Annotated in this window: 55 protein-coding genes and 1 tRNA gene (1 of these 56 running past the window's edge); 25 read left to right on the top strand and 31 right to left on the bottom strand. The window is 72.2% G+C overall.

Features of this window, described 5'->3' with window-relative positions; translation table 11 throughout:
- The 5 genes from ABT041_RS01555 to sp36 all read right to left on the bottom strand — a co-directional run.
- Positions 1-586: the 5' portion of a prohibitin family protein gene (locus ABT041_RS01555; RefSeq protein ID WP_351177159.1), read on the bottom strand. The gene continues 299 nt to the left of window position 1, outside the view; the window shows 586 of its 885 coding nt (coding positions 1-586); the start codon lies at positions 584-586; its stop codon lies off the left edge, out of view.
- Between the two features lie 242 nt (positions 587-828).
- Entirely contained in the window at positions 829-1659 is an 831-nt protein-coding gene (locus ABT041_RS01550; protein ID WP_351177156.1) for an MBL fold metallo-hydrolase, read from the bottom strand.
- On the bottom strand, positions 1656-2552 hold the full coding sequence (locus tag ABT041_RS01545; protein ID WP_351177153.1) for an NUDIX hydrolase: 897 nt from the start codon (positions 2550-2552) through the stop codon (positions 1656-1658). The genes ABT041_RS01550 and ABT041_RS01545 overlap by 4 nt, the downstream gene beginning before the upstream one ends.
- An 86-nt stretch (positions 2553-2638) precedes the next feature.
- Positions 2639-3109, bottom strand: coding sequence for a RidA family protein (locus tag ABT041_RS01540; RefSeq protein ID WP_351177150.1), 471 nt, complete (start codon positions 3107-3109; stop codon positions 2639-2641).
- Complete coding sequence (gene sp36, locus ABT041_RS01535) at positions 3106-3264, bottom strand: Sp36 family protein (protein ID WP_015034547.1); 159 nt, start codon at positions 3262-3264, stop codon at positions 3106-3108. Before sp36 ends, ABT041_RS01540 begins: the two co-directional genes overlap by 4 nt.
- Positions 3265-3386: 122 nt before the next feature.
- On the opposite strand from sp36, the gene bagA reads away from it, so the two are divergent.
- Both bagA and bagB read left to right on the top strand, forming a co-directional pair.
- A complete protein-coding gene (bagA, locus tag ABT041_RS01530; RefSeq protein ID WP_351177146.1) occupies positions 3387-4349 on the top strand; it encodes an ATPase BagA in 963 nt (320 codons plus the stop codon).
- Between the two features lie 227 nt (positions 4350-4576).
- Entirely contained in the window at positions 4577-5863 is a 1287-nt protein-coding gene (gene bagB, locus ABT041_RS01525; protein WP_351177652.1) for an ATPase BagB, read from the top strand.
- Between the two features lie 129 nt (positions 5864-5992).
- Here bagB and ABT041_RS01520 read toward each other — a convergent pair whose 3' ends face one another.
- On the bottom strand, positions 5993-6337 hold the full coding sequence (locus tag ABT041_RS01520; RefSeq protein ID WP_015034550.1) for a WhiB family transcriptional regulator: 345 nt from the start codon (positions 6335-6337) through the stop codon (positions 5993-5995).
- 416 nt (positions 6338-6753) lie between these two features.
- Between ABT041_RS01520 and ABT041_RS01515 the strand changes: the two genes are divergently transcribed.
- Positions 6754-8994: a transglycosylase domain-containing protein gene (locus ABT041_RS01515; RefSeq protein ID WP_351177142.1), complete on the top strand. Its 2241-nt coding sequence runs from the start codon at positions 6754-6756 to the stop codon at positions 8992-8994.
- Between the two features lie 87 nt (positions 8995-9081).
- On the opposite strand, the gene ABT041_RS01510 is transcribed toward ABT041_RS01515, so the two are convergent.
- On the bottom strand, positions 9082-9546 hold the full coding sequence (locus tag ABT041_RS01510) for a GatB/YqeY domain-containing protein (RefSeq protein ID WP_030690864.1): 465 nt from the start codon (positions 9544-9546) through the stop codon (positions 9082-9084).
- A 74-nt stretch (positions 9547-9620) separates the two neighbouring features.
- Here ABT041_RS01510 and ABT041_RS01505 point away from each other — a divergent pair, with 74 nt between their 5' ends.
- From ABT041_RS01505 to ABT041_RS01495, 3 genes are all read left to right on the top strand, one after another.
- Entirely contained in the window at positions 9621-10559 is a 939-nt protein-coding gene (locus ABT041_RS01505; protein ID WP_351177139.1) for a metallophosphoesterase, read from the top strand.
- Positions 10560-10576: 17 nt separating this feature from the next.
- Entirely contained in the window at positions 10577-11314 is a 738-nt protein-coding gene (locus tag ABT041_RS01500) for a Pr6Pr family membrane protein (protein ID WP_351177137.1), read from the top strand.
- A 38-nt stretch (positions 11315-11352) separates the two neighbouring features.
- A tRNA-Pro gene (locus ABT041_RS01495) sits at positions 11353-11426 on the top strand.
- 128 nt (positions 11427-11554) lie between these two features.
- Here the strand turns inward: ABT041_RS01495 and ABT041_RS01490 are convergent.
- The gene (locus ABT041_RS01490) at positions 11555-12433 is read right to left on the bottom strand and encodes a glycosyltransferase family 2 protein (RefSeq protein ID WP_351177134.1); all 879 of its coding nucleotides are present in this window, start codon (positions 12431-12433) and stop codon (positions 11555-11557) included.
- A gap of 210 nt (positions 12434-12643) precedes the next feature.
- Here ABT041_RS01490 and ABT041_RS01485 point away from each other — a divergent pair, with 210 nt between their 5' ends.
- Positions 12644-13756, top strand: a complete 1113-nt coding sequence (locus tag ABT041_RS01485) for a serine/threonine-protein kinase (RefSeq protein WP_351177131.1) — start codon at positions 12644-12646, stop codon at positions 13754-13756.
- Positions 13757-13770: 14 nt separating this feature from the next.
- Here ABT041_RS01485 and ABT041_RS01480 read toward each other — a convergent pair whose 3' ends face one another.
- Positions 13771-14052 (bottom strand): hypothetical protein, encoded by a 282-nt coding sequence (locus tag ABT041_RS01480; protein WP_351177128.1) that lies wholly within the window; start codon positions 14050-14052, stop codon positions 13771-13773.
- A gap of 171 nt (positions 14053-14223) precedes the next feature.
- Here ABT041_RS01480 and ABT041_RS01475 point away from each other — a divergent pair, with 171 nt between their 5' ends.
- Entirely contained in the window at positions 14224-16062 is a 1839-nt protein-coding gene (locus tag ABT041_RS01475; RefSeq protein WP_351177124.1) for an alkyl/aryl-sulfatase, read from the top strand.
- A 32-nt stretch (positions 16063-16094) separates the two neighbouring features.
- On the opposite strand, the gene ABT041_RS01470 is transcribed toward ABT041_RS01475, so the two are convergent.
- Both ABT041_RS01470 and ABT041_RS01465 read right to left on the bottom strand, forming a co-directional pair.
- On the bottom strand, positions 16095-17102 hold the full coding sequence (locus tag ABT041_RS01470) for a YdcF family protein (protein ID WP_351177121.1): 1008 nt from the start codon (positions 17100-17102) through the stop codon (positions 16095-16097).
- Between the two features lie 69 nt (positions 17103-17171).
- Positions 17172-18608, bottom strand: a complete 1437-nt coding sequence (locus ABT041_RS01465; RefSeq protein WP_351177118.1) for a tetratricopeptide repeat protein — start codon at positions 18606-18608, stop codon at positions 17172-17174.
- Positions 18609-18727: 119 nt separating this feature from the next.
- Here ABT041_RS01465 and ABT041_RS01460 point away from each other — a divergent pair, with 119 nt between their 5' ends.
- Entirely contained in the window at positions 18728-19759 is a 1032-nt protein-coding gene (locus tag ABT041_RS01460) for an Lrp/AsnC family transcriptional regulator (RefSeq protein ID WP_351177115.1), read from the top strand.
- A 32-nt stretch (positions 19760-19791) separates the two neighbouring features.
- Positions 19792-20079 carry a DUF6191 domain-containing protein gene (locus tag ABT041_RS01455; RefSeq protein WP_351177112.1) on the top strand — a complete coding sequence of 96 codons (288 nt, stop codon included), beginning with the start codon at positions 19792-19794 and terminating at the stop codon, positions 20077-20079.
- 74 nt (positions 20080-20153) lie between these two features.
- Here ABT041_RS01455 and ABT041_RS01450 read toward each other — a convergent pair whose 3' ends face one another.
- Positions 20154-20984 carry a class I SAM-dependent methyltransferase gene (locus ABT041_RS01450; protein WP_351177109.1) on the bottom strand — a complete coding sequence of 277 codons (831 nt, stop codon included), beginning with the start codon at positions 20982-20984 and terminating at the stop codon, positions 20154-20156.
- A gap of 62 nt (positions 20985-21046) precedes the next feature.
- Between ABT041_RS01450 and ABT041_RS01445 the strand changes: the two genes are divergently transcribed.
- The gene (locus ABT041_RS01445) at positions 21047-22873 is read left to right on the top strand and encodes a S9 family peptidase (RefSeq protein ID WP_502976322.1); all 1827 of its coding nucleotides are present in this window, start codon (positions 21047-21049) and stop codon (positions 22871-22873) included.
- A gap of 24 nt (positions 22874-22897) precedes the next feature.
- Positions 22898-23638 (top strand): SURF1 family protein, encoded by a 741-nt coding sequence (locus ABT041_RS01440; RefSeq protein ID WP_351177103.1) that lies wholly within the window; start codon positions 22898-22900, stop codon positions 23636-23638.
- Positions 23639-23856: 218 nt separating this feature from the next.
- On the opposite strand, the gene ABT041_RS01435 is transcribed toward ABT041_RS01440, so the two are convergent.
- The 4 genes from ABT041_RS01435 to ABT041_RS01420 all read right to left on the bottom strand — a co-directional run bounded on the left by ABT041_RS01435 (position 23857) and on the right by ABT041_RS01420 (position 28413).
- Positions 23857-25098 carry a hypothetical protein gene (locus ABT041_RS01435; protein WP_351177100.1) on the bottom strand — a complete coding sequence of 414 codons (1242 nt, stop codon included), beginning with the start codon at positions 25096-25098 and terminating at the stop codon, positions 23857-23859.
- Entirely contained in the window at positions 25095-25826 is a 732-nt protein-coding gene (locus ABT041_RS01430; protein ID WP_351177097.1) for a SigE family RNA polymerase sigma factor, read from the bottom strand. Before ABT041_RS01430 ends, ABT041_RS01435 begins: the two co-directional genes overlap by 4 nt.
- Before the next feature lie 251 nt (positions 25827-26077).
- Positions 26078-27145, bottom strand: coding sequence for an aspartate-semialdehyde dehydrogenase (locus ABT041_RS01425; protein ID WP_351177094.1), 1068 nt, complete (start codon positions 27143-27145; stop codon positions 26078-26080).
- Positions 27142-28413 carry an aspartate kinase gene (locus tag ABT041_RS01420; RefSeq protein WP_351177091.1) on the bottom strand — a complete coding sequence of 424 codons (1272 nt, stop codon included), beginning with the start codon at positions 28411-28413 and terminating at the stop codon, positions 27142-27144. Before ABT041_RS01420 ends, ABT041_RS01425 begins: the two co-directional genes overlap by 4 nt.
- A gap of 207 nt (positions 28414-28620) precedes the next feature.
- On the opposite strand from ABT041_RS01420, the gene ABT041_RS01415 reads away from it, so the two are divergent.
- Positions 28621-29019 carry a hypothetical protein gene (locus tag ABT041_RS01415; protein ID WP_351177089.1) on the top strand — a complete coding sequence of 133 codons (399 nt, stop codon included), beginning with the start codon at positions 28621-28623 and terminating at the stop codon, positions 29017-29019.
- Between the two features lie 49 nt (positions 29020-29068).
- Here ABT041_RS01415 and ABT041_RS01410 read toward each other — a convergent pair whose 3' ends face one another.
- The 3 genes from ABT041_RS01410 to ABT041_RS01400 form a co-directional block, all read right to left on the bottom strand.
- Positions 29069-29737, bottom strand: coding sequence for a DUF5063 domain-containing protein (locus ABT041_RS01410; RefSeq protein ID WP_351177086.1), 669 nt, complete (start codon positions 29735-29737; stop codon positions 29069-29071).
- Positions 29738-29784: 47 nt separating this feature from the next.
- On the bottom strand, positions 29785-30384 hold the full coding sequence (gene recR / locus ABT041_RS01405; protein WP_030747474.1) for a recombination mediator RecR: 600 nt from the start codon (positions 30382-30384) through the stop codon (positions 29785-29787).
- Positions 30385-30450: 66 nt separating this feature from the next.
- A complete protein-coding gene (locus ABT041_RS01400) occupies positions 30451-30786 on the bottom strand; it encodes a YbaB/EbfC family nucleoid-associated protein (RefSeq protein ID WP_086825272.1) in 336 nt (111 codons plus the stop codon).
- Positions 30787-31109: 323 nt separating this feature from the next.
- Here ABT041_RS01400 and ABT041_RS01395 point away from each other — a divergent pair, with 323 nt between their 5' ends.
- Entirely contained in the window at positions 31110-31814 is a 705-nt protein-coding gene (locus ABT041_RS01395; RefSeq protein WP_351177648.1) for an SLATT domain-containing protein, read from the top strand.
- Positions 31815-31840: 26 nt separating this feature from the next.
- Here ABT041_RS01395 and ABT041_RS01390 read toward each other — a convergent pair whose 3' ends face one another.
- The 3 genes from ABT041_RS01390 to ABT041_RS01380 all read right to left on the bottom strand — a co-directional run bounded on the left by ABT041_RS01390 (position 31841) and on the right by ABT041_RS01380 (position 34775).
- Positions 31841-32491 (bottom strand): putative DNA-mimic protein, encoded by a 651-nt coding sequence (locus ABT041_RS01390; protein WP_351177083.1) that lies wholly within the window; start codon positions 32489-32491, stop codon positions 31841-31843.
- 158 nt (positions 32492-32649) lie between these two features.
- A complete protein-coding gene (locus ABT041_RS01385) occupies positions 32650-33345 on the bottom strand; it encodes a GntR family transcriptional regulator (RefSeq protein ID WP_351177080.1) in 696 nt (231 codons plus the stop codon).
- 68 nt (positions 33346-33413) lie between these two features.
- Positions 33414-34775: an aspartate aminotransferase family protein gene (locus ABT041_RS01380; protein WP_351177077.1), complete on the bottom strand. Its 1362-nt coding sequence runs from the start codon at positions 34773-34775 to the stop codon at positions 33414-33416.
- A 164-nt stretch (positions 34776-34939) separates the two neighbouring features.
- On the opposite strand from ABT041_RS01380, the gene ABT041_RS01375 reads away from it, so the two are divergent.
- Positions 34940-35836, top strand: a complete 897-nt coding sequence (locus ABT041_RS01375; RefSeq protein ID WP_351177074.1) for a hypothetical protein — start codon at positions 34940-34942, stop codon at positions 35834-35836.
- Positions 35837-35872: 36 nt separating this feature from the next.
- Here ABT041_RS01375 and ABT041_RS01370 read toward each other — a convergent pair whose 3' ends face one another.
- Complete coding sequence (locus tag ABT041_RS01370) at positions 35873-36289, bottom strand: hypothetical protein (RefSeq protein ID WP_351177645.1); 417 nt, start codon at positions 36287-36289, stop codon at positions 35873-35875.
- Between the two features lie 157 nt (positions 36290-36446).
- Between ABT041_RS01370 and ABT041_RS01365 the strand changes: the two genes are divergently transcribed.
- Both ABT041_RS01365 and ABT041_RS01360 read left to right on the top strand, forming a co-directional pair.
- Entirely contained in the window at positions 36447-37283 is an 837-nt protein-coding gene (locus ABT041_RS01365) for a helix-turn-helix domain-containing protein (RefSeq protein WP_351177071.1), read from the top strand.
- Positions 37280-37459 carry a DUF397 domain-containing protein gene (locus tag ABT041_RS01360; protein ID WP_351177068.1) on the top strand — a complete coding sequence of 60 codons (180 nt, stop codon included), beginning with the start codon at positions 37280-37282 and terminating at the stop codon, positions 37457-37459. Before ABT041_RS01365 ends, ABT041_RS01360 begins: the two co-directional genes overlap by 4 nt.
- Here ABT041_RS01360 and ABT041_RS01355 read toward each other — a convergent pair.
- From ABT041_RS01355 to ABT041_RS01345, 3 genes are all read right to left on the bottom strand, one after another.
- Positions 37456-38346 (bottom strand): glycoside hydrolase family 19 protein, encoded by an 891-nt coding sequence (locus ABT041_RS01355; RefSeq protein WP_351177065.1) that lies wholly within the window; start codon positions 38344-38346, stop codon positions 37456-37458. The two genes, ABT041_RS01360 and ABT041_RS01355, sit on opposite strands and share 4 nt — an antisense overlap.
- A gap of 137 nt (positions 38347-38483) precedes the next feature.
- Entirely contained in the window at positions 38484-39107 is a 624-nt protein-coding gene (locus ABT041_RS01350) for an FMN-dependent NADH-azoreductase (RefSeq protein WP_351177062.1), read from the bottom strand.
- Between the two features lie 100 nt (positions 39108-39207).
- Positions 39208-40149 (bottom strand): NADP-dependent oxidoreductase, encoded by a 942-nt coding sequence (locus ABT041_RS01345; protein WP_351177059.1) that lies wholly within the window; start codon positions 40147-40149, stop codon positions 39208-39210.
- A gap of 184 nt (positions 40150-40333) precedes the next feature.
- On the opposite strand from ABT041_RS01345, the gene ABT041_RS01340 reads away from it, so the two are divergent.
- Positions 40334-41860 carry a substrate-binding domain-containing protein gene (locus ABT041_RS01340; protein WP_351177056.1) on the top strand — a complete coding sequence of 509 codons (1527 nt, stop codon included), beginning with the start codon at positions 40334-40336 and terminating at the stop codon, positions 41858-41860.
- A gap of 34 nt (positions 41861-41894) precedes the next feature.
- Positions 41895-43769 (top strand): serine/threonine-protein kinase, encoded by a 1875-nt coding sequence (locus ABT041_RS01335; protein WP_351177053.1) that lies wholly within the window; start codon positions 41895-41897, stop codon positions 43767-43769.
- Between the two features lie 6 nt (positions 43770-43775).
- On the opposite strand, the gene ABT041_RS01330 is transcribed toward ABT041_RS01335, so the two are convergent.
- From ABT041_RS01330 to ABT041_RS01320, 3 genes are all read right to left on the bottom strand, one after another.
- Positions 43776-44117 (bottom strand): hypothetical protein, encoded by a 342-nt coding sequence (locus ABT041_RS01330; RefSeq protein WP_351177050.1) that lies wholly within the window; start codon positions 44115-44117, stop codon positions 43776-43778.
- The gene (locus ABT041_RS01325; protein ID WP_351177047.1) at positions 44114-44737 is read right to left on the bottom strand and encodes a DUF6232 family protein; all 624 of its coding nucleotides are present in this window, start codon (positions 44735-44737) and stop codon (positions 44114-44116) included. The genes ABT041_RS01330 and ABT041_RS01325 overlap by 4 nt, the downstream gene beginning before the upstream one ends.
- A gap of 74 nt (positions 44738-44811) precedes the next feature.
- Entirely contained in the window at positions 44812-45711 is a 900-nt protein-coding gene (locus ABT041_RS01320; protein ID WP_351177044.1) for a LysR family transcriptional regulator, read from the bottom strand.
- Positions 45712-45795: 84 nt separating this feature from the next.
- Between ABT041_RS01320 and ABT041_RS01315 the strand changes: the two genes are divergently transcribed.
- Together ABT041_RS01315 and ABT041_RS01310 are read left to right on the top strand one after the other, a co-directional pair.
- Entirely contained in the window at positions 45796-46626 is an 831-nt protein-coding gene (locus ABT041_RS01315; RefSeq protein ID WP_351177041.1) for an oxidoreductase, read from the top strand.
- A gap of 23 nt (positions 46627-46649) precedes the next feature.
- A complete protein-coding gene (locus tag ABT041_RS01310; protein WP_351177038.1) occupies positions 46650-48611 on the top strand; it encodes a protein kinase domain-containing protein in 1962 nt (653 codons plus the stop codon).
- Positions 48612-48642: 31 nt separating this feature from the next.
- Here the strand turns inward: ABT041_RS01310 and ABT041_RS01305 are convergent, their stop codons facing one another.
- Positions 48643-49926, bottom strand: coding sequence for an adenylosuccinate synthase (locus tag ABT041_RS01305; protein WP_351177035.1), 1284 nt, complete (start codon positions 49924-49926; stop codon positions 48643-48645).
- Between the two features lie 110 nt (positions 49927-50036).
- On the opposite strand from ABT041_RS01305, the gene ABT041_RS01300 reads away from it, so the two are divergent.
- Positions 50037-50861 carry a diacylglycerol kinase family protein gene (locus ABT041_RS01300; RefSeq protein WP_351177032.1) on the top strand — a complete coding sequence of 275 codons (825 nt, stop codon included), beginning with the start codon at positions 50037-50039 and terminating at the stop codon, positions 50859-50861.
- 137 nt (positions 50862-50998) lie between these two features.
- Positions 50999-52396: a hypothetical protein gene (locus ABT041_RS01295; protein ID WP_351177029.1), complete on the top strand. Its 1398-nt coding sequence runs from the start codon at positions 50999-51001 to the stop codon at positions 52394-52396.
- A 134-nt stretch (positions 52397-52530) separates the two neighbouring features.
- Here the strand turns inward: ABT041_RS01295 and ABT041_RS01290 are convergent, their stop codons facing one another.
- Positions 52531-53022 (bottom strand): GbsR/MarR family transcriptional regulator, encoded by a 492-nt coding sequence (locus tag ABT041_RS01290; protein ID WP_502976320.1) that lies wholly within the window; start codon positions 53020-53022, stop codon positions 52531-52533.
- 75 nt (positions 53023-53097) lie between these two features.
- On the opposite strand from ABT041_RS01290, the gene ABT041_RS01285 reads away from it, so the two are divergent.
- Complete coding sequence (locus ABT041_RS01285; protein ID WP_351177026.1) at positions 53098-53997, top strand: ABC transporter ATP-binding protein; 900 nt, start codon at positions 53098-53100, stop codon at positions 53995-53997.
- The gene (locus tag ABT041_RS01280) at positions 53994-55595 is read left to right on the top strand and encodes an ABC transporter permease (protein WP_351177023.1); all 1602 of its coding nucleotides are present in this window, start codon (positions 53994-53996) and stop codon (positions 55593-55595) included. The genes ABT041_RS01285 and ABT041_RS01280 overlap by 4 nt, the downstream gene beginning before the upstream one ends.
- Positions 55596-55642: the final 47 nt, after the last annotated feature.

Raw genomic sequence — 55642 nt, 5'->3', positions numbered from 1 at the left:
TGCGCAGGTTGACCGTGGTCACGTCGATGCCGCGCGGGGCCAGGCGCTCCTTGATCAGGGCGCCGATCTCGGCGTTGATCTTCTCGCGGGCGGAGGCGTAGCCCTGCTCGCTGGAGTAGCGGGCGAAGACGTTACGGACGATCTCCCGGCTGTCGGGGTAGACGAGCCGCTGCTGGATGGCGTCCTCGCTGCCCGCGAGCTTGTAGAGCTCGACGGCCTTGGACGGGTGGACGGCCCACTTCACCGTGACCTCGGCGTACATGACGCCGCCCTGCGAGGAGCGGACCTCGACCACGTCCTTGTCGGAGAGGTTGAGGTCGACCGGGCGGGTGGAGAAGGTCGTGACGTCGGTGAACGGCGACTTCATGTGCATGCCCGAGGTCATCGGCGAGCCGACCTTGCCGAAGGCGACCGGCACACCGACCTCGTACGCGCTGATCACGTACGTCATGCTCACGATCAGCGAGAACAGACCGGCCAGCACGGCGCCGAGGGCGCCGAACTTCAGGCCCTTGGAGTCATTGGCGCGGCCGACGAAAAAGAGCACCACTGCGGCTATGACCAGCAGGATGGCTATGACGAACACGGGCTTCCCCCCGAGAGCTACGGCCAGATGTAAGCGGAGCGTAAGACACGGGGGGAGGCCCGAAGGTTCCCGGGTCCCTTCGCAGGACCCTCGAAACCGCGGGCGCTCGAAACCTCGGGCGCTCAGCTCCCCGAGCGCTCGAAACCTCGGGCGCTCAGCTCCCCGAGCGCTCAGGACCCTCACGCGCGCGACCCAGGACCCTCAGGACCCTCGGGCGCTCACGCTCAGGACCCCCGGACGCCTCAGACCAGGCCGCGGCCCCTCAGGTACTCCAGCTGCGCCCGTACGGACAGCTCGGCCGCCGGCCACAGGGAGCGGTCCACGTCCGCGTACACATGGGCCACGACCTCCGCTGCCGTCCGGTACCCGGCCTCGACCGCCGTCTCGACCTGGGCGAGCCGGTTCGCACGGTGCGCGAGGTAGAACTCCACGGCCCCCTGGGCGTCCTCCAGGACCGGCCCGTGCCCCGGCAGGACCGTGTGCACCCCGTCGTCGACGGTCAGCGACCGCAGCCGCCGCAGCGAGTCCAGATAGTCCCCGAGCCGCCCGTCCGGGTGCGCGACCATCGTCGTCCCGCGCCCCAGGATCGTGTCGCCCGTGAGCACCGCCCCGTCGGCCGGCAGGTGGAAGGAGAGCGAGTCCGAGGTGTGCCCGGGCGTCGGGACGACCCGCAGCTCCAGGCCGCCGACCGTCACCACGTCCCCCGCGCCCAGGCCCTCGTCGCCGAGGCGCAGCGCCGGGTCGAGGGCCCGCACCGGCGTGCCGGTCAGCTCCGCGAAACGGCCCGCGCCCTCCGCGTGGTCCGGGTGGCCGTGGGTCAGCAGGGTCAGCGCGACCCGCTTGCCGAGCTTCTCGGCGGTGTCGATCACATGCCGCAGATGGGTCTCGTCGAGCGGACCCGGGTCGACGACGACGGCGAGGCCGGAGCCCGGCTCGGAGAGCAGCCAGGTGTTGGTGCCGTCGAGGGTCATCGCGGACGGGTTCGGCGCCAGGACGTTCACGGCGCGGTCGGTCGCGGGCCCGGAGACGACGAGCCCGCGCGGCTGGCCCGGCAGGGCGGCGGCGTCGCTCATGACTCACCCCCGACGGAGATGATCTTGGTGAACTCCTCGTGCCCCGGCCAGCTCAGGACCAGCTCGTCGCCCTCCAGGCGGGCCTGCGCGAGCACGGGGGTCATGTCCCGCTCCCCCGCCGCCGCCAGCGTCTCGGCGGCCGTCCCGTACGGCTCCAGGGTGCGCAGGGTCGAGATCGTCGGCGGCATCATCGTCAGCTCGCCCCGGTCGTAGCCTGCGGCGGCGTCCGCGGGGCGGATCCACACCGTGCGGTCCGCCTCCCCGGAGACGTCCCGGGTGAGCTGGCCGGCCGGGAGGGCCGCGACGAAGAACCAGGTGTCGTACCGGCGCTGCTCGAACTCCGGGGTGATCCAGCGGGCCCACGCGCCGAGCAGGTCCGAGCGCAGGACGAGCCCGCGCCGGTCCAGGAAGTCGGCGAAGGACAGCTCGCGGGCGACCAGCGCCTCCCGGTCCCGCTCCCAGTCCTCGCCGGTCGTGTCGCCGACGACGCCGTCCTCGGTCTCCCCGGCGAGCAGCACGCCCGCCTCCTCGAACGTCTCGCGGACGGCGGCGCAGACGACGGCCTGGGCCTGCGCCGGGTCGTCGAGGCCGAGCCGCGCCGCCCAGGTCTCCAGGGAGGGGCCCGCCCAGCGCACCGGCTGCTCGTCGCGCGGGTCGACACCGCCGCCCGGGTAGGCGTACGCACCGCCCGCGAAGGCCATGGAGGTGCGGCGGCGCAGCATGTGGACGTCGGGCCCGGCGCCCCCGTCCCGCAGCAGCAGGACGGTGGCGGCGCGCCGGGGCGCCACCGGGGTGAGCTCACCGGCGGCGAGGGCGCGGATGCGATCGGGCCACTCCGGCGGGTACCACTGACCGTTCGACTGCTTCGCCTGCTTCGGCTGACCATTCGACATGGCCGGATGCTATGCGCAAGCATCGGAATGCACGAGAGCCGGTTTCCCAGGGCTGTGGAAAACCGGCTCCGCACGTGCCTTCGGTGTCAGGCCTCGACGAGCTCGACCTGGACCTCGACCTCGACCGGCGCGTCGAGCGGCAGCACGGCGACGCCGACGGCGCTGCGGGCGTGCACGCCCTTCTCGCCGAGGATCTCGCCGAGCAGCTCGCTCGCGCCGTTGATGACGGCGGGCTGACCGGTGAAGTCGGCGGCGGAGGCGACGAAGCCGACGACCTTCACGACGCGCTTGATGCGGTCGAGGTCACCGGCGACCGACTTCACGGCCGCGAGCGCGTTCAGCGCGCAGGTGGCGGCCAGTTCCTTGGCCTCCTCGGGCGTGACCTCGGCGCCGACCTTGCCGGTCACCGGAAGCTTGCCCGCCACCATCGGGAGCTGGCCCGAGGTGTACACGTACACGCCGGACTGCACGGCCGGCTGGTAGGACGCGAGCGGCGGCACGACCTCGGGCAGCGTCAGCCCGAGTTCGGCGATCCGCGCCTCGACGGCCCCGCTCACGACTTGGCCCGCTTCAGGTAGGCCACGAGCTGCTCGGGGTTGTTCGGCCCGGGCACGACCTGGACGAGCTCCCAGCCGTCCTCGCCCCAGGTGTCCAGAATCTGCTTGGTCGCGTGCACCAGAAGCGGCACCGTGACGTACTCCCACTTGGTCATGGGCCCGACTGTATCCGCTGCCGCGGGGCTCCTCTCCGAGGTGGCCCCCACAGGGCCCCTAGGGGTCTTCTCCGGGGCGGCCTCCTGATTGCGCGCGGCCGCCAGTGGTTAGGCTCGACAGCGTGAGCAGGCTCCAGGTCGTCAGCGGCAAGGGCGGTACCGGTAAGACGACGGTCGCCGCCGCCCTCGCCCTCGCCCTCGCGACGGAGGGGAAGCGGACTCTCCTCGTCGAGGTCGAAGGCAGACAGGGCATCGCACAGCTCTTCGAGACGGAAGCCCTTCCGTACGAGGAGCGCAAGATCGCCGTCGCGCCGGGCGGCGGCGAGGTGTACGCGCTGGCGATCGACGCCGAGCGCGCGCTCCTCGACTACCTCCAGATGTTCTACAAGCTGGGCAGTGCGGGGCGGGCCCTGAAGAAGCTCGGCGCGATCGACTTCGCGACGACGATAGCGCCGGGCGTCCGGGACGTGCTGCTGACCGGCAAGGCGTGCGAGGCGGTGCGGCGGCGGGAGAAGGACGGCCGTCCCGTCTACGACCACGTGGTCATGGACGCGCCGCCGACCGGGCGCATCACGCGCTTCCTCAACGTGAACGACGAGGTGGCGGGCCTGGCCAGGATCGGCCCGATACACAACCAGGCGCAGGCCGTCATGCGGGTCCTCAAGTCCCCGGAGACGGCGGTGCATCTGGTGACCCTCCTTGAGGAGATGCCGGTCCAGGAGACCGCGGACGGCATCGCGGAGCTGCGGGCCGCGGAACTGCCGGTGGGCAGGGTCGTGGTGAACATGGTCCGGCCGCACGTCCTCGACGAGGCGGCGGTACGGGCCGCCTCCGGCGACCACCGGGACGCGATCGCGCGGACCCTGGCCTCCGTGGGCGTGAAGGGCGGCACGCGCCTGGTCGAGCCCCTCCTCGACCAGGCGGCCGAGCACGCGCGGCGGGTGGAGCTGGAGCGGACGCAGCGCGCGGTCCTGGACGGCGTCGGCGTCCCCTCGTACGAGCTGCCCTTCCTCGGGGACGGGGCGGACATCGCCGGGCTCTACCGGCTGGCGAAGGAACTGCGGAAGCAAGGGGTGGGCGCGTGACGGAGAAAGCGGGCGCCGAGCCGGAGGACGGGAAGACGGAGGCGGGAGCGGCCGGAGCCGCCGCGGACGGGACCGGCGCCGGAGCCGCGTCCGGCGCGGACGGGGCCGGCGCCGCAGCCGCCTCCGCCGTGGACGGGACGGACACCGGATCGGCTGCCGCGTCGCGCGGCGCGGCTGGTGTCGCCGAAGCCGACTCCGAGCCCGAGCCCGGGCTCGACCGGGTCCCCGTGCTGGAGCTCGACCCGCTGCTCGACGACCGGGGTACCCGGATCATCGTCTGCTGCGGCGCGGGCGGGGTCGGCAAGACGACCACGGCGGCGGCCCTCGGTGTGCGGGCGGCGGAGCGGGGCCGGCGGGTCGTCGTGCTCACCATCGACCCGGCGCGCCGGCTCGCCCAGTCCATGGGCATCGACTCGCTCGACAACACGCCGCGGAAGGTCGACGGCATCAAGGGCTCCGACGGCGGCGAACTGCACGCCATGATGCTGGACATGAAGCGGACCTTCGACGAGATCGTCGAGGCGCACGCGGATCCCGAGCGGGCGCGGGCGATCCTGGAGAACCCCTTCTACCAGTCCCTGTCGGCCGGGTTCGCCGGCACGCAGGAGTACATGGCGATGGAGAAGCTGGGCCAGCTGCGGGCCCGCGACGAGTGGGACCTGATCGTCGTCGACACGCCGCCGTCCCGGTCCGCGCTGGACTTCCTTGACGCGCCCAAGCGGCTCGGGTCGTTCCTCGACGGAAAGTTCATCAAGCTGCTCATGGCGCCGGCGAAGGTGGGCGGCCGGGCCGGGATGAAGTTCCTCAACGTCGGCATGTCGATGATGACGGGGACGCTGGGGAAGCTGCTGGGGGGTCAGTTCCTGAAGGACGTGCAGACGTTCGTGGCGGCGATGGACACGATGTTCGGCGGTTTCCGGACCCGCGCGGACGCCACGTACAAGCTGCTCCAGGCGCCGGGCACGGCCTTCCTCGTGGTCGCGACGCCGGAGCGGGACGCGCTGCGCGAGGCCGCGTACTTCGTGGAGCGGCTGGCCGCAGAGGAGATGCCGCTCGCGGGTCTCGTCCTCAACCGCGTCCACGGCAGTGGCGCCGCCCGGCTGTCGGCCGAGCGGGCGCGGGCCGCCGCGGAAAATCTTGACGAGGGGCGCATTGTGGATCAGGGGGGCGGGAAGGCTGGACTGCGTGGCTCCCCGGCCACCGAACCCGAGCACGAGCCCGAGCCGAACGATCTCGCCACCGCCGCCGCACTGCCCGTACCCGAGGCTGCCCCCACAGCCGAACCGGCAGCACAGGAATCAGACGTACGTCATCTCACCGCGGGACTTCTGCGCCTGCATGCCGAGCGCATGCGGGTGCTCGCGCGTGAGCAGCGCACGCGCGACCGCTTCACCGCGCTCCACCCCGAGGTGGCGGTGGCCGAAGTGGCCGCCCTGCCCGGCGATGTGCACGACCTCGCCGGGCTGCGGGCCATCGGTGACCGGCTCACGGCGGGGCGGATGCCCTCGGCCTGAGCCGTCTCGCGTACGAGTACCCGTATCCGTACTCGTACCCGTACCCGTCCTCGTTGTTCTCCCACCCGTGTCTCGTACGGGCCGGGGCGCTGGACCCGTCTCCCGTACGGGTCGGGGCCGGCGTCGGGGCTAGCCGACCGCGGCGTACGCCTCGTAGGTCGCGTCGTCCTCGATCGCGACGGGCAGGAGGCCCGCTCCCCGCTCGTACTCCGTGCGCGCGGTCTCCAGGAGCCGGCGCCACGAGGTCACGGTCGGCCTCCGGCGCAGCAGTGCACGGCGCTCGCGCTCCGTCATGCCGCCCCACACACCGAACTCCACGCGGTTGTCGAGGGCGTCGGCGAGGCACTCGGTCCGCACCGGGCATCCGGTGCACACCGCCTTTGCCCTGTTCTGCGCCGCTCCCTGCACGAAAAGTTCATCCGGATCGGTAGTGCGGCAGGCCGCCTGCGCACTCCAGTCAGCTACCCAGCCCATACCGGCGCCGTCCTCTCCCGAATCGAGGCTCCCCCACGGCGGCAGCGGCATATTCACCGCTGCCAGTTGGGACGTTACGGAAGGTGGGCACAGCGCAACACCCCCTTCGGGCCCAATCTTGAATGGTCCGAACGGACTATGCGTGCGCGTCAGATCACCCAGGGGAGTGATCGAAGGACATGCGTGTGATAGCGGACATACCGCGCAGATATGCCCTTCTTCACCGGGGCCTCTTGGGGCACCGTGTGACGCATGAGCCGGAACCGGACACGAGCTTCCCGTGTTTCGGGGTCACGGGAATTCATACCGATGTCACGCACGGGTCTTGATGCGAGACCGCACTGCTGTGACAGTTGGGAGCAGCTTAGGCCAAGGCATATACGCGTGTCCGGCGAATGAGAACGTAGGCTGCCCCCATGGCAAAGAAGCGCTCGGGCGGTGGTCTGACCGGGACCCAGCAGGCCGCCAAGTTCCTCGGTGTCAGTGTGCTCGCCGGAACCGTGCTGGCGGGCATCGCCCTGCCCGCGGCCGGTGCACTCGGGCTGGCCGCGAAGGGCACGGTGGAGGGGTTCGACGAGATCCCGTCCAACCTGAAGACCCCACCGCTGAGTCAGCGCACCACCATCCTGGACGCCGAGGGCGGTCTCATCGCCACGGTGTACTCGCGGGACCGGAAGGTCGTGCCGATCGACCGGATCTCCCCGTACATGCAGAAGGCGATCGTCGCGATCGAGGACGGCCGCTTCTACGAGCACGGTGCGATCGACCTCAAGGGCGTGCTGCGCGCCATCAACCGCAACGCGCAGTCGGGCGGGGTCGCGCAGGGCGCGTCCACGCTGACCCAGCAGTACGTGAAGAACGTCTTCGTCGAGGAGGCCGGTGACGACCCCGAGAAGGTCGCGCAGGCCACCCAGCAGACCATCGGCCGCAAGGTCCGCGAGCTGAAGTTCGCGATCCAGGTCGAGGAGGAGCTGGGCAAGAAGAAGATCCTGGAGAACTACCTCAACATCACGTTCTTCGGGCAGCAGGCCTACGGCATCGAGGCCGCCTCCCAGCGGTACTTCTCCAAGCACGCCGCCGACCTGGACCTGGGCGAGGCGGCGATGATGGCGGGTCTCGTCCAGTCGCCGAGCCGCTACGACCCGATCAACGACATCCAGGAAGCCACCAAGCGCCGCAACACGGTCCTCCAGCGGATGGCCGACGTGAAGGACATCAGCCAGGCCGAGGCGGACGCCGCCAAGGCCAAGCCGATCAAGCTGAAGGTGAAGACCCCGAAGAACGGCTGCATCACCGCCGTCGACGGCGCCGGCTTCTTCTGCGACTACGTCCGCAAGACGATCCTCAACGACCCGACCTTCGGCAAGACGGCCGAGGAGCGCCAGAAGCTGTGGAACCTCGGTGGTCTCACCATCAGGACCACGCTCGACCCGCGCGCGCAGGCCGCCGCCAACGAGGCCGCCATCGCGAAGGTCAACAAGGACGACCCGGTCGCCGCCTCGGTGGTGCAGGTCCAGCCCAAGACCGGCCGCATCCTGTCGATGGGCCAGTCCCGCCCGTACGGCCTGGACCAGAAGCAGCACCAGACGACGCTGAACCTCGCCGTCGGCAGCAAGATGGGCGGCACGACGTACGGCTTCCAGGTCGGCTCGACGTTCAAGCCGATCACCGCCGCCGCGGCGCTGGAGAAGGGCATCAGCCCGGCGACGAGCTTCAACGACCCGGCACAGATCAACATCTCCGAGAGCGAGTACACCCGCTGCGACGGCAAGCCCGCGGGTTACGCGAACTGGGAGGTGAACAACGAGATGAAGTCGGAGAAGGGCGTCTTCGACATGACGAGCGCCCTCGGCAAGTCCATCAACACCTACTTCGCCAAGCTGGAGCAGATGGCCGGCCTCTGCGAGACGCTGACGATGGCCAAGAACGTCGGCTACGAGCGCGAGCTGGGCAAGCCCCTCAAGCAGATCCCGTCCGCCACCCTCGGCAGCGCGGAGAGCACCCCGCTCGACATGGCGTCCGTCTACGCGACCTTCGCCAACCGCGGCATCTACTGCACCCCGATCGCCATCGAGTCGATCAAGGCCGCCAACGGCGACAAGCTGAACGTGCCCCAGACGAAGTGCACGCGCGCCATGAGCGACCGGACCGCCGACACCATCAACCAGATGCTGAAGGGTGTCGTCGAGGACGGCACCGGTACGCGGGCCGGTCTCAGCGACCGCGACAACGCGGGCAAGACCGGTACGACCAACGACCGCAAGGACGCCTGGTTCGTCGGCTACACCCCGAACCTGTCCACCGCCGTCTGGGTCGGTGACGACGTCGGCGAGAAGAAGTCGATGTACGACATCACCATCGGCGGCGAGTACTACGACAAGGTCTGCGGTGGCTGCCTCCCCGGCCCGATCTGGAAGATCGCGATGACGGGCGCCCTGGACGCCGGCGAGACCCCGAGCTTCGTCCCCGTCTCCGTGCCGCGGGCCGAGAAGCCCAAGGACCCGGAGAAGGAGGGCGACGAGGGCCCGAACAAGCCCCGCAAGCCCAGCGACAAGCCCGGCGACACCGACCCGACGAGCCCGATCCCCGGCGTCACGTTCCCGACGGACCTGCTCGGCGGCGGCGACGGACGCGGCAACGGCAGGCCCGGCCGCTGACGACCGGTCCGATACGAGGAAGGGCACCCCACCTGACCGGTGGGGCGCCCTTCCTCGTACGTACGCGAGCGGCGCGTACCGCGCGGATCAGCCCGCGAGCAGCTTCTTCACGGCGGCGGCGACGCGGCCGCCCTCGGCCTGGCCCGCCACCTTCGGGTTCACGATCTTCATGACGGCGCCCATGGCACGCGGCCCCTCGGCGCCCGCGGCCTTCGCCTCCTCGACGGCCGCCGCGACGATGGAGTCGAGCTCCTCGTCGCTGAGCTGCTTCGGCAGGTACGCGTCGAGGATGAGGCCCTCGGCCTTCTCGCGCTCGGCGGACTCGGGGCGACCGCCCTTGGCGAAGGCGTCCGCGGCCTCGCGGCGCTTCTTCGCCTCCTTCGCGATCACCTTCTGCACCTCGTCGTCGGAGAGTTCGCGCTTCGTCGTGCCCGCGACCTCCTCCTTCGTGATCGCGGTGATGGTGAGCCGCAGGGTCGAGGAGCGCAGTTCGTCGCGCTCCCGGATCGCGGCGTTGAGGTCGTCCTGGAGCTTCGCCTTGAGCGTGGTCATGGGGTCAAGTGTGGCAGGTGCCCCACCCGTACCGCCCGCGCATTTCGGCTCAGCGGGTCTGCGACGATAAGGGGATGCGCGCACGGTACGGGATCCCCCTGAAGATCACGGCAGGCCTCACGGCGACGGCTGCGGCCGGACTCGTCTACGCGGCAGGCTTCGAGGCCCGCTCCTTCCGGCTCCGCCGGGTGACCATCCCCGTCCTCCCGCGCGGCATGCGCGACCTGCGGGTCCTCCAGGTCTCCGACATCCACATGGTGAGCGGCCAGCGCAAGAAGCGCGCCTGGCTGCAGTCGCTCGCGGGCCTCCGCCCCGACTTCGTCGTCAACACCGGCGACAACCTCTCCGACACCAAGGCCGTGCCGGAGCTCCTCGACGCGCTCGGGCCGCTGATGGAGTTCCCCGGGGTGTACGTCTTCGGCTCCAACGACTACTACGGGCCCCGGCTGAGCAACCCGGCCCGCTACCTCAAGGAGAAGGCCCAGGGCCGGCACGGGCTCAACGGCAACAAGCCGGTCGTCGGCGCCGTCCACAACCCCTGGGAGGGAATGCGGGACGCCTTCGACGCGGCGGGCTGGGTGAACCTCACCAACACCCGCGGCCGCCTCAAGCTGCCACAGGCCGAGCTCGCCTTCACCGGCCTGGACGACCCGCACATCAAGCGGGACCGGTACGAGCGGGTCGCCGGCGGCCCCGACACGTCGGCCGACTTCACGGTGGGCGTCGTCCACGCCCCGTACCTGCGCTCGCTCGACTCCTTCACGGCCGACGGCTACGAGCTGATCCTCGCCGGCCACACCCACGGCGGGCAGCTGTGCATCCCCTTCTACGGGGCGCTCGTCACCAACTGCGACCTCGACACGGACCGGGTCAAGGGGCTCTCCACGCACACGGTCGCCGAGCGGACCTCCTACCTCCACGTCTCGGCCGGCTGCGGCACCAACCGGTACACCCCGGTCCGCTTCGCCTGCCCGCCCGAGGCCACCCTGCTCACCCTGACGGCGCGCGCCTGAGCGCTTACGGTGGGGGCATGATCACGCCCTCCAGCGCGGCCGTGCCGGACTCCGCCGTCATACCTCCCGACCGCCGCCGCCCCTGGGCGGCGGCCTTCCGGGGCCTGATCGCCGCGTCCGCGGCGACGGGCCTGGTCATCGAGTGCGTGTATGGCGACGTGCTCGTCGTCCTGAGCTTCTTCACCATCTGGACCAACATCCTGGTCGCCGTCGTCCTCGGCCTGGGCGCCGTCCGCGCCTGGACCCGTCGCCCGCCGCTGCCCGCGGTGTGGACCGGCGGAGTCCTGCTCTGCATCTCCGTCGTCGGCCTCGTCTTCCACCTGGTCCTCGACAACGAGGCGAGCGAGTTCAACCAGGCCGCCGAGATCGCCCGGCTCACCGGCGCGAAGGCGGTCGCGAACCAGCTCCTGCACACCGTGACCCCGCTCGGCACGGCCCTCGACTTCCTGCTGCTCACCGCGCCGGGAGCCCTCCGGTGGCGCCACGCGGCCCAGTGGCTGGCGGCCCCGGGCCTCTACCTCGCCTTCGCCCTGGTCCGCGGCGAGCTGATCTCCCCCGACGCGCCGACCCGCTACACGTACCCGTTCCTCGACGTCACGGTCCACGGCTACGCCGGCGTCCTCACCAACGCCGTCGTCCTCGGCGCGGCCTTCTACCTCCTCGGTCTCGCGATCGTCGGCCTGGACCGCATCCGACCTGCGCCGCGGCCCTCCGAATACCGGATTTCGTCTGAGCGCGCGCGTGGGCTAAAGTAAGCGATGTCGCCGCGACGGGAAGACCACAGCAGCGACATCGGGGTGTAGCGCAGCTTGGCAGCGCGCTTCGTTCGGGACGAAGAGGTCGTGGGTTCAAATCCCGCCACCCCGACAGCCGCAAGACCCTCAGGGGCCTGATCCGCGAAAGCGGGTCGGGCCCCTGAGGCGTTTCCGGGGAATCTTCTGAGGGGAGCCGGGCCCGCTTCGGGGGCGCCCGGCGGCGCCCCCGGGGGCCGGCGTCTAGATCACCGGCGGGCGGCCCAGGCGGGTCATGTGGAGGACCGTCGTCCAGCGCATCGGGGCGCGGGGGCCGCAGGAGTGGCGGACGCCTTCCGCGAAGCCGGCGAACCAGGCCTTGAGGCCCGGCAGGGAGCGGGTGCGGGCCAGGGTGAGCAGGGTCCAGACACCCAGGTAGACGGGGACGAGGAGGGCCGGCAGGTTGCGCTTGGCCAGCCAGACGCGGTTGCGGGCGGTCATCCGGTAGTAGACGGCGTGCCGGGCCGGGCTGGTCTTCGGGTGCTGGAGGAGGAGCTCCGGCGCGTACAGGACCTTCCAGCCCGCGTCGAGGGCCCGCCAGGCGAGGTCGGTCTCCTCGTGGGTGAAGAAGAAGTCCTCCGGCCAGCCGCCGATCCGGTCGAGCATCGCCATCGACAGGCCGTGGCCGCCGCCGAGGAAGGTGGTGACCTCGCCGCCGCGCAGCGGGTCCTTCGCCCCGAGGCGCGGGATGTGCCGGCGCTGGGTCTCGCCGGTCTCGTCGGCGATGCGGAACGAGACGATGCCGAGCGCCGGGTCCGCCTCGTACAGGTCGGCGAGGCGGCGGAAGACGTCCTTGTCGACGAGGAGGCCGTCGTCGTCGAGGTCCACGACGATGTCCACGTCGCCGAACGCGCGCAGCGTCTCGATGGCGACGTTCCGGCCGCCCGAGACGCCCCGGTTCTCGGGGAGTTCGACGCCGGTCACGCCCTCGGGCAGGGCCGGCAGCGACCCGGTGCCGTTGCCGACGACGACGATCCGGGCGGCGGGCTCGTCCTGGCCCGCCACGGCGTCGAGCAGCGCCCGCAGCTCGGCGGGGCGCGTGCCCATCGTCAGTACCGCCACACCTACGCGCGGTCGCGCCACGGCCCACTCCGTTCCCTGTTCACGGTTCACCGGAACTCGCTCCGGGCCGCGATGCTAACCGGCCGGGGACACCTTCCGTTCACCCGGACCACGGGTGTCGTGCACCGCGCGGGAGCCCTGAGGGGGGAGCGCGGCGAGAGGTGCCGCGGCGCGGCTCTACGCTGGTTCTCTTCCGTCAGATTGATCGATCGTCGAAAGGGTGGTCTCCAGGTGCTGGTCGCGGACCGATATCGGCTTCATGTGTGTATCGGCCGGGGCGGCATGGGCGAGGTGTGGCAGGCCACCGACGAGGTCCTGGGCCGGCCGGTGGCCGTGAAGCTGATGCTGGCGCACTCGACCGACCCCTCCGCCGGTGACCGCTTCCGCCTGGAGGCGCAGACCGCCGCGCGGCTGAGTCACCCGCACGTGGTGGGCGTCTTCGACTTCGGCACCTGGGACGGAAAGCTGTTCCTGGTCATGGAGTTGGTGGAGGGCGACAGCCTTCAGGGGAACCCGTCCGATCCGCTGATCCTGCCCGCCGAGCGGGTCGCGGTCGTCGCCGCGCACGCCGCCGCCGGGCTCGCGGCCGCGCACCGGCAGGGCGTGGTGCACCGGGACATCAAGCCGGGGAACCTGCTCGTCGATGCCGAAGGCACCGTCAAACTCGCCGACTTCGGCATCGCCCGGTTCGTCGACGACCCCTCGGCCGCGCTCACGACGACGGGTCAGATCGTGGGCACGGGGCTCTATCTCGCGCCCGAACGGGCCCTCGGGCAGCCCGCGTCGCCCGCCTCCGACGTGTACTCGCTCGGCTGCGTCCTCTACCAACTGCTCACGGGCAGACCCCCGTTCCGCGCGGACACCGCGACCGCCCTGCTGTACCAGCACATCGACACCGCGCCGATGCCGCCGAGCCGGCTCGGGGCCGCGCTGCCGCCCGACTTCGAGACGTACCTGCTGAGCCTGCTCGCCAAGCAGCCGGAGCAGCGGCCCTCGGCGCAGGCGATCTCGGACTGGTTCTCCTCCGGCGCCTGGCGCTCCTACCCCGGGGCCGCCCCGGTCCGGCCTCGGCCGCCTCACCAGCAGGCCGCTCCCCATCGGCCCGCCGGGCCCGCGCCCATGCCCATGCCGGCGCCGGTGCACACGCCCGCGCCGACGCCGCCTCCGATGAACCGGCCGCCGACGACCCGGCCCGCGCCCGCCGCCTCGCGGCGTCAGAGCCGGCCGAGCACCGGCGGCGCGCTCGCGGAGCTGTCCCGGCGCCGGCCGCGCAAGACGGCCGCGGTGGCCGGGGCCATCGCCTTCGTCGTCTTCCTGATCATCGGGATGGCCTGGCTGTCCTGACCGGCCTGGGCCCCTCAGTACAGTCTCGGCGCCATCACGTGCGGCTCCTCGTCCGCCTCCGCGAGGAGCATGCAGCGCGGTACGCCGGGTCCCGGGGTCGCCCGCACGGTCACCGGCGTCGGCGGGTCGGTCGGCAGCTCGATCGAGAGGGTCACGGGCCGGTCGGCGCGAGTGGTGGCGTGGCCGGTCTCCTTGCCGTCGACGAGGACCTCGACGACCGGGGTGTGCCCGGTCTGGACGGTCGCGGAGACCGAGTGGCCGAGGTAGTCGATGTGGAAGTGGTGCCGTGCCCTCATGGGCCACCTCCGGACCGCAGAAGTGGGACGCGTGCCGGTCGGGGACGCGTACCTCCAGCCTAGGCACGGTGCGGCGGTCCCGCCCGCTCCGAAGTGCGGCCGTAGTACCCCGGTGTTCAGATGGACCGGTACGCCGATCACCGCCCGCACGCGGAACGGAGCGCCTCGCACATGAGCGACACCCTGCCCTCCTTCGAGGACACGACCGACTTCGACGACGCGGACCGGGGCTTCCTCGGCGCGCTCGTCCCCGGTGTGGTGACGGCCGCCGACGGCCGTGTGATCTGGGACAACGACGCCTACGCCTTCCTCAAGGGCGACTGTCCGGACACCGCGCACCCCAGTCTGTGGCGGCAGGGACAGCTCTGCGCCCGCCAGGGCCTGTACGAGGTCACCACGGGCATCTACCAGGTGCGCGGCCTGGACATCTCCAACATGACGCTCGTCGAGGGCGAGCGCGGCGTGATCGTCATCGACCCGCTGATCTCGGTGGAGACGGCGGCCGCCGGCCTGGCGCTCTACAAGGAGCACCGGGGTGACCGGCCGGTCACCGGCGTGATCTACACCCACTCGCACGGCGACCACTTCGGCGGGGTCCGCGGCGTCCTGCCGGCCGGCACCGAGGAGGGCGTCCCGATCCTCGCCCCCGCCGGCTTCCTGGAGCACGCGGTCAGCGAGAACGTGTACGCGGGCACGGCGATGACCCGGCGGGCGAGCTACATGTACGGCGTCGGCCTCCGGAAGGCCCCCGACGGCCAGATCGGCGTGGGCCTCGGCCAGGGCACCTCCACCGGCACCATCAGCCTGATCCCGCCGACCGTGGACATCACGGAGACCGGGCAGCAGGAGACGGTCGACGGGGTGCGGATCGTCTTCCAGCTGACGCCGGGCACCGAGGCCCCGTCCGAGATGAACTTCCTCTTCCCCGACCACCGCGCCCTGTGCCTGGCGGAGAACGCCACCCACAATATGCACAACGTGCTCACGCTGCGCGGCGCGGTCGTGCGCGACTCCCGGATCTGGGCGAACTACCTGGACGAGGCGATCGAGTACTTCAACGGGCGGTACGACGTCGGCTTCGCGTCCCACCACTGGCCCACCTGGGGCCACGACAACGTGGTCCGGTTCCTGTCCGAGCAGCGCGACCTCTACGCCTACCTGCACGACCAGACCCTCCGGCTGCTCAACGAGGGGTACACCGGCGTCGAGATCGCCGAGCGGATCGAGCTGCCGCCGGCCCTGCGGAAGGCCTGGCACGCCCGCGGCTACTACGGCTCCCTCAGCCACAACAGCAAGGCGGTCTACCAGCGGTACCTCGGCTGGTACGACGGCAACCCGGCCCATCTGTGGGAGCACCCGCCCGTGGAACTCGCGCAGCGGTACGTGGACGTGGCCGGCGGCCCCGCCGAGGCGCTCGCCAAGGCCCGCCGGTACGCCGAGACCGGCGATCCGCGCTTCGCCGCCACCCTCCTCAACCACCTGGTCTTCGCCGATCCCGGGAACGAGGAGGCGAAGCAGGCCCTCGCCGCGGTGTACGAGGAGCTGGGGTACGGCTCCGAGAACGCCACCTGGCGGAACTTCTACCTGCGCGGCGCCCAGGAGCTCCGGCAGGGCGTCACGGGCGAGATGGTCGATACGACCAACCCGGAGATGGCGATGGCCCTCACCGTCCCGATGCTGATCGACTCCGTCGCCATCGCGATCGACGGGCCGCGCGCCTGGGACGACGACCTGACGATCGACCTGGTCCTCCTGGACGGCACCACGGACGCGGGCGAGCGGCGGCGGCTCACCCTGCACAACGGCGCACTCACCCACCGGGTGGTCGCCGAGCCCCGGACGCCCGCCGGACTGACCCTCACCCTGGGCAAGGCCCAGCTGCTCGGCCTCCTCGCGGGGAAGAGCCTCCAGGAGCTCGGGATCGGGGTGGAGGGCGATCCGGCCCTGCTCGCCCGCCTCTTCTCGTACGTGACGAAGCCCGACGCCCGCTTCCCGATCGTCACTCCGTAGACCCTCTGTGAGGAGGCCCCGATGGACCGCGCTCAGCGCCCCGTCCACACCAGGACGCCCAGCAGGATCAGCATCAGGCAGATTCCCAGGTTGACCACCTTGTACTGGAGGAAGACCGCGGCGAACTCGCGGATCGTCGCCGAGGGCCAGAAGTAGGCGGCGGTCGGCGAGCCGACCACCTGTCCGTCGATCCCCGCCTTCCGGGCCATCAGGGCGGCCCGGAAGGCGTGGAAGTTGTTGGTGACGATCACGCAGGAGGAGCCCGGCCGGTCCCGCTCCATCAGCTCCCTGCTGAACAGCATGTTCTCCTCGGTCGTGCGCGAGCGGTCCTCGCGCACGACCGCCTCGGCAGGGAAACCGCGGTCGGTCAGGTAGGCCGCCATCGCGTGGGACTCCGGCAGCTCCTCGTCGGGCCCCTGTCCGCCCGAGGTGATGAGGACGGGCGCGTCCCCGTCGCGCGCCGCCAGCGTCTCGTACACCTGTCTGCCCCGGTCCAGACGGCTCGCGAGCAGCGGCGGCACCCGCCGGCCCCCGATCAGGCCGGAGCCCAGGACCACGACGTAGTCGGCGTCGCGGCGGAGCCGCATCCGGCCGTACAGGAACGCGTAGCCGACGAAGCAGAGGAAGAGGAACGAGACGTAGCCGAGCACCAGCAGGGTGGTGCTCGTGAGCAGGCCCAGGATCCACGAGCCGGTGGCGGCCGTCGCCACGGCGAGGCCCATCACCCCGAACATGCCGAGTCCGGCGAGCAGCGCGAGCAGGTTGGCCGGGCGTCTGCCCTCCTTGCGGACCATCTTCACGCCGTTCGCGCAGAGCAGCCCGGCGAGGACGACCGGCCCGAGACCGAGCACGAGCAGCACGAGCACCATGAGGGTCTCGGCGAGCCCGGGGCGGGTCTCGTCGATCCCGAAGAGGAGACCGATGCCGAGGAAGGTGACGGCGAGACCGAGGTACACGGCGTTGCCGAAGCGGCGCCGGTCGCGCCGCACACCGACCCCGAAGAGCAGTAGAAAAACGGCAGCTACGACGAAGGCGAACATTCCGACATCGTAGGCATCGACACCGACAACGGACCGGCCACCGACCGCCGCCCTGTGGACAACCCCGTACTACAACTCCCCCGCCAGCGCGAACAGGCCGCGCCTCGCGCCCTCTTCGTACGCGCTCCGCAGCTCCGGGTCGACGAGCAGCGCCCCGAGGGCCTCCTCGCCGCGGGCCCGGGTGACCAGGCAGTACTCCGCCGGCCGGTACGAGGAGTCGAAGACCGAGGTCCGCAACAGGTCGACCGCGCCCAGGAGATGGGCCGCCTCGTCGTGCCTCCCCTCCAGCGCCCGCATCTGCGCCAGGAGTTCCGCCGCGCAGGCCGCGCCCACCGCGGAACCGAGCCGCAGATGCTCGCGCAGGGCCCGCATGGCGTACTCCGCGGCCCGCTTCCGCTCCCCGTCCCAGGCGCCGAGTTCGGCCCGCACGTGGTACGCCCAGGCCTCGGCGAACATGTCACGCCCCACCCAGGCCCGCCGGCTCTCGCGGTCCAGATCCCCCTGGTCCAGCGCCTCCTGCGCGGCCTCCGGGTCGGAGCGGCACAGGGAGAGCGCGAGCCCGACCCAGCAGGCCCGCCGGGTCGGCCCGAACTCCGGGTGCTCCTCCATCAGGGCCAGCGCCTCCCGGAATTCGGCCGCCGCCGCGCGCGAACGCCCCTGGTAGAGGGCGGTCGCGCCGCGCAGATGGGCCAGGAGCGCCAGACATCGCTCGTCGCCGTCCCGTACGGCCGCCGCCCAGGCCTGGGCGAGGAGCGGGTCGGCGTCCTCGGGGCGGCCCGACTCCAGCTCCAGGAAGGCCGCGAGCCACAGGGCGCGGGCGGACGGCGGTCCGGCGTGCAGGCTGAGGGCGTGCCTCAGCCGGGTGCGGCCCTCGGCGATCCGCCCGCAGGCCACCCACAGGAACCACAGGGAGACGGCGATCTCGACGGACGTCTCGGCCTCGGCGTTCGGCGAGAGCGGCGCGGTCGTCGGGTCCATGGCGGCGGCCAGGTCGGGGAGTTCGCGCAGCGCGAGGTCCCGCGCGTCGAGCTGCCGGCCCCGCTGCCACCAGTCGGCGGCCCGCCTGGCCACCTTCACGCACCACCTGCGGTGGTGCAGGAGGACGGCCCAGCGCTCACCGCGCGCGGTGAGCCGGCGGGCGCCGACGGCCCGCATCGGGTGCGGCATCCAGTACCGGGGCAGACCGTCCTCGCCGTCGAAGAGGTCGTCGACGGGCAGGAGGGCGAGCGGCGCGAGCCGGTCGAGGACCGTCTGGATCTCCCCCGCGGGCAGCGTTCCGGAGGCGCAGACCTCGCGGACCGCCTCCCGGCCGAAGGCGCCCTCGAAGACGGAGAGCCGCTCCCACAGGAGCCGCTCGGCCGGGCCGCAGCTCTCGTAGCCGCGCTCGGCCGCGGCGATCTGGTCGAGGCCGACCGACTCGCCCCACAGACGTTCGGTCTCCGGTGGTTCTCCTGTCCACATGTGGTCCAGCCCCCGTGTCACTTCTCCGCCCTTCTCCTGTGACATAGGACGGATTTAATGGAAATCGGCCAGGTTCGCGGCTTGAATGCATGAGCCCTGGTCCACATCCTGGGGCCTTCCCGTGCCCACGCCCAGGGTTTCCCCGGGATCGACCAAGGAGGCACATGCATACCAGGGAATCCGTCCTCGGGGAGGTGGATCTGGCGCTGATCCACGCACTGCAGATAGCGCCGCGCGCCAGCTGGACCCAGCTCTCCGCCGTGCTCGCCGTGAGCCCCGACACCCTCGCCCGGCGCTGGGAGACCCTCACCGCCGGCGGGTACGCGTGGAGTTCGATGCTCACCGCCCGCCGCGGCACGGAAGCCACCCTCTACGCGTGGGTCGAGCTGGAGTGCGTCGCCGGCGACGCCGAGACCACCGCGATCGAGCTCGCGGAGGACCCGTACACCCTCGGCGTCCACCAGGTGACCGGCGACTCCGATCTGATCCTGCTCGTCAACTGCCCCGATCTCCAAGCCCTCGACGGCTATCTCGCCGGCCGGGTGCGGCGGCTCCCCGGGGTGCTCAGGGCCCGCACACAGGTCGTCACCCAGCTCCACAACCGGCCGTACCGCTCGCGGATCGAGCAGCTCACCCCCGGGCAGGCGCAGCACCTCGCCGAACTCACCGGCGCCGAACGGCGGATCCGGACCACGCGCGCGTACCCGCACGTCACGGAGCTGGACCAGCGGATCGTCGCGGAGCTGGCGGGGGACGCCCGGCGCAGCGCCGCCGAGCTGGCCCGGCAGTGCGGCACGAGCGAGTCGACCGTACGCCGCAGGCTGGAGGCCCTCGGCGCGTCCGGCGCCTGCCACCACCACTGTCTGCCCGCACCGCGGTTCTCGGGGCGCCCGGTGTGGGCGCTGGTCACGGCGGACGTACCGCCCCTGGACGTGGCCGAGTCGGTGGCCTCCCTCGGCAGGCTGCGCCAGACGCGCGTGGTCACCTCGGTCACCGGGCGGCACAACCTGGCCCTCGCCATGTGGCTCCGTACGGTCGAGGAACTCCACGACGTGACGGCGGCCCTCGTGCGGGCGGCGCCGGCGCTGCGGATCACGGGCACCGCGGTGTCCCTGCGCACCCACAAGATCGGCGCGCAGGTCCTCGGCGCGGACGGCAGGCGCACCCACCACATACGGCCCTCCACGGCCCCCTGACAGGCCGCCGGGGGCGTGTTCTGATGGAGGGCATGGAGTTCGCCGTGTTCGTGACGCTGCCCGGTCTGGTCATCCTGCTGACCGTGATCGCCTTCGCCGACCAGATCCTCCGCATGACCGGACGCGGCAGGCGCACCGGACAGGTCTCCTCGACGGGCTTCGAGCAGCTGCACGCCACCTTTTCGCAGGGCAAGCAGAACGAGCTCAAGGAGCGGCAGAGCGCCCTCGTGCTGCGCGACGACGAGGAGGACGGCGCCCCGCCGCGCCACTCGACGGTGGACCTCGGCGGCGGGCGGGCCGTCGGCCGCGTCGAGCGGTGAGCGGGACGGGCGGGCCGTCATCCGCGTCGAACGGTGAGCGGGACGGGCGGGCCGTCGGCCGCAGGTGACCGGGGTCAGGCCGGGCGCGACGCCTTGATCGAGTACATCAGGGGGATGCGGGCGCGATCCACCGGGAAGCGGTAGTAGCCGTCCTCGTGCCGCTGGAGGGCTCCGTACCGCGCGAAGAGCGAGGCGTCGTGCTCGTGCAGGAACTCGATGCGCAGGCCCGCCTTCGCGAGCGCCGTGACGACCTCGCCGACCGGGTGCACCCACTCCACGCTGCGGTTGTGCACGGTGACCGCGTCGAGGTCGGCGTACGTCCCCGGGGTCGTGTCCACCCACGGGTCGCGGACGAAGTAGTCGTGCACGACCCGGCTGCCGGTCTCGTCGTCGAGCGAGTCGGTCAGCGGATGGAACTCCGCCACGTAGAGGAAGCCGCCGGGGGCGACGAGGGAGGCCGCGGTCTCCGCCCAGCGGTCGATGTCGGGGAGCCAGCACAGCGCCCCGAGGCCGGTGTAGACGATGTCGTACGAGCTGTCCGGGACGGCCTCGGCCGCGTCGTACACGTCGGCGGCGACGAAGGCGGCCCGCTCCTGCGGGAGGCCCAGGTCGGCGGCGAGCGCGCGGGCGGTCTCGACGGCCGGCTCGGAGAAGTCCAGGCCGACGACGTGCGAGGCGCCGTGCCGGGCCCAGGACAGGGTGTCCAGGCCGATGTGGCACTGGAGGTGAAGCAGGGAGCGGCCGGTCACGTCGCCGACCTCCGCGAGCTCGAAGTCCCGCAGCGCGTCCTTGCCCGCGCGGAAGGCGTCGAGGTCGTAGAACTCGCTGGCGGCGTGGATCGGGACGCGCTCGTCCCACTTCGCGCGGTTCGCCTCGAGCCAGTCGTCGGGGGTCGGAGAGTACATGTCGGCGAGGTTATCCACAGGCTGCGGACGACGCGACCCGATTGTCGGCGGCGCGGAGCATGATGGATGCCATGACTACCGAGAGCAAGCACATCGACACCCCCCTCTGGGAGCAGCGCTTCCGAGCGCCCCGCGTCTCCCTGCCGGAATGGGCCGAGGAGGCCCCGGACCGCTCACTCTTCGTGTCCAACGCGACCGGGACGTACGAGCTGTACGCCTGGGACCGGGCGAGTGGTGAGCAGCGGCAGGTCACGGACCGGCCGAACGGGACGACGGACGGCACCCTGTCGCCGGACGGCGCCTCGATCTGGTGGTTCGCGGACACCGACGGGGACGAGTTCGGGGTGTGGATGCGCCAGCCGTTCGGGGGCGGCGCGGACGAGCCGGCCGTGCCGGGGCTCGCCGCTTCCTATCCGGCGGGGCTCGCCATCGGCCGGGAGGGCACGCTCGTGGTGGGCCGCTCCACGGACGAGGACGGCTCGACGGTCCATCTCGTACGGCCCGGGGCCGCCGCCCCGGTCGAGATCTACCGGCACCGGGAGTCGGCTGGGGTCGGCGACCTGTCGTACGACGGCTCGCTGATCGCGATCGAGCACACGGAGCACGGGGACGCGATGCACTCCTCGCTGCGGGTGCTGCGCGCATCGGACGCGAGCGTGGTGGCCGAGCTCGACGACACCAAGGACGGCACGGAGGAGCTGGGGCTCACCGTCCTCGGCTTCGCGCCGCTGGCCGGGGACACCCGGCTGCTCGTCGGCCACCAGCGGCGGGGCCGCTGGGAGCCGCTGCTGTGGGACGTGGCGACGGGCACCGAGACCGACCTGCGGCTCGATCTGCCGGGCGACGTGTCGGCCGAGTGGTACCCGGACGGCTCGGGGCTGCTGATCGTGCACGGCTTCGAGGCCCGCAGCGAGCTGTGGCGGTACGAGATCGCGACGGGCGCCCTGGTCCGGGTGGAGACCCCGGCCGGTTCGGTGTCGAGCGCGACGGCCCGCCCTGACGGCTCCGTGGAGTACCTGTGGTCCTCGGCCGCCGAGCCGCCGGTGGTGCGGTCCACGGCCGGCGGTGTGGTCCTGGACCCGCCCGGCCCGAAGGCGCCGCCGTCGGTGCCGGTGGAGGACGTGTGGGTCGAGGGGCCCGGCGGCAGGGTCCACGCGCTCGTGCAGCGCCCGGCGGAGGGCGAGGGGCCCTTCCCGACGATCTTCGAGGTGCACGGCGGCCCGGCCTGGCACGACAGCGACGCCTTCGCCTCGGGCCCGGCGGCCTGGGTGGACCACGGGTACGCGGTGGTGCGGGTCAACTACCGGGGCTCCACGGGATACGGCCGGGAGTGGACGGACGCGCTGAAGCACCGGGTCGGTCTCATCGAGCTGGAGGACATCGCGGCGGTCCGCGCCTGGGCGGTGGCGAGCGGCCTCGCCGACCCGGAGCGCCTGGTCCTCTCCGGCGGCTCCTGGGGCGGGTATCTGACGCTGCTCGGTCTGGGCACGCAGCCGGACGACTGGGCGGTGGGTCTCGCGGCGGTGCCCGTCGCGGACTACGTCACGGCGTACGAGGACGAGATGGAGGCGCTGAAGGCCCTGGACCGGACGCTGCTGGGCGGCTCGCCGGAGGAGGTGCCCGAGCGGTACGCGGCCTCGTCGCCGCTGACGTACGTGGACGCGGTGAAGGCCCCGGTGCACGTGTCGGCCGGCGTCAACGACCCGCGCTGCCCGATCCGGCAGATCGACAACTACATCGACCGGCTCGCGGCCCGGGGCGCGGTCCACGAGGTGTACCGGTACGACGCGGGGCACGGCTCGCTGGTGGTGGAGGAGCGGATCAAGCAGGTCGCCCTGGACCTGGACTTCGCGGCCAGACACCTGGGGACCCGGGCTGCGGGCGCCTGAGGCGGCTTGCGTACCGTGGGGGGCGTGTACCGGTTCCTGAGAACGCCCCGCTGGTGGGGGATCAACGTCTTCGTCCTCCTCGCGATCCCGTTCTGCGTGTTCATGGGGACCTGGCAGCTCGGCAAGTTCGAGGACCGCGTCGACTCCCACCGGGAGGCCGAGCAGCGGCCCGCGGCGGACTCGCTGAAGGCCGAGCCGCTGGAATCGCTGCTGCCGGTGGACAAGGAGACCTCGGGGCGTTCCGCCCAGGCGCGCGGCCGTTTCGGGGAGCAGTTCCTCGTGCCGGACCGCGAGCTGGACGGGCGGACCGGCTCGTACGTCCTGACGCTCCTCAAGACCGACGGCGGCCGCTCGCTGCCGGTGGTTCGGGGCTGGCTCCCCACGGGCGCGAAGGCCCCCGCCCCGCCGTCCGGCGAGGTCACGGTGGTGGGCGCGCTCCAGGCCTCGGAGAACCCGGGCACGAAGGGCGTCCACACGGCGGGCGGGCTGCCGGAGGGGCAGCTCGGGATGATCAGCGCGGCGTCCCTGGTGAACGTGGTCACGGACGACGTGTACGACGCCTGGATCACCCTCGCGGACTCCCCCGCCGGGCTCACGCCGGTGCCGGCGGCGGCCGCGGCGGGCACGAGCCTGGACGCCAAGGCCTTCCAGAACCTCGGCTACACGGCGGAGTGGTTCGTCTTCGCGGGCTTCGTGGTCTTCATGTGGTTCCGCCTCGTCCGCCGCGAGGCGGAGGCCTCCCGCGACGCGGCACTGGGCCTGTAGGACTCCCCGTCCCACGGGCCCCTCCCACGGGTCCCTGCCACAGGCCCAGTCCGGCAGGCCCAGCCCGTCCAGGGCCGGTCCCAAAGGCCCAGTCCGGCAGCCCAGCCCATCCAGGGCCGGCCCCACAGGCCCAGCCCGTCCAGGGCCGGTCCCACAGGCCCAATCCGTCGGGCCCAGTCCGGCAGGCCCAGCCCCGTCCAGGGCCGGTCCGCCTCGTCTCAGGAACCCGCCAGGACTCCTGTGCGGTAGATCGTGCCGGCGCAGGCGTTCGTGACGAGGGCCGAGGCCGTGGCGCCGCCCGGTTCCGCGGTGTGACTGACCACGACGCTGCCGTCCGCCGGAGCGCCGTCCTCGGTGAGCAGCTGGGCAGCCATGCCGGCGCCCGAGCCAGCTTCCGTGCCGGTGCCCGGTCCGGTGCCGGAGCCGCCGGTCTCGGTGCCGCCCGCCCCACTGGTCGGGTCGTCCGTCGGGGTCGGCTGCGTCGGGGTCGGGTCCGGTGAGGGCGGCGGCTCGGTCGGGGTGGTCGGCGTCGGGGTCGGGGTGCCGCCGCCCGTCGGGCAGGTCTCGCTGGGGATGAAGACGAACTTCACCTCGTAGCTGCCGTTCGGCTTCAGGACGAGCGCGAAGGACTCCTGCGAGGGGTCGGGCAGTCCGCTGCCGTCGCCGGAGGTGTGCCGGACGACCGAGATCCGGGCGGGGTCGGCCGCCCCGCGGGCCTCGAAGCCGACGGTGCCCGCGCCGTCGACCAGGCAGGCCTGGTCGGAGAAGTTGGCGATGCGGAAGGTGCCGTAGACCTTGCCCTCGGCGTCGGGGCCGTCGGCGCCCGACCCGCTGACGCCGAGCTGGCCGGCGGTGCACCGGGGGGTGCCGTCGGGGACGGCGCCCTGGGACTGCTTCGGGCCGTTGCCGCCGGCGGCGGAGCCCGGGCGCTGCGGACCACCCGAGGGGCCGCCGGGGCTCGGTGAGACGCTGGTCGCGGGGCCGTGGGAGCTCTTGCCGCCCTCCGTGCCGCTCGCGGAGCCGGTGCCGCCCTGGGCCTGCTCGCCGTGGCCCGCGTTCACGGGGTTGTCGGCGGTGAGGCCGCCCGAGGCGGCGACGTGGACGAAGGCGGGGACGGCCGTGCCGATGAGGACGGCGGCGGCCGCGGCGCCGACGACGGCCTGCCGCTTGCGGGCGCGCCGCGCGGGGACGGCCCGGCGCAGGTGCTCCAGCGAGCCGAGCGAGGGCTCCAGGCCGCCGACGGCGTCCTGGAACAGCTTCCGCACCGCGAGTTCGTCGTCGCCCTCGCCGGGTCCGGGCTCGATCTTCACCATGCGCTGTCCACTCAGCTCGTCACGTACATCCTGGGCGTCAGGGGTCTCGGGGGGGCCGCCGTCCGTCTCGGCGGCATGCCTCTCGGGGACGTCGTCGCCGTCACGGTTCTCGTGGGCCACGCCGTCCCCGCCGGGTGCCTTGCTCATGTCGTCGCTCCCATCGCGACGCGCAGCGCCGCGATGCCCCGCGAACCGTACGCCTTCACCGAGCCCAGGGATATTCCGAGCGTCTCGGCGACCTGGACCTCGGTCATGTCGGAGAAGTACCGCAGGGCGAGCACCTCGCGCTGGCGCCGCTGGAGGCCGCGCATGGCCTTGATCAGGTCCTCGCGCTCCAGCTGCTCGTACGCCCCCTCCTCCGCGCTGGCCATGTCCGGCATCGGCTTGGAGAGCAGCTTCAGGCCGAGGATGCGGCGGCGCAGGGCGGACCGGGAGAGGTTCACCACGGTCTGGCGCAGGTAGGCGAGCGTCTTCTCGGGCTCGCGGACCCGCTTGCGCGCCGAGTGGACGCGGATGAAGGCCTCCTGGACGACGTCCTCGCAGGAGGCCGTGTCGTCGAGGAGCAGCGCGGCGAGACCGAGCAGCGACCGGTAGTGGGCGCGGTAGGTCTCGGTCAGGTGGTCGACGGTGGTGCCGGCGGCCGCGGCGGCGGCCTCGGCGCTCTTACGAGGCGAGGGGATGCCGTCCACGGCGCCGGTGCGGGATCCGGTCGGCACGGGGGCGATCACCGGCATGCCGCCGAGCGCGCGCGGGCGTCTGAGCGGACGCACCGCGGAGCCGCGTACGGGTACGACGGCGCTGCTCCGCACGGGGAGCACCGCCGTGCCTCCGCCGCGCAGCGGGGCGATGGTCGCGATGTCGAGTACCTCTGCCACGCCTGTTGGACACGCTTCCCCCCGACAGGGTTGTACGCGTACGCCACCCTTTTCTGCGGCGAGTTCTTCGTCCTCATGCGTAACCGTTCTCCCCCGATGCCCCGTTTTGAGCGTGTCCCGCGCCACAGGTCGTGGGTGCACGCAGAGACGCGCCCCGCCCAACTCTGGTTGCAGTACGGGGAAAGTGCATCGTCGACCACGGCATCGCCGCAGTTCAAGAGGTATCTGACGCCTTTTTGCTCACAGGTCGTTCACAGATCCCACAAATCCGCGACGAGCGATTCCGCGATCTGGAGGGCGTTCAGGGCCGCTCCCTTGCGGAGGTTGTCGGCGCAGACGAAGAGGTCGAGCGCGCGCTCGTCGTCGAGGGAGCGCCTGACCCGGCCGACCCAGGCGGGGTCGGTGCCGACGACGTCGGCGGGGGTGGGGAAGTCTCCGGCGGCCGGGTCGTCGTAGAGCACGACGCCGGGCGAGGTCGCCAGGACCTCGTGGGCGCGGTCGACCGGGACGGGGTGTTCGAAGCGGGCGTGCACGGAGACGGAGTGCCCGGTGACGACGGGGACGCGGACGCAGGTGGCGGCGATCCGGAGCCCGGGCAGGCCCAGGATGCGGCGGGTCTCGTCGCGGACGTGCTCCTCCTCGGAGGAGGCTCCGTCGGCGCCGGGCGTGCCCGACCAGGGCAGCACGTTGAGCGCGAGGGGGCCGGGGAAGGGCCCGGTGTTCTCGCCGACGGCCCGCCGTACGTCTCCGGGCTGGGTGCCCAGGTCGCCGCCGCCGGCGACGAGGCCGAGCTGGGCGCGGAGCGCGTCGACCCCTGCCTGTCCCGCTCCGGCGCCGCTGGCGGCCTGCTGGGCGGTGACGACCAGCTCGGCGAGGCCGAACTCGGCATGCAGGGAGCCCACGGCGACGATCAGCGCGAGGGTGGTGGAGCCGGGCCCGGCGACGATGCCCCGGGGGCGTACGCGGGCGGCGTGCACGTTGAGTTCGGGGACGACGAGCGGCACGTCCGGGTCGGCCCGGAAGGCGGCGGAGGTGTCCACGACGACGGCGCCCTTGGAGACGGCGACCGGCGCCCAGCGGGCGGCGACGTCCTCCGGCACCAGGAAGAGCGCCAGGTCGACGCCGTCGAAGACGTCCTCGCCGAGCGCGAGGATCTCGCACTCCTCCCCGCGCACGGAGGCCTTGGAGCCGGCCGAGCGGGGGGAGGAGACGAGGCGGATCTCGCCCCAGACGTCCGCGTGGTGCGTGAGCATCTGGAGCATCACCGAGCCGACCGCCCCGGTCGCTCCCACGACCGCGAGCGTCGGCTTCGGGGTCATCGGCCGGTGCCTCCGTAGACGACGGCCTCGTCCGAGTCGCTGTCCAGACCGAAGGCGGTGTGGACGGCGCGCACGGCCTCGTTGACGTCGTCGGCGCGGGTGACGACCGAGATGCGGATCTCGGAGGTCGAGATCAGCTCGATGTTCACTCCGGCGTCGGACAGCGCCTTGAAGAAGTCGGCGGTGACGCCCGGGTTCGTCTTCATGCCCGCGCCGACCAGGGAGATCTTGCCGATCTGGTCGTCGTAGCGCAGCGAGTCGAAGCCGATAGCGGTCTTCGCCTTCTCCAGCTCGTCGATGGCCTTGCGGCCCTCGGCCTTGGGGAGGGTGAAGGAGATGTCCGTGAGGCCCGTGGAGGCCGCGGACACGTTCTGCACGATCATGTCGATGTTGATCTCGGCGTCCGCGACGGCGCGGAAGATGGCCGCGGCCTCGCCCGGCTTGTCCGGCACGCCGACGACGGTGATCTTCGCCTCGGAGGTGTCGTGGGCGACACCCGAGATGATGGCCTGCTCCACCTTCTGGGCTCCTTGCGGTTCGTTGCTGACCCAGGTGCCCTGCAGGCCCGAGAAGGACGAGCGGACGTGGATCGGGATGTTGTAGCGGCGCGCGTACTCGACGCAGCGGTGCAGCAGCACCTTGGAGCCGGAGGCGGCGAGCTCCAGCATGTCCTCGAAGGAGATCCAGTCGATCTTCTTCGCCTTCTTCACGACGCGCGGGTCGGCCGTGAACACGCCGTCGACGTCGGTGTAGATCTCGCAGACCTCGGCGTCGAGCGCCGCGGCGAGCGCGACGGCGGTCGTGTCCGAGCCGCCGCGGCCCAGCGTGGTGATGTCCTTCTTGTCCTGGGACACACCCTGGAAGCCGGCGACGATGGCGATGTTGCCCTCGTCGAGGGCGGTGCGGATCCGGCCCGGCGTGACATCGATGATGCGCGCTTTGTTGTGGACCGAGTCGGTGATGACACCGGCCTGGCTGCCCGTGAACGACTGGGCCTCGTGGCCCAGGTTTTTGATCGCCATGGCCAGCAGGGCCATGGAGATCCGCTCTCCGGCGGTCAGCAGCATGTCGAACTCACGCCCGGCAGGGATCGGGGATACCTGCTCGGCGAGATCGATCAACTCGTCCGTCGTGTCGCCCATCGCGGAAACCACGACGACCACCTGGTGGCCGTTCTTCTTGGCGTCCACGATCCGCTTGGCGACGCGCTTGATGCCTTCGGCATCGGCAACGGAGGAGCCTCCGTACTTCTGCACGACAAGGCCCACGTGCGCTCCTCGCTCAGTCTGTGCCGCAGCCGGCGCTGCGATCGGCTCAGTCTATCGAGGGACCCGAAAACGCCACCGTGATATCGGATGGTGAGACGGGTCGCTCAGTAAGTGATCACACACATGTCTGTCGGTGATCGGTCGGCGATCTGTCGGTACGCCCCGCCACGGTGGGACCACGGAGAGCACCGAACAGAGGAGCCGATCATGGACGAGACCCTGGTGGACCGGATGCGCGCCTACCTGGGCGCCGGCCTCGCGATGGACGTCGAGGCACTGGACGCTATGTACGACCCCGCCTTCGAGAACGTCCGCTGCGACGAGGAGGGCCGGACGGTGACGCTCACGAAGGACATGTTCATGGGCCGGTTCCGCGCCCTGAGGGAGCGGGGCGTGAGCGTCGGGGAGTCCGTCGACGACGCGACGTTCCTCACGACCAGCACGTACGACACGTACGGCTCGATCGTCATGCGCCGGGTGAAGGACGGCCTGCCCGTGCTCTACACCTTCGTGTGGCGGCGCGCCCCCGACGGCGGCTGGGGGACGCTGCTGCGCGAGTTCACGTACGAGAAGGACCTCAGCGCCCTTCTGAAGCTCGCCTCCTGAGGCCCAGGCCCCCTGAAGCTCGCCTCCTGAGGCCCGGGCCCCCGGAAGCTCACTTCGTGAGGCGGCGGCCGCGCAGGCCCAGCGGCGTCGCGATCTCCTCCAGCATCACGCGGCCCGCCTCCTCGGCGAGGTCGTCCTCGGTGAGGTCCTCGTCCGTGTCGAGGCCGTCCAGCTCGGCGAGCGGCTGGTCGAGGCGGACGTGGGCGACGAGGGACTGGAGGGCGCGCAGGGTGGCCGAGGCGGTCGGGCCCCAGTTGGAGAAGTACGAGAACTGCCACCACCACAGCGCCTCGCTGGTGCGGCCCGCGCGGTAGTGGGCGAGGCCGTGGCGCAGGTCGGTGACGATGTCGGCGAGGTTGTCGGAGATCCGGGCCGGGACCGGGGCCTTGCGCGGCTCGTACGGGTCGAAGACCTCGGAGAAGACGTCGACCGGGTCCAGCATCACCGCGAACCGCTCGCGCAGGTCGTCGACGTCCGGCTCCGGGCCCGTGTCCGGCTCGTACCGCTCGTCCGGGACGATGTCCTCGTGCGCGCCGAGCCGGCCGCCCGCCAGGAGCAGCTGGGAGATCTCCAGGAGCAGGAAGGGCACGGCGCTGTCCGGCTCGTCGCCCTTGGCGACCTCGGTGGTCGCGACGATGAAGCTCTCGATCGAGTCGGCGATCTGGACCGCGAAGTCGTCCGGGTCCTGCGTGACGGAGTGCAGTGTGGGATCAGACATCGAGCAGCCTCCCTGAGAGCGCGCAGGAGAGCGCACCGGCCCTGTCGTCATACATCTAGCAGCCTCCGCCCCTCGAAGGCACGGCCGAGGGTCACCTCGTCGGCGTACTCCAGGTCGCCGCCGACCGGGAGGCCGCTCGCGAGCCGGGTCACCTTGAGCCCCATGGGCTTGATCATCCGCGCCAGGTACGTCGCGGTGGCCTCGCCCTCCAGGTTCGGGTCGGTCGCGAGGATCAGCTCGGTGACCGTGCCGTCCGCGAGCCGCGCGAGCAGCTCGCGGATGCGCAGGTCGTCCGGGCCGACGCCCTCGATCGGGCTGATCGCGCCGCCGAGGACGTGGTACCGCCCCCGGAACTCTCGGGTCCGCTCGATCGCGACGACGTCCTTGGGCTCCTCGACCACGCAGATGACGGTCAGGTCGCGGCGCGGGTCGCGGCAGATGTTGCACTGCTCCTGCTGCGCCACGTTCCCGCAGACCGCGCAGAACCGGACCTTCTCCTTGACCTCCAGGAGCGCGTGCGCGAGACGGCGGACGTCCGTGGGCTCCGCCTGGAGGACGTGGAAGGCGATCCGCTGCGCGCTCTTGGGACCGACGCCGGGCAGCCTGCCCAGTTCGTCGATGAGGTCCTGAACCACGCCTTCGTACAACGGAACGCCCTTCTGGGGAGTGCTTGATTCTTACGGTAGTGGCTGGAAGCGAACGTTAGAAGGGCTTCAGAAACCCAGGCCCGGCATCCCGCCCATGCCCTGGGCCAGCGGACCGAGCTTGGCCTGCTGGAGCTGCTGCGCGTTGTCGTTGGCGGCCTGGACGGCCGCGACGATCAGGTCGGCGAGGGTCTCGGTGTCCTCCGGGTCGACCGCCTTCGGGTCGATCACCAGGCCGCGCAGCTCGCCGGAGCCGGTGACGGTCGCCTTGACGAGACCGCCGCCCGCCTGGCCGTCGACCTCCGTCGCGGCGAGTTCCGCCTGCGCCCGGGCGAGGTCCTGCTGCATCTTCTGGGCCTGCTGGAGGAGCTGCTGCATGTTGGGCTGGCCACCACCGGGGATCACGGTCACTCACTCCTGCTGCTCGTCGGAACGTCCTGCCGGTCGATCGGGACGGTCCTGGTCCTCCGGACGTCCCGGTCTTCCGAACGTCGGTATGCCGAGCCTACGTGCTCCCCGACCGGGGTGCCGACGCAACTCTTTCGAGTGAGAAACTGCGGGCCTCTCTACCTGATCAAGACCCTCTTGCGGGCGGAAATCCCGGGATTCCGGGCCCATCGCCCACCATTCGGCGGTAGGAAGGGCAGGCACCACGTGCACCGCACGTCACAGAAGGACACGAGCGCTGAGCTGAACAGAGGAGTCCCCCGGTGAGCCAGCAGCCGGAGATGCAGCCGCCGGGGCCCCCCGGGGGAGACGTCACTCGCGATCTGACCGGTACGCCGTTCCCCCTGGGCGACTGGGGTGAGCCGGCCGAGCGGCTTGACGAGCTGTACCGCTGGGTCGAGTCGAACGCCCTGCGCACGGCCGAGTGGTACCTCTCCGACCGCGTCTGGAAGCGCCGCGCCGCCCGGATCCTGCGGATCGGCACGGCCGCCGGGGTGATCGCGGGCGCCGCGCTCCCGCTGCTCGACCTCACCGGGGTCGCCGCGGGCACCGCCGGCTGGGGCTATCTCTCGCTGCTGCTCGGCGCCGCCTGCCTGGCCTGCGACCGGTACTTCGGCCTGACGTCCGGCTGGATAAGGGACGTGGCGACCGCCCAGGCCGTGCAGCGCCGGCTGCAGGCGCTCCAGTTCGACTGGGCCTCCGAGAGCGTCCGGGAGGTCCTGGGCCCCACGGAGGGCACGGCCAGCGAGGCCGCCGAGCGATGTCTGGGCGTGCTGCGCCGCTTCTCGGAGGACGTGACGGAGCTCGTACGCGCGGAGACCGCGGACTGGATGGTCGAGTTCCGCTCGGGCCCGGCGCCGCTGGCGCTCCAGTCGGTCGGTGTGGTCCCCGCCAGGTCGGAGAGCTCGCACCCCTCGGGCCGCTTCCCGCTGCCGCCGGGCACCCGGCCGAACATGCCGCGCCAGCGGCCTCCGGAGGCCCGCTGAGCAGCGGGCCTCCGGCACTAGGCCGATCAGCTCAGGATGATCATCGAGCCCTGGGCGAGGCTCCGGGTCGCCGCGGCGTGCAGCCCCAGCCACACGTGCCGCTCGCGGGCGAAGGGGTGGTCGTCGTACGGCACGGCCGCGGCCGGCTCCTCCAGCGTGGTGGGCCGGTCCGGCGGCTCCGGGGCCGCCGGCGGGTTCGCCGGGTCGATGCCGATCGAGGGCGCCACGAACTCCAGCTCCCGCAGCAGCCCGTACGAGGAGCCGAGCGGCCCGCCGCCCTCCAGGAGCTCGTCACTGGCGAGCGGCACCGGGAAGTCCACCGGCACGTACGCGCCCGCGTGGTCGTAGTGCCAGACCAGGTGGGACTCCTGGGCGGTCGCCTCGAACATCTCCAGGAGCTGCTCGTAGTCCCCGCCGAGCTCGCCGACCGGCTCGACCGGCAGCCCGCACATCTGCAGCAGGTAGGCGCGGCGCAGGAAGTGCAGGGCCTCGTAGTCGAAACCGGCGACCGGGGCGACGTCACCGGAGAGCCCCGGCATGTACGCGTAGACGGGCACGGTCGGCAGGCCCGAGGCGCTCAGCACGGCGTCGTAGGCGGCTATCTCTTCGGCGAAGGGATTGTCGGGGCTGTGGCACAGCACGTCGACGAGGGGGACCAGCCACAGGTCACAGGCCAAGGGAGGCTCGCTCTCCGTCAGTTGCAGGGACGGCCAGGGTAGTCGGCGGGACCGACGACGCCCACCCGCTCACCTGCCCTCGAAGACCCGGACTCAACCCGAACTCCGGTCCCGGCCCAACGCGCCCCGCCACCGGTGCACCCCAGCCGACGCCGACCTCAGCGGGCTCGCTGCTCCAGCCGGTCGGCCCATTCGAGGGAGTGCGCGTTGTAGTCCCGTACGACCTGGACGGCGGCCTCCCCGTCGCCGCGGGTGATCGCGTCGACGAGCTCCACGTGTCCGCTCCACAGCCAGCCGAGGACGTCCCGCTCGGAGCGCAGGTAGGGCACGGAGAAGACCCAGGCCTGGACGCGGAGCCGGTGCAGGAAGTCCGCGATGTAGTCGTTGGCGGAGACGAGCCGGCCCAGCTCGCGCCAGTAGCGGATGTCGTAGCCGATGAGGACGTCGACGTCACCGGCGCGGGCGGCGCGGGCCGCGGCCTCGCCCCGGCGCCGTATGGAGACGAGCGCGACGCCGACGTTGTGGTCGGGCTCCGGGGGCACGGTCTGCGGGGCGTGGCGGCGGAAGATGCCGTCGACGACGAGCATCCGGGCCTCGACCATGCCCCGGTAGTCGGCGATCGAGTACTGGTGGACCCGGAAGCCGCGGTGCTGGTCGGAGTCGAGCAGGCCCTGCGCGCAGAGGTCGACGAGGGCTTCGCGGACGGGCGTCGCGGAGACGCCGTACTGCTCGGCGATCTGTTTGACGGTGAATTCCTCGCCCGGCTGGAGACGGCCTGCGAGCACCTCGTCACGGAGCGCGTCCGCGATCTGCTGTCGCAAGGTGTTGCGAGTGACAGCTCCGCTCGCGGGCATGGGTCGGGCCCCCTCCGTCCGGTTCCGGACACCCTAGTCCAGACGGAAGGGACCTCTCCGTTCCGCGGTCAGACGGTGTGTTCGTCGGCCACCGACAGGGCCGCGTCCAGGGCCGCCAGACCCTCCTTGGCCTCCGCCTCGGAGACGTTGCAGGCGGGAACGGCGTGGGTGCGGTTCATGTTGATGAAGGGCCACAGGCCCTGCTTCTTCGCCGCGGCGCCGAAGGCGGCCATCGGCGCGTTGGCCTCGCCGGCGGCGTTGTACGGGACGAGCGGCTCGCGGGTCTCCTTGTTCTTGACCAGGTCGAGCGCCCAGAAGACGCCCATGCCGCGGACCTCGCCGACGGACGGGTGGCGCTCGGCGAGCTCGCGCAGGCCGGGTCCGAGGACGTTCTCGCCGATGTGGGCGGCGTGCTCGACGACCTTCTCGTCGGCCATCACGTTGATGGTGGCGACGGCGGCGGCGCAGGCCAGCGGGTGACCGGAGTAGGTCAGGCCGCCGGGGTAGGGCCGCTTGTCGAAGGTGGCGGCGATCTCGGCGCTGATGGCGACGCCGCCGAGCGGCACGTAGCCGGAGTTCACGCCCTTGGCGAAGGTCATCAGGTCGGGCACGACGTCGAAGTGCTCGGCGGCGAACCACTTGCCGGTGCGGCCGAAGCCGGCCATGACCTCGTCCAGGATGAAGACGATGCCGTACTTGTCGCAGATCTCGCGGACGCCGGCCAGGTAGCCGGGCGGCGGGGTCATGATGCCGGCGGTGCCGGGCACGGTCTCCAGGATGATCGCGGCGATCGTCGCCGGACCCTCGAAGGCGATCGTGTCCTCCAGGTGCTGGAGGGCCCGCGCGCTCTCCTCCGCCTCGGTGGTGGCGTAGAAGGGCGAGCGGTAAAGGAACGGCGCCCAGAACCGCACGACACCCGCGGAACCGGTGTCGGAGGCCCAGCGGCGCGGGTCGCCGGTCAGGTTGATCGCGGTGGAGGTCGCGCCGTGGTACGAGCGGAAGGCCGAGAGCACCTTGTGCCGGCCCGTGTGCAGACGGGCCATGCGGACGGCGTTCTCGACGGCCTCGGCGCCGCCGTTGGTGAAGAAGATCTTGTCCAGGTCGCCCGGGGTGCGCTCGGCGATGAGGCGTGCGGCCTCGGAGCGGACGTCCACGGCGAAGGCGGGCGCGAAGGTCGCGAGCTTCCCGGCCTGCTCCTGGATGGCGGCGACGACCTTGGGGTGCTGGTAGCCGATGTTCGTGTAGACGAGACCGCTGGTGAAGTCGAGGTAGCGGTTTCCGTCGTAGTCCCAGAAGTACGAACCCTCCGCGCCGGCCACGGCGAGCGGGTCGATCAGGCCCTGTGCGGACCAGGAGTGGAAGACGTGCGCGCGGTCGGCGGCCTTGACGGCCGCGCCGGCCTGGGGATCGGGTTCGACATGAGGGGTCATGGGTCCGAGGGTAAGGAACCGCAGGTGGGACGGGCCATCACCATCTTGTCCACCGAGACCGTGGCGGACCCGACACGTTGCCGGTCGGTCCCGACAGGTTGCCGGTGGGCTCCGGCCGCCCGGTCCCTCCGGCAGGCGCGGATCGGCCGCCTATGCTGCGCGGCATGTACACGCCCGGTCGCAGTACCGCCACGACGTTCACCGGCTGGGGGATGGTCCTCAGCGCCGGGGCGGCCGTGCTCGTCTCCCTCGCGGGGGTCTCCCCGCACGCGCCCCTCATACCCGCGCTGGCCCTCGCCGGCCTCTCGGTCCTCTGCGCGGCCGCCTGGGTCGTCGCCTCCTACCGGGCCGCCGGCCGCACCCGGGACCCGCTGGCCAAGCCCTACCGGGAGACCCGCCGGCGGAACCGCGCCCTGCGGTACGTGTTCGGGTTCGGCGTCTCCCTCTCCACCGCCGCCGCGCTCATGGCGGTCTTCACCGTCGGCAGCGAGTACGGCCGCGAGACCGAGCGCCTGGAGCGCGCCGGGTACGACGAGTACCGGGTCCCCGTGGTCCGCCTCGTGAGCAAGCCCGAGTTCCACGAGGGCGACGACGACGCCGACCCGTACTACACCACCGACCTCGTCCTGCGGATCCCGTACGCGTCAGGACCGCGCGAGGTCACCGTCCGCGGCATGTACACCCGCGAGAAGCCGCCCGTGGCCGGCCGCACGAAGGTGGACGCGTGGTTCGCGCCCCGCGATCCGGAGGTGCCGGTCGTCGAGAACGGCCTGCGCGACAAGTGGTGGCTGTTCTCCGTCGTGTTCGCCGTCTGGGGCGGGCCGTGGACCCTGATCGCGGGCGGGATCCTCTCGGGCACCACGGACGCCGCCGGTCTGCACCGGCTGCGCCGCTTCGAGCCGGGCGTCCACCTGCCGGCGCTCGACATCCTCCTCGTCGGCCTGGCCCTCCTGCTGCCGGTGACCGTCGGCTTCGAGGTGGCGGGTTACGACCGCCTTCCGGCCCTCTTCGCCTGCCTGACCCCGGGCCTGGCCTTCACCTGGCTGGCCAAGCGCGGCTGAACGGCCGGGGGGACCTGGGGGTGGCGACCCGGGTGGTCAGGACACGGCACTGAAGAGTTCGGAGACCGCGCTGCGGAGCAGGAGCGGGTGCACGAAGCGGTCCGCGGAGGTCGGGGGGAAGCGCCACGCCAGGGGCCAGGTCCGGCCCGTGAGCGCCGGGACCGGTACGTAGCTGACGTGGGCCGGGCCCGCGTTGAAGCGGGTCACCCCGCGCGGCCACGGACGGCGGGCCGTCGACCCGGGCGGTACGAGGAAATAGACCCCGCGCCGGCCGTTCGCCTCGATGACCACCGGCCCCGGGTCTCCGCCCGTCAGCGCCTCCATCCAGTCGGCCAGCCGACGCCCGTCGTCGCCGTCGACTCGAACGGCGTCGAATTGTACGCCCGCCTTACGGAGTTGGAATCCGGAAACAGGAATCCAATCCACCTTCACTTCCCGATTCTCTGCATTCACAGCACCATGTTCCCGCGTCGGCGCTAGCGTTTTCCACGACTGCGGCGGGCGCGTCGGCAACCCCTTGACCTGCGTCAACGCACCCCCTACGCAGTCGAATTCGGCGGGGAGCAGTTGAGACCGGTTGAGATCGGTTGAGTCCGAATGGGGAGCGTGAATGGCGCGAGCGGAGAACAAGGAAACCGTCGGCCCTGCGGCCAGGATGGCGGCCGCCGTGGCGAAGAGATTGCGACAGAAGAAGGGCTGGACGCAGGAGTATCTGGGTTCCCAGATGGGCTTCACGGGCGCGGCGATCAGCGCGATGGAACGGCTCATCCATCCGGTGAGCGACGACATGCTCGTCCAGCTGGAACGCGTCCTGGGCGGCGGCACGGGCATCTTCGAGGAGATGCGGGAGCTCGTACGACTGGAGAAGCTGCCGGAACAGTTCCGGGGGTACGCGCCGATCGAGCAGAAGGCGGTGGGGCTGCGGCTTTACGCGAACCACATCGTCCACGGCCTGTTCCAAACGGAGTCGTACGCCCGGGCGTTGATCGCGGGCGGATGCCCCGAGCCCACGCCGGAGCGGACTGAGGAGCTGGTCGTCGGCCGGATGGGACGAAAGGGGCTGTTCGACCGCAAGCCGGTGTGCGAGATCGAGCTGGTACTGGACGAGTCGGTGCTCCGGCGGCCGATCGGGGACAAGGAGATCATGCGCGAGCAGCTGGCGCACTTGGCCGACTGCGCCCGGAGGAGGAACGTAATCCTTCAGGTGCTACCGCTGGATGCGGGGCTGGGGGGCGAGTACGCGGGCGCCCGAGGGGAGCTGAACGTGGTGGAGACCCCGGCCCACGACCTCGTCACCTACCTGGAGATCGGGGACGAGAGCCCGCTGATCACCGACCGGACGAAGGTCAGTACGTACAGGCAGCGGTATGCGAAGATCCGGGCACAGGCCCTGGATCCGCGCAGGTCGCTGGGCGCCATCGAGGAGTTGGCGGGAGTACGGAGATGAACGAGACCCTGCACTGGTTCAAGTCCAGCTACAGCAGTGACAGCGGTGGCAACTGCGTAGAGGTCGCCGCCACCGCCCACGCCGTCCACCTCCGCGACTCGAAGGTGCAGGACGGCCCCACGTTCTCCGTGGAGCCGTCCTCCTGGGTCGCGTTCGTCGCCGGTCTGACCCGCTAGCAGTACAGGTTCGCCCCCGCGGGCACACCCAGGATCTGGGTGAACTGCTGGTACGTGGCGACCCGGCTCTGGACCTGGGCCGGGTTGCCGCCGTTGCACTCCAGGCTGCCGTTGATGGCCCAGATGGTCTGGCCGAAGCCCGCGCCGTTCACCATCGCGTTGTGCGCGGTCATCGTGCCCGGGCCGTTCTGCGTGTTCCAGTACCAGAGGCCCGTCTGCATCGCCACGGCCGGATCCTGCTCGACCCGCCAGGGGTTGTTCAGCAGGTCGATGCCGAGGGCGTCACCGGCCGCCTTGTAGTTGAAGTTCCACGACAGCTGGATCGGGCCCCGGCCGTAGTACGCGGCCTGGCCGGCCGGGCAGCCGTAGGGCCGGGTCGTGTCGCAGTAGTGGGGGTAGTTGGCCGTGTTCTGCTCGACGATGTAGTAGAGCCCGCCCGTCTCGTGGGAGACGTTCGCGAGGAACGCCGCCGCCTCCTGCTTCTTCACCGTGTCGCTGCCGGTGGTCGCGAAGGCGGGGTACGAGTTCAGGGCGGCGACGAGACCGGCGTACGTGTAGAAGGGGTTCCGGTTCGGGAACATCTGGTTGAACTGGGCCTCGGAGACCACGAATCCGGACGGGTTCGGGTCCGTGCCGCCACCACCCGTGCCGCAGACGCCCTCGTCGCGCCAGACGTCCGAGGAGCCGGGGCGCTCGTTCTGGGTCCACCACTTGGCGTACCAGTTGTGGCCGTTGTACGAGGCGGTCATGCCGCCCGTGTAGACGCTGCCCGAGTTCCAGGCGGCCACGCAGGCGGGGGCGGCGCCCGCCGAGGCGGTGGGGAGGAGGACGGCGAGGCCGACGGCCGTACAGAGCGCGGCCATCAGGGTGGCCAACTTACGCAGCATGGTGCGTACTTCCTTCCGGGTGGGGGCCGGGTGGGAAGCCACAGCGAAGCGCGATTGGTCTGAACCTGTCAAGGTCTAGACCAGAAAACGACCCCACGGCATCACCGTGGGGTCGTTCGTCGAGGGCGCACACCCCCTTACGCGACCAGTTGCACCGCCAGTTCCTTCGCCAGGGACTCGGCCGCCGCCAGGGACTCCGTACGGGAGGACTCGAAGAGCGGGACGAGCTCGGACATCGCCGGGACGTGCGGGGCCAGGGTCAGCTCGGGGGTGATGAAGCTGACGTCCATGCCGAACATGTCACCGAGCGTCAGCCGCAGGTAGTTCTCGACGTAGTCGTTGCCGTGCTGCGGGGTCCCCTCCCGGTAGGAGCCGCCCCGGCTGGTGACGACGACGGCCCGCTTGCCCGCGAGCGAGGGGTTCTCGGTGATCGAGGTGCGACCGACGAGGAAGACGTGGTCGAGCCAGGCCTTCAGGGTGGAGGGGATCGTGTAGTTGTACATCGGCGCGGCCAGCAGGATCACGTCCGCCTGCTCGGCCTCCTCGATCAGCCTTCCGCGCAGTTCGAAGGCGGGCGCCGTGCTGTCGGCGTAGTAGGCGGCGGCGTCCAGGTGCGGGATCGGTTCCACCGCGAGGTCGCGGTAGATCACCGCCCCCTCGGGGTGCTCCGCCTCCCAGGCCTTGCGGAAGGCGGCGGTGACGGCGCGGGAGTGGGAGTTCTCGCGGTTGAAGGAGGTGTCGATGTGCAGCAGCGTGGCCATGGGGATCGTCTCCGGGGAGTCGCAGGGGCTGGTGAGAGAGATCCTTCTTCCTCAACCAAAGTTGAGGTCCAGCCCCTTTCCCCTGTGACCCCGGTCACCCTCAGATCATCAGGATGATCCGGCCCGGCCGGTGTCCCGCCTCCGCCCTGCGGTGCGCCTCCGCGACCTCCTCCAGGGGCATCACGTCCGCCACCCGGGTGATCAGCTGCCGGTCCGCCACCTTCTGCAGGCTCTCCGCGAGCCTGGCCGCGTCCGGCACGGCCCGTACGGTCTCGACGCGGATGTCCCGCTCGGCGACCGGCACCCGGTCGGGGGCCAGCGCGGCGAACGCACCGCCGTCCTTGACCACCGGGAGCAGCTCGGCGCCGACGAGGGCCCCGTCGAAGACCGCGTCGACCCCGTCCGGGTCGCCCGCGCGCACCTTCGCGACCACGTCCTCCGGGACGCCGCGGGTGACCACGTGGTCCGCGCCGATGACCCGCAGTTCGGGCTCGTCGCCCTCGTGGGCGACGGCCACGACCCGCAGCCCTGCGGCATGGGCGTACTGGACCGCCAGGCGGCCCACCACGGCGCTCGCGCCGGTCACGAGCAGGCTCGCGCCCGCGGGGAGGTTCAGCCGTTCGAGGGCCTGCTGGGCGGTGGCCGAGGCCAGTGGCAGCGAGGCGGCCACCGTGAAGTCCACGTCCTCGGGGACCGGCGCCAGCCACTCCGGGTCGGCCCAGATGATCTCGGCGTACGTGCCGTCGCCCGTCAGCATCTCGAACCAGGGCACGAAACCGGCCACACGGGTGCCGGCCGGCATCCCGGGCGCGGGATCGAGCAGCTTGCCCGCGAAGTCCGTCCCCAGGACGAACGGGGGCCTGAGATCGCCGACCGCGTCGGCATACCGGCCCGCGCGGATCCGCAGATCGGCCTGGTTCACCCCGGCCGCCTTCAGGGCCACCCGTACCTTGCCCGGGACGGCCCCGGCCTCCGGCTTCGGCCGGCGGGCCATTCGGAGGACCTCGGGTCCGCCGTAGGCGGTCACTTCGACGACGCGCATGGGGTACTCCTCAGACGGAAGGCCCCCTCGTGGCCATTACACCCACGCTCCACACCGGCCAGCAACCTCTGTCCGCCCACCCGGGTCCGACCGCCCGGGAAGGCGTCTGAACGAACGGCGAAGTCCAGGTGGCGGCCCGCTACGCCGCCCCCGCTCTCGTACAGGCGTCCGTACCGTCCCGGCCATGGAGTGGATAACCGCAGAGAACGTCATCGCCGTGGGGACGGCCCTCGTCGGTGTCCTGGTCACGCTCGCCGTCGTCTGGATCGACCGGTTCTCGCCACAGCGCAAGCGGCTCGGCTACCGCGTGCAGCTCAACACCCCGCTCCACCGGGAGGAAAACCAGGACAGCGAGGTCATGACGGTGCGGGAGGGCCAGGTCGTGGGGATGGCCACGCCCGCGAACGGATCCACGCTCGTCCTCCTCCGCATCGAGAACGACCGCGAGCTCGACATCAGCTCCGAGGACTACGGCGCCTCCGCCGACCCCCACGGCCTGAGGATCACCTTCGGCGAGCGGACCGTCCAGGGCGTCGTCGCCACCATCCCCTCCGCCTGGGACTCCGTACGGGAGGACCTGGAGCGCTCCCCCAAGCTCGGCCGGAACGGCAACGCCGTCCTCGTCCCCAAGGTCGCCCTCGAACGCGGCCAGTACTTCAAGCTGCTCGTCCAGCTCTCCGGCGGCGTCGCCGACCGCGACATCAAGATCGACGGGAGCCTCCAGGGCGGCTCCATCCGGCGCAACCGGAGCACCACCCCCGACGAGAAGCCCGCCAGGTTCAGCCCGACCGCCCGGACCGTCACGATCGTCCTCACCGCCTGCGTCATGGCCCTCGCCGTGATCATCGTCCGCGAGCAGAACCCACCGCCCATCGGCTGCGCCCGGGGCACCCTCACCGTCACCGGCTCGACGGCCTTCGCGCCCGCCCTGCGGGAGGCGGCGAAGCAGTACGAGGAGGACTGCGAGGGCTCCACGGTCACCGTCGACGTGCACGGCTCGACCGCCGGGATCCGGGAGCTGGCCGCGGCCGGACCGAAGAAGGCCGCGGTCATCGCCTTCTCCGACGGGCGCAAGCCCGGCGGCTTCCCCGAGCTGCGGGAGAACATGGTCGCCGTCTCCCTCTTCACCGTCGTCGTGAACGACGGCGTCCCCCTCGACGACCTCACCCTCGACCAGATCCGGCGCGTCTACCGGGGCGAGATCCGCAACTGGGGCGAGCTCGTCCCCGGCCTGGACCGGCCGGTCCTCCTCGTCAGCCGCGACGCCAACTCGGGGACCCGGCAGGTCTTCCAGCGCCGCGTCCTCGAACGCAACGAGCCCGCCAACTCCTCCCAGGACTGCCAGACCTCCGACGACCCCGAGTCGAAGGTCATCCGCTGCGAACTCGACTCCACCGAACAGGTCCTCGCCACCGTCGCCGGACTCCCCGGCGCCCTCGGCTACTCCGAACTCCGCGCCACCGACGGGCGCAAGGGCCTGCACCGGGTGGCCGTCGACGGACGGCGGCCCGACGTGGCCGAGCTCGGCGTGTCCGGCTATCCCTACCGGGAGATCGAGTACGCCTACACCTGGGGTCTGCCCGCGACGGACTCCCTGACCTCCAGCTTCCTCACCTATCTGCGGTCGGGGCGCGGGCAGGACGTCATCAGCGCGCACGGGCACCTGCCGTGCGCGACCCCGAAGGGGCTTCCGGTGTGCGGAGCGGGCTGATCGCCGATCTCGTCGTCTGGCATGCTCTGGCGACGTGGAGTCATTGAACGCGGAAGATCCGGTCAGCGTCGGCCCGTTCCGTCTGATCGGCCGCCTCGGGGTCGGCGGGATGGGCCGGGTGTTCCTGGCGCGCTCGGCCGGCGGGCGGACCGTCGCGGTCAAGGTGGTGCACGCCGAACTGGCCGCCCAGGACGAGTTCCGGCGCCGGTTCGCCCGCGAGGTCGCCGCCCTCGAACGGGTCGGCGGCACCGGCACCGCGCCCGTCCTCGGCTCGGACACCACCGCCGAGTCCCCGTGGGTCGCCATCGGCTACGTACCGGGCCCCTCGCTGCGGACCGTGGTCGGCGACGAGTTCGGGCCGCTGCCGCCCGCGACCGTACGGGCCCTCGCCTCCGGGCTCGCCCGCTCCCTCGACCACATCCACGCCGCCGGGCTCGTCCACCGCGACCTCAAGCCGTCGAACGTGCTGCTCACCGTCGACGGGCCGCGGATCATCGACTTCGGCATCGCCCGCGCCGTCGACCACGTCGCCGACGGCGGCAACCTCACCACCACCGGGGCCGTCGTCGGCTCCCCCGGCTTCATGTCGCCCGAACAGGTCCGCGGCGACCAGGTCTCGCCCGCCTCGGACATCTTCTGCCTGGGCTCCGTGCTCGCGTACGCGGCGACCGGCCGCGCCCCGTTCGGCACGGTGGACAGCGGCGTCCACGCCACGATGTTCCGCATCGCGCACGACGAGCCCGACCTGACCGACCTGCCGCCCGAGCTCTCCGGACTCATCCGCGCCTGCCTCGCCAAGGACCCGGCGGCCCGGCCCACGGCGACCGAGATCGTCGAGACCCTGCCGGTCGCCGACCCGTGGCTCCCGGCGGACGTCCTCGCCCGGCTCGGCCGGCACGCGGCGCAGCTCCTGGAGGCGGAGGGCAGCGGGACGGCGGAGCACGGGACTCCCCCGCCGGCCACGGGCCCGGCCGCGACCTCCCCGACCGCGCCCGCCGCTCCCGCCGCACCCCGGCGCCGGGGCCGTACCGCGCTGCTCGCCGCCGTCACCGCGCTCGTGGTGGTGGCGGCGGCCGGCGCCGCGTACCTGTACTGGCCCAAGGGCGGCAGCACCACGGACGGCGGGAGCGGGGGCGGCGGCAAGAACACCACCAACCCGAGCCGCGCCGCCGCCGGCATCGTCCCCGCCGCCTTCCTCGGCGCCTGGGAAGGCGTCCTCAAGGGCAAGGCGGACGCCCCGTACGAGACCAGCCGGATCGAGATCACCCAGGGCGCGGCGGGCGCCAAGGCCGCCGTCTACACCCACGTCACCGGGGAACAGCTCTGCATCGGCCGGGCCACCCTGATCTCCGCCACCGACAGCGAACTCGTCCTCGGCGAGGCCGAGATCACCGAGAGCGTGCCCGCCCAGCGCTGCACCCCGGCCGCCCGCCAGACCCTCACGCTGCGCTCGACCGACGTCGTCGAATGGGGCTCGGGCGTCGCCAAGGCCACCTTCCAGCGGGTCAGGGCAGGCACGGACGTCGTCCCCACCGCGTACGTCGGCAGGTGGAAGCAGGCGCCCGACACCGTCACCCAGCCCGACCCCGACCGCTGGTCCTACGAGGTCACCATCACCCAGGGCCCGGTCGGCGCGCCGCTGGTGCGCTTCGAGCAGGGGTACCCGCGCACGGACGACCAGGGGAACCAGCTCTCCGACGACATCCGCTGCGCGACCACCGCCGTCGTCGGCGGCGCGGGCTCCCTCCTCGTCATCGGCCCGGAGACCCGCGACCCGGACATGTGGGACCCGGACTGCGCCGAGAACGGCTCCAGCAACCTGCGGATCGTCCAGTACCAGGGCAAGGAACGGCTCCAGGTGTACGGGATGAGCGCGGACGGGGAGCCGGCGGAGTTCGTCCGGGACTGACGGCCGCTAGCGGCCGACGAGTTCGAGCGCGGCCCTGACCGAGTCCAGGAGCGGCTGCCCGATCGCGCCGACCGTGGCCGCGACGGCCGCGAGGGCCATCAGCGACCGGCGCCGGGTGGCCGGCTCGGCGGACGGGCCGGCGGCGAGGACGGGCAGCGCGTCGTCGATGGAGGACCGGTCCTCCTCCGGCACCTCGCCGCGCAGCGCCCGCGCGAGCTCGACGACGGCCCGGAGCGTCTCCTCCAGGGTGGCCTGCGGGGCGTGGTGATGGTGGACGATGCCGGTGTGGCCCTGGCCGCCGTTGATGTTGACCGCGTCCCCGTAGTAGTGGTGGTTCCCGCTCGTCACTTGGACACTCCCGTGTTGCCGCTGCCGCCGTAGATGTTCACGGCGTCGCCGAAGTAGTAGTTGCTGGGGTTGCTGATCGTGAGCGCCCCCACCGTGACGGTGAGCTCCGCGTCCGGTTCGTCGATCGCGGACGCGATCCGTCCGACGAGTTCGTTCAGGTACCGGCGGTCCCCGGAGACCATCGCGGTCGACCGGCCGTTCGTCTCGATGGCCAGCACGTCGTGGGCGGACGCGGTGACGACGGCCAGCATGTCGACCGTGAACCAGATCAGGGCACCGATGACGCCCAGGAAGGAGATCTGGGACAGGAAGGCCGTGAAGCCGCCCGGCCCCTCTCCCCGGGCGAAGACCTGGCCCAGGAAGGCGACGAGGCCGATCGCGAGCGCCACGAGCAGGGTGAGCACCACCCGTTTCACGAACAGGCGGACGGCGTCCGCCTTACGGGGCCGGAGCACGAAGGTGTAGACGCGGACGATGTTCTCCAGCGGATAGGCCGCGCCGCCCACCCAGAGCAGTCGCTTGCTGATGACCAGCGGAAGAGCCGTCGGCGCGGCGATTCCGGAATGCGGCGGGTGGGACGGCGGTGGTGGCGGTGTGGGCGGCGGTGCTGGTGTTCCCATGCTTCCCCCTGTGCTGTGGCGGGCCGAAGTGGAGCCCCATTAAGCACTCGGCTCTGCCGCGTAACAAGGCGAGTTCAGGCCTCCCGTGAGACGACTTCGGACACCGCGCGGGCGTAGTCGTGGACCAGCGGGCGGGCGTCCGCGGCGCGCCAGGCGAGGGCGAAGCGGCTGGGGGTGACGCCGCGGACGGGGCGGGTGACGACGCCGCCGCGGGTGAGGAGCGGCGCGTTCCCGGCGGCGACCAGGCAGATGCCGAGGCCGTCGACCAGCGCCTCGTACGTCTCGTCGGCGCTGGCGATCTCGGCGCCGACGACCGGCGGGCGGCCACCGCGCGCCTCCACGGCCAGCCAGTAGTCGCGGAGCTCGGGGCCGGTGCCGGGGAGGGCGAGGAACGGCTCGTCGAGCAGTTCGGAGAAGTCGAGGCTCTCGCGGGCGGCCAGCGGATGGGCCTCGGGGAGGGCCACGAGGCGGGGCTCGGTGGCGACGACGACCCAGCGGAAACGGTCCGCCCCGACCAGCGGCAGCCACACGAACGCCACGTCGCTGGTGCCGTCCGCGAGCCCCGCCGTCGGGTCCTCCCAGCCCACCTGACGCAGCCTGAGCCGGGCCTCCGGATGCGCCTCGGTGAACCGCGACCGGATCGCGGGCAGCAGCCCGCCACGGCCGGGGCTGGTGCTCATGCCGACGACCAGCGTCCCGTCGGCGGCCGCCCTGGCCCTCCGTACCGCCTCCCGGCCCTCCTCCCACGCGGCGAGCACGGCCCGCGCGTGCGGCAGCAGGGCCGTACCGACCGGGGTGAGGGCCACGCCCTGCCGGTCCCGGTCGAAGAGCGACGCGCCGAGCTGCCGCTCCAGGGCCCGGATCTGCTTGCTGAGGGCGGGCTGCGAGACGTACAGCCGCTCGGCGGCCCGCGTGAAGTGGAGCTCCTCCGCGACCGCGAGGAAGTACCGAAGGTCCCGCCCGTGCACATCCATGCCCTGTGGCTATCACGACGGATCTTGGACGGACAACGGCCCGCCGTCCCAAGCTTGTTGGGACACCGATGAGGGGAACACGTTATGAGCAAGGTCTGGCTGATCACGGGAGCCAACAGCGGGTTCGGGCGCGCCTTCGCCGAAGCCGCGATCGCCGCCGGCGACGTCGTCGCCGCCGCGGCCCGCCGCACCGAGACCCTGGACGACCTGGTCGCCGCCCACCCCGACCAGGTCGACCCGGTCGCCCTGGACGTGACGGACACCGCGGCGATCGACCGGGTGGTCGCCTCCCTGGTCGAGCGGCACGGCCGCATCGACGTCCTCGTCAACAACGCGGGCCGCACGCACGTCGGTTCGGTCGAGGAGACCTCGGACGAGGAGCTCCGCTCCCTCTTCGACGTGCACGTCTTCGGGCCCGCCGCCCTCACCCGCGCCGTCCTGCCCCACATGCGCGCCCGCCGCTCCGGCGCGATCGTGCAGATCAGCAGCATGGGCGGCCAGATGTCCCTGCCCGGCTTCGGCGCCTACAGCGCGACCAAGTTCGCCCTCGAGGGCCTCTCCGAGGCCCTCGCCACCGAGGTCCGCCCGCTCGGCATCGACGTCCTCATCGTCGAGCCCGGCGCCTTCCGCACCAGCCTCCTGGGATCGGGCGGCATCAGCGGCGGCGGCATCGACGACTACGCCGACACCGTCGGCGCCACCCGCACCTACGTCGAGAGCGGCGGCGGCACCGAGGACGGCGACCCCGCCAAGGCCGCCGCGGCCGTCCTCGCCGCCCTGAACGCCGACGAGACCCCCCTGCGCCTCGCCCTCGGCTCCGACTCCATCGACGCGATCCACGCCCACCTGGACCAGGTCCGCTCGGACCTGACGACGTGGGAGAAGGTGGGGCGGGACACGAAGGTGGACCAGTAGGGCGCGTGTGCGAAGATCCGCCGGTGGACCAACTCCGAGCGGAAGACCCGAAGTTCATAGGCCCGTACAGGCTGATCGGGCGGCTCGGCGCGGGCGGCATGGGAGTCGTCTACCGGGCCGAGGCGCCCGACGGGCGGTACGACGGGCGGCCTCTCGCGGTGAAGCTCGTACGGGCCGAGGCGGCGGCGGACGAGGAGTTCCGCCGCCGGTTCGCCCGCGAGGTCGGGGCGGCACGGCTGGTCGGTGACGAATGGACCGCACGGGTCCTCGACGCGGACACCGAGGCCGAAGTCCCCTGGGTGGCCACCGAGTACGTCCCCGGCCCCTCGCTGCGGGCGGCCGTCGAGGGCAGCCTCGGCCCCCTGCCGGCGGCCTCTGTCCTCGTCCTCGCCCACCGCCTCGGCCTCGCACTGCGCGCGATCCACGGCGCGGGTCTGATCCACCGCGACCTCAAGCCCTCCAACATCCTCCTCACGGTGGGCGGCCCGAGGGTCATCGACTTCGGCATCGCACGGCGGTCCGTCCTGTCCTCGGAAAGCGACCTGACCCGCACGGGCGTGCTGCTCGGCTCACCGGAGTTCATGTCGCCCGAGCAGGTGCGGGGCGAGGAGGTGAGGGCCGCGAGCGACGTCTTCGCCCTCGGCGCGGTCCTCGCGTACGCGTCCACCGGCCGCGCCCCCTTCAGCACTGGTGACCCCGGCGTCCACGGCCTCCTCTTCCGCGTGGCCTACGAGGAGCCGGACGTGGCGGGAGTCCCGGAGACGGTCGCGGAACTGATCCACGACTGTCTGAGCAAGGACCCGTCGGGCCGCCCCACGGTGGACACGGTCATCTCCCGCACGAGAAAGGCCCTGGGCGGCGCCTGGCTCCCCCCGGATCTCCTGGCCCGCCTGGACGAGGACGCGGCGGATTTCTTGCGGGCGGTCCCCCGCAAGCGGAGCCAGGGCCCCGTTCGGATGCCCCGGCCGGATCTGCGTGCCGCGGCGCCGGACAGCCGTCCGCGACCGCCGCAGCGCGCCGCCGAACCGGCATCCGGGCCGGCGTCCGGGTCCGCTGCCGGCAGCGCACCGGATGCCGCGGACGTCGTTCCGCGCAAGGCCCACGTCCGGCGTACACGCGGCGTACGGGCCCATGCGGGGCGGGCCGGCCATGCCCGGCGCGGCGTCCTCGCCGTTCCCGGCGCCCGGCACGGCATGAGCGCACTCCTCGCCGCGGCCTGCGTCGTCGCCTACGCGGTCTTCGCGACCGCCCCGTCCTTCGTCCAGGGGCCGTCCGACGGCACGACGGAGTCGGACCATTTCGCCGGGGTCTGGCTCGGCAACCCGTCCCCCGACGATGAGGAGTCGCCCTGGGCGGGTCCGGTCCCCGGCACACTGCGGCTGGACATCGTCGACTCCACGCGGATCGGGGGACCTTCCGGCACCTTCCTGGCCGCGTCCTCCGAGGTCTTCTGCCAAGGGGAGTTCTCGGTCGCCGGCCGGACGCGGCTCTCCCTGGGCATCGCCGCCTTCAAGGTGACCAGCAGCTCTCCCGCAGGGACGACGGCGGCGGACTGTTGGCTGCCGGACAGCCTGCGCCTGACGAAGAACGAGGGCGTGGAGTACGCGGTGGCCGAGACGGACGGGCACCAGCTCTTCCGGATGCAGCGCAGGGCGGCTCCGGCGGAGACGGTCCCCCGGCAGTTCTCGAACGTCTGGGGCTCGGGCGACGGACTCGTCGTCGACATCCGGCCAGGGAAACTCGGCGAGCCCGTCGTGCGGACCATCGAGACGGCCGACGGCCGACACTGCGAGTACACGGCCGCACTGCTGCACGTGGGCCGGAACACCATCCTGACCGCGACGCCCGTGCCCGACCAGGACATCTCGGACCCGGACTGCTGGATGGACAGCGACAACTGGGAGTACTCCGTCGAGGCCGGCCGGCCGCCGACGCTCCTCCGGACCGGCGACCTCGGGACACGCCGCCTGCGCCCCGTGAAATAGGGGCGCAGGCGGTGTCAGCTCGCGCTGCTTCCTACAGGAAGGAGTTGATCTCGATCGTCTCGGTGCGGCCGGGGCCGACGCCGATCGCGGAGATCGGGGCGCCCGACATCTCCTCGAGGGCCTTCACGTACGCCTGGGCGTTCTTCGGGAGGTCCGCGAAGGTCTTGGCCTTCGTGATGTCCTCCGACCAGCCCGGCAGCATCTCGTAGATCGGCTTCGCGTGGTGGAAGTCGGTCTGCGAGTACGGCAGCTCCTCGACGCGCTTGCCGTCGATCTCGTACGCGACGCAGACCGGGATCTGCTCCCAGCCCGTCAGCACGTCGAGCTTGGTGAGGAAGAAGTCCGTCAGGCCGTTCACGCGGGTCGCGTAGCGGGCGATGACCGCGTCGAACCAGCCGCAGCGGCGGTCACGGCCGGTGGTGACACCGCGCTCGCCACCGATGCGGCGCAGGTCCTCGCCGTCCTGGTCGAACAGCTCCGTCGGGAACGGGCCCGCGCCGACGCGGGTCGTGTACGCCTTCAGGATGCCGATGACGCGGGAGATCTTCGTCGGACCCACGCCGGTGCCGGTGCAGGCACCGCCGGCCGTCGGGTTCGAGGAGGTGACGAAGGGGTACGTGCCGTGGTCCACGTCGAGCAGGGTGCCCTGGCCGCCCTCGAACAGGACGACCTTGTCCTCGTCGAGCGCGTTGTTCAGGATCAGGGTGGTGTCCGCGACGAACGGCTTGATCTGCTCCGCGTACTGGAGCATCTCCTCGACGATCTGCGCGGCGTCGATCGCGCGGCGGTTGTAGAGCTTCGCGAGCAGCTGGTTCTTGCCCTCGAGCGCCGCCTCGACCTTCTGCGTCAGGATCGACTCGTCGTACAGGTCCTGGACCCGGATGCCGACGCGGTTGATCTTGTCGGCGTACGTCGGGCCGATGCCGCGGCCCGTGGTGCCGATCTTGCGCTTGCCGAGGAACCGTTCCGTCACCTTGTCGAGGGTGACGTTGTACGGGGTGATCAGGTGGGCGTTGCCGCTGATCAGGAGCTTCGACGTGTCGACGCCGCGCTCGTTCAGTCCGCTCAGCTCGGAGAGCAGGACCGCCGGGTCGACGACGACACCGTTTCCGATCACCGGGGTGCACCCCGGGGAGAGGATTCCGGAAGGGAGGAGGTGCAGTGCGTACTTCTGGTCGCCGACGACGACCGTGTGGCCGGCATTGTTGCCGCCCTGGTAACGCACCACGTAGTCCACGGATCCACCGAGCAGGTCGGTGGCCTTTCCCTTGCCCTCGTCACCCCACTGAGCACCGAGCAGCACAAGTGCGGGCACAGGCGTACACCCCTTCCGGGTGGGGCATGTCCAAGGTCAGGGGGCGTACGCCGCCTCACCGGTGTGCCCCGGAATAGACGAAGCCCCTGGCGCAATAGCGCAAGGGGCTCTTGCACAAAGATGCTACCCGAGGAAGGACCGAGGTGTCGGATCACGACCAGCTGCTGGTCATCGTCGACCCGGTCGCCCGCCGAAGTGACGGCGAGTCCGTACGGATCGCGAAAGATGTGCTGTCCGCGGGCGCGGAGGCGAAGATCTGCCTGCCGGACGGCCCCGAAGAATTCTCCCGGGCCCTGGCCCGGCGCGGCTCCCGGCGCCCCGTCGTGCTCGGCGACGACCGCGCGCTGCTCCGCACGGTCGCCCTCCTGCACCGCGAGCGGGAGCTCGCCGAGGGGGTCCTCTCGCTCGTCCCGATCGGCGCGCCTGACGCCCTGGAAGTGGCCCACGCGCTCGGCGTGCCGCGCTCCACGCCGGCGGCCGCCCGGGTGGCCCTGCACGGGGCCGTACGCCGCCTCGACCTGCTCGTCGACGACAGCGACGGCGTCGTCCTCGGCGACCTCCTCGTCCCCGGCACGCCCGTCCCGGTCGCCCCGGCCCCGTCCGTCTGGGGCACCTGCCGCTCCCTCGTCCGCACCCTGGTCCGCCCGGCGCCCGCACCCGCCGCCCGGCTGCGGGTCGAAGCGGACGGGGTGCTGCTCGCCGACGTCGACGCGCCCCTTGCGGGCCTCACGGTCCGGCCCGTCGGCGGTACGGCCGAGGTGACGGTCCACCCGGCCTCGGCCCCCGCGCGGCGCGCGACCGCCGGTACGGTCACGGTCTCGGGCCCGGACTTCCGCTACCGCGCCGACGGGCGCCTCACGGGGCCGGTGCGGCGGCGGACGTGGACGGTGCGGGCGGGGGCCTGGGGGCTGACATTGCCGGTGGAAGCCGCATAACGTCTCGCCCGGGACTGGTACTCAGGGGTGGGGGACGTGCGATGAAGCGTGCGGAGACGGCTGGGGTGACGTCTGCGGAGACGGCTGCGAGGACTTCTGCGGTGACGTCTGCGGAGACGGCTGCGAGGACTTCTGCGGTGACATCTGCGCTGGGTCTCGAGAAGACGGCGTGGGCACTGGAGAAGTACCGGCGAAGAGCCGGCGGGCTGATCGTCTGGGGGATCGTGCTGACCGCGGCGGCCACCGGTTTCGCGATCGCGCTCGCGGACTCGGAGGCCGAGGGCGCGGCCATCATGCCGCTCGTGGCAGGCATCCTCTCGCTGGGCGGCGGGCTCGGCTCGAAGGTCATGGCGCGGCGGATGCGGCGGACCCTCGGCAGGGGCCTCTGGTCGGCACACCCCGCCGTCTCGGTCGACCGCAAGGGGCACGCGACGACCCTCGTGCTGCGCTCCCCGGACGGCACCGAGGTGTGGCCGATGACCGTGATCGCGACCCGGCAGCGGTACGAGCGGGTGCGGCCGGGCCGGGACGGCGTGCTCTGGTGGTGCGGCGACCCGCGCGTGGGCGGCGTCGTCGCGCCGCCGGGCGGCGGTGAGCTGGTCTGGGTGAAGCCGCTGCGGGGCGCGCGCGTGCGCCGCCGGATCGTCGCCGGCGCCGAGGCTCAGGGGCTGCTGCGCCGGACGGCGCCGAGGCAGCCGCAGGAAGCGGTGGACGCGGCCGGGCCTCTCTCCCGGAAGGGCACGGACCAGCCGGTGACCGGGCCCAAGCCCGTGCTCGTGCCCGGGCCTGTGCCCGTCTCCGTGGACGGCCCCCACGTACGGCACGAGCCGCCGCCCGAGTTCGGGCCGACGTACGCGGTGCTCGCCGAGCACGCCCAGCGGCAGGCCACGCCCCTGGGCCAGGGCCGGGCGCCCCGCCCGGAGGCGGATGTGCGCGAGGCGGCCTGGTGGCGGGTGCGGAGCCTGCGGTGGGCCGCCGGGGTGCAGCGGGTGCCGGTCGCGCTCGGCTTCTGCGCGGCCGTGGGCGCCCTCCTGCTGACCGAGCCGCCGCCGGCGGACGCCGTGAAGCTGTACGGCGTGGGCGCGCTGGCCCTGGGCGCCCTCGTGTACGCCGTGTGCCGGCTGCTGGCCGTCGGCCGGCCCGTCGCGCGGCGCCTCGCCCGCGCCGCGACCGCCTCCGTCGAGGTGGAGCGCCGGTACGTCCTGCTGTACGACCCGCAGGGCGGCGGCGCGCCCGTCCTGGTGCTCTTCCCGATGTACGGCAGCGGGGGCGCCCAGGCCGAGGGGGTGCTCGCGCTGCTTCCGCCCGGCTCGCCCAAGAAGCCGCGCCGCGGGCTGCCGGCCCTGCCCGTCGGCACGGCCACGCTGCGCGGCTGGCGGGACTTCACCCCGGACGACCGCATGCCGTACGTGGTGCCGTGGATCAACGGGCGCCCGCTGTGGACGGTGGGGCCGTACTGGCAGACGGACGGGCGGCCGGAGTTCGTCGCGTTCCTGGAGCGGCTGGCGCCGCCGCTGGAGGACCGGACCCCGTAGGGCTGCGGGGGGGGCTGAAGGGGGTGGCTGTAGGGCGGTTGGCCCTGGGGCGCCTGCGGGGCCGGTTGGCCCTGGGGCGCCTGCGGGGCCGGTTGGCCCTGGGGCGCCTGCGGGGCCGGTTGGCCCCGGGTCGCCTACGGGGCGTCCTGCGTCTCCTTGTGGGCGCGCCAGCGCTCCATGATCCCGGCCATCTCGCCGTGCAGGAACGTGAAGAACTCCGCCGTCTCCGCGATGCGGCGCCCCGCCGCGTTGTCCGTCCCGAGGGTCGCCGCCCCCTCGTCGAGGACCTTCTCCCAGCGGGTGAGGGTCTGGTCGCGGCGGGTGAAGGTCTCGTACCAGAGCTCGTTGTGGAGGACGTACCGCTCGCGTCGCGTGCCGGGGTCGCGCTCGCGGCTGACCATGCCGACCTGGGAGAGGTAGCGGATCGCGCCGGAGACGGCGGCCGGGCTGATCCGCAGCCGGTCGGCCAGCTCGGCCGAGGTCATGGAGGCCGTCTCGGAGGCGAGGAGCGCCGCGAAGACCCGGCTCGCCATGCGCTGCATGCCGGCGGCGGTCATCTCGGCGGCGAAGCGCTCGACGAAACGGGAGACCGCCTCGTCCCCGGTCGTGTCCTTGGGCATCGTCATGTTCCCCACTCTAAGCGCGGATTCATGCGCTTCCTGAACTTCACAAGTTTGTGAAATGAGCGTACGTTCTGAAGCATGACGAAGGCAATCAGCGTCGTCGGACTCCACAAGTCCTTCGGGCGCACCCACGCGCTGGACGGCCTCGACCTCACGGTCGAGACCGGCGAGGTCCACGGTTTCCTCGGCCCCAACGGCGCCGGGAAGTCCACGACCATCCGGGTCCTCCTGGGCCTCCTCCGCGCCGACTCCGGCGCCGCGCAGCTCCTCGGCCGCGACCCCTGGCGCGACGCCGTCGAGCTCCACCGACGCATCGCGTACGTCCCCGGCGACGTCACTCTCTGGCGCAACCTGTCCGGAGGCGAGGTCATCGACCTGTACGGACGACTGCGCGGCGGCGGAGGCCTCGACAAGGCCCGGCGCGCCGAGCTGATCGAGCGCTTCGAGCTCGACCCCACCAAGAAGGGCCGCACCTACTCCAAGGGCAACCGGCAGAAGGTCGCCCTGGTCGCCGCCTTCGCCGCCGACGTCGACCTGCTCGTCCTCGACGAACCGACCAGCGGCCTCGACCCGCTGATGGAGGAGGTCTTCCAGGACTGCGTGGAGGAGGCCCGCCGGCAAGGGCGGACCGTGCTGCTCTCCTCGCACATCCTCAGCGAGGTCGAGGCCCTCTGCGACCGGATCAGCATCGTCCGCAAGGGCCGGACCGTCGAGTCGGGTTCGCTCGCGGAGCTGCGCCACCTGACCCGTACCAGCGTCACCGCCGAACTCGCCGGACCGCCCAACGGACTTGCCCACCTCCCCGGCGTCCACGGCTTCGACCTGCGCGGCGACCGCGTGTCGTTCCAGGTGGACACCGACAAGCTCGACGCCGTCCTCCGCTCCCTGACCGCCTCGGGCGTACGGAGCCTGGCCTCCAGCCCGCCCACCCTGGAGGAGCTCTTCCTCCGGCACTACACGGACGAGGTGTCGTCATGAGCCTCGCCGGCACGGGCGTCCTCGGCCGGACCGGGAGCTTCGCCGGAACCGGCGCCCTCACCCGGCTCGCGCTGCGCCGCGACCGGCTGACGCTGCCCCTCTGGGCGCTCGTCACCGGCGGCATGGTCGCGAGCGGCGCCGGCTCCCTGGAGGGGCTGTACGGGACGGCCGCCGAGCGCGCCGAGCTCGCGGCCTCGATGACCGCCAACAGCTCGATGCGCGCGATGTACGGGCCGGTCTTCGGCGACTCCCTCGGCGGGCTCGTCGCCTGGCGCTTCGGCACCTTCGGCGCGGTCCTCGCCGCCGTCGCGAGCCTGATCGTGGTCGTCCGGCACACCCGCGAGGAGGAGGAGACGGGCCGTCAGGAGATGCTGTCCGCCGGTGCGGTGGGGCGCAGGGCCCCGCTGACGGCGGCCCTCCTCGCCGCGCTCACGCTCAACGCGGCCGTCGCCCTCATCGTCACCGCGGGCCTCGCCGGACAGAGCGCGGCCGGGGCGCTCGCGCTGGGCCTGGCGATCGGGGGGACCGGCATGGTCTTCGCGACCGCGGCCGCGCTCGCCGCCCAGTTCACGGAAAGTGCCCGGCTCGCGAAGGGCCTGGCGGCCGGCGTCCTGGGGCTCGCGTTCGCGCTGCGGGCAGCCGGAGACGCGGGGACGTCGGACGGCTCGTCGGTCCTCACCTGGCTCTCGCCGATCGGCTGGGCCGAACACGTCCGCGCCTTCGCCGGTGAGCGCTGGTGGGTGCTGCTACTGATCGTCGCGGCCGTCCTGGTCCAGACGGCGGCGGCGTACGTGCTGACCGCCCGCCGGGACGTCGGCGCGAGCTTCCTCGCGACCCGGCCCGGCCCGGCGGAGGGCCGGCTCGCGACGGCCGGGGCGCTCGCGTGGCGGCTCCAGCGCGGCACGCTCCTCGGCTGGTCGCTCGGCTTCCTGCTCGGCGGGCTCGTCTTCGGCGGCATGGTCGAGGGCGCGGCCGACATCGTCGGCGACAACGAACGGGCCCGGGAGATCTTCGAGCGGATGGGCGGCCAGAGTGCGCTGACGGACGCGTTCCTGGCCACGATGGTGTCCCTCTTCGGGATGCTCGCCGCGCTGTACGCGGTCGGGTCCGTGCTGCGGCCGCACGGCGAGGAGACCTCGGGCCGCGCCGAACCGCTCCTCGCGAACGCCCTCGGCCGTCTCCGCTGGGCCGCCGGGCATCTCATGATCGCCTTCGCCGGCTCGGCCCTGATCCTGGCCCTCGCCGGAGTCGGCCTCGCCCTCTCGTACGGGCACGACCTCGGGCCCATCCTGGGCGCCGCGCTCGTCCAGCTCCCGGCCGTGTGGACCCTCGCCGGGCTCGCGGTCCTGCTGTGGGGCGCCGCGCCGAAGGCCGCGGCCGCCGGCTGGGGCGTGGCCGGGCTGTGTCTGGCCCTCGGCTGGATCGGCCCGGCGCTCGGGCTGCCGCAGGGCGTCCTGGACCTCTCCCCCTTCGGCCACCTGCCGAAGCTGCCGGGGCCGGAGATGGCCTGGGGTCCGGTCCTGGTCCTGACGGGCCTGGCGGCGGGACTGACTGCTGCGGGCTTGGCCGGGCTGCGGCGGCGGGACGTGGCGGGCTGAGGCGGCCGGAGGTGGCGGGCCGAGGCGGCCGGAGGTGGCGGGCCGAG

The sequence above is a fragment of the Streptomyces sp. NPDC002825 genome (assembly GCF_040295385.1).
Taxonomy (GTDB): Bacteria; Actinomycetota; Actinomycetes; order Streptomycetales; family Streptomycetaceae; genus Streptomyces.
The sequence above is the reverse complement of the archived record's forward strand: the minus strand, read 5'-3'. Positions and strand labels throughout refer to the sequence as shown.

Bases quoted from the DNA above. Each gene is read 5' to 3' on its own strand.
- ABT041_RS01550 (WP_351177156.1), bottom strand. From the start codon at position 1,659: ATGAGCGACGCCGCCGCCCTGCCGGGCCAGCCGCGCGGGCTCGTCGTC.
- ABT041_RS01545 (WP_351177153.1), bottom strand. From the start codon at position 2,552: ATGTCGAATGGTCAGCCGAAGCAGGCGAAGCAGTCGAACGGTCAGTGG.
- sp36 (WP_015034547.1), bottom strand. From the start codon at position 3,264: ATGACCAAGTGGGAGTACGTCACGGTGCCGCTTCTGGTGCACGCGACC.
- ABT041_RS01520 (WP_015034550.1), bottom strand. From the start codon at position 6,337: ATGGGCTGGGTAGCTGACTGGAGTGCGCAGGCGGCCTGCCGCACTACC.
- ABT041_RS01515 (WP_351177142.1), top strand. From the start codon at position 6,754: ATGGCAAAGAAGCGCTCGGGCGGTGGTCTGACCGGGACCCAGCAGGCC.
- ABT041_RS01510 (WP_030690864.1), bottom strand. From the start codon at position 9,546: ATGACCACGCTCAAGGCGAAGCTCCAGGACGACCTCAACGCCGCGATC.
- ABT041_RS01505 (WP_351177139.1), top strand. From the start codon at position 9,621: ATGCGCGCACGGTACGGGATCCCCCTGAAGATCACGGCAGGCCTCACG.
- ABT041_RS01500 (WP_351177137.1), top strand. From the start codon at position 10,577: ATGATCACGCCCTCCAGCGCGGCCGTGCCGGACTCCGCCGTCATACCT.
- ABT041_RS01480 (WP_351177128.1), bottom strand. From the start codon at position 14,052: ATGAGGGCACGGCACCACTTCCACATCGACTACCTCGGCCACTCGGTC.
- ABT041_RS01475 (WP_351177124.1), top strand. From the start codon at position 14,224: ATGAGCGACACCCTGCCCTCCTTCGAGGACACGACCGACTTCGACGAC.
- ABT041_RS01470 (WP_351177121.1), bottom strand. From the start codon at position 17,102: ATGTTCGCCTTCGTCGTAGCTGCCGTTTTTCTACTGCTCTTCGGGGTC.
- ABT041_RS01465 (WP_351177118.1), bottom strand. From the start codon at position 18,608: ATGTCACAGGAGAAGGGCGGAGAAGTGACACGGGGGCTGGACCACATG.
- ABT041_RS01460 (WP_351177115.1), top strand. From the start codon at position 18,728: ATGCATACCAGGGAATCCGTCCTCGGGGAGGTGGATCTGGCGCTGATC.
- ABT041_RS01455 (WP_351177112.1), top strand. From the start codon at position 19,792: ATGGAGTTCGCCGTGTTCGTGACGCTGCCCGGTCTGGTCATCCTGCTG.
- ABT041_RS01450 (WP_351177109.1), bottom strand. From the start codon at position 20,984: ATGTACTCTCCGACCCCCGACGACTGGCTCGAGGCGAACCGCGCGAAG.
- ABT041_RS01445 (WP_502976322.1), top strand. From the start codon at position 21,047: ATGGATGCCATGACTACCGAGAGCAAGCACATCGACACCCCCCTCTGG.
- ABT041_RS01435 (WP_351177100.1), bottom strand. From the start codon at position 25,098: ATGAGCAAGGCACCCGGCGGGGACGGCGTGGCCCACGAGAACCGTGAC.
- ABT041_RS01425 (WP_351177094.1), bottom strand. From the start codon at position 27,145: ATGACCCCGAAGCCGACGCTCGCGGTCGTGGGAGCGACCGGGGCGGTC.
- ABT041_RS01415 (WP_351177089.1), top strand. From the start codon at position 28,621: ATGGACGAGACCCTGGTGGACCGGATGCGCGCCTACCTGGGCGCCGGC.
- ABT041_RS01410 (WP_351177086.1), bottom strand. From the start codon at position 29,737: ATGTCTGATCCCACACTGCACTCCGTCACGCAGGACCCGGACGACTTC.
- ABT041_RS01395 (WP_351177648.1), top strand. From the start codon at position 31,110: ATGCAGCCGCCGGGGCCCCCCGGGGGAGACGTCACTCGCGATCTGACC.
- ABT041_RS01385 (WP_351177080.1), bottom strand. From the start codon at position 33,345: ATGCCCGCGAGCGGAGCTGTCACTCGCAACACCTTGCGACAGCAGATC.
- ABT041_RS01380 (WP_351177077.1), bottom strand. From the start codon at position 34,775: ATGACCCCTCATGTCGAACCCGATCCCCAGGCCGGCGCGGCCGTCAAG.
- ABT041_RS01375 (WP_351177074.1), top strand. From the start codon at position 34,940: ATGTACACGCCCGGTCGCAGTACCGCCACGACGTTCACCGGCTGGGGG.
- ABT041_RS01365 (WP_351177071.1), top strand. From the start codon at position 36,447: ATGGCGCGAGCGGAGAACAAGGAAACCGTCGGCCCTGCGGCCAGGATG.
- ABT041_RS01360 (WP_351177068.1), top strand. From the start codon at position 37,280: ATGAACGAGACCCTGCACTGGTTCAAGTCCAGCTACAGCAGTGACAGC.
- ABT041_RS01355 (WP_351177065.1), bottom strand. From the start codon at position 38,346: ATGCTGCGTAAGTTGGCCACCCTGATGGCCGCGCTCTGTACGGCCGTC.
- ABT041_RS01350 (WP_351177062.1), bottom strand. From the start codon at position 39,107: ATGGCCACGCTGCTGCACATCGACACCTCCTTCAACCGCGAGAACTCC.
- ABT041_RS01345 (WP_351177059.1), bottom strand. From the start codon at position 40,149: ATGCGCGTCGTCGAAGTGACCGCCTACGGCGGACCCGAGGTCCTCCGA.
- ABT041_RS01340 (WP_351177056.1), top strand. From the start codon at position 40,334: ATGGAGTGGATAACCGCAGAGAACGTCATCGCCGTGGGGACGGCCCTC.
- ABT041_RS01325 (WP_351177047.1), bottom strand. From the start codon at position 44,737: ATGGGAACACCAGCACCGCCGCCCACACCGCCACCACCGCCGTCCCAC.
- ABT041_RS01320 (WP_351177044.1), bottom strand. From the start codon at position 45,711: ATGGATGTGCACGGGCGGGACCTTCGGTACTTCCTCGCGGTCGCGGAG.
- ABT041_RS01315 (WP_351177041.1), top strand. From the start codon at position 45,796: ATGAGCAAGGTCTGGCTGATCACGGGAGCCAACAGCGGGTTCGGGCGC.
- ABT041_RS01290 (WP_502976320.1), bottom strand. From the start codon at position 53,022: ATGACGATGCCCAAGGACACGACCGGGGACGAGGCGGTCTCCCGTTTC.
- ABT041_RS01285 (WP_351177026.1), top strand. From the start codon at position 53,098: ATGACGAAGGCAATCAGCGTCGTCGGACTCCACAAGTCCTTCGGGCGC.
- ABT041_RS01280 (WP_351177023.1), top strand. From the start codon at position 53,994: ATGAGCCTCGCCGGCACGGGCGTCCTCGGCCGGACCGGGAGCTTCGCC.